Genomic DNA, 55,805 nt, shown 5'->3' with positions numbered 1-55,805 from the left:
ACAGTCGCTGCATTCCATCCGGTGTGGCCTCGCCGGCGTACTCGGCCGGCGACCAGCCGTTCTTACGCTCCAGCCCGGACAGCATCCCGCCGATACACGCACGAGCACGCTGCCGGACTTCGGGGCGTCTGAATCAACCAGCTACCAGTGCAAATGCGGCATCCAACCCCGCCGGCAGATGAGCGGCGCTGAGATGTTCCACCCTGGCAGCAATCGAGGTAATGAAACGTCATGGTTCTGGCCATTGACGGGAGCTCATCCAGGAGCGGCGCACCGCTTGGGTCGTGCAGTTCTGCCAGGGGTCGAGCAGTCAGATGTCCTGCATGTCATCAGCGGATGGAGGGAGCCAGGGCGAGACCTGACTCGTCCAGCACGATCGACAGCTCGTACCGGTCGGTCCGGTATAGGGAGGTGCAGTACTCCACGAGCGTCTTGTCCTTGTAAGCGTGCTGCCGTATGGCCAACAGCGAGGTTCCCGGTGGCACGTCCAGCATGGCCGACAGATGCTCGTCAGCCGGTGTCGCGGTGATCCGCTGCCGGGACCAGGTCGGCCGTAGCCCGTAGACCCGGTCCAAGAGCTCGAACAGCGACCCGTCCGCCCACCGCTCGGTCAGGTCGGGCACCATCCGGCGTACGAGGTGGGACCGTTCGAAGCAGACCGGGACCCCGTCGGCCAGCCGTACCCGTTCCAAACAGATCAGTGGCTCGCCCGCCCGCACCGCGAGCTCGTGGGCCAGGCGGTCATCGGCGGCGCGCTCCTCCAGCAGGACGGTCCGCTGGCCGGGGGTGAGGCCGAGCGCCCGCATGTCCTCACTGAAGGAGGACAGGTGCAGCTCCACACTTGTGGGGCGTGCGGCGACGAAAGTGCCGACTCCGGCCACCCGGTAGAGCCGGTTCTCGTTCACCAGCAACTCGACGGCCTTGCGTACGGTCATCCGGGACAGGCCGAAGCGTTCCTGGAGCTCGCTCTCCGACGGGATCGGATCATCGGCCGACAGCTCTTTGGCGATCATTTCGACGAGGATGTCGCGGAGCTGCTGATATTTCGGCCGTGGACCGCGGACACCGATCGTGCTGCTCATGCTCCGCCCTTCCACTGACTCATCGGCGCGGCGTCGGCTTCGACGACTCGTTGCTCCGCGGCGCTGATCCGCGCCATCTCCAAGGCCGCCATCGAAGGCAGCACCTCTTCCACTGGCACCGGGAGCGGCCGTCCCTCACTTAGCGCCGCATGTACGTGAGTGTAGAAGCATTGCCAACTCCCCGGTTCGGTCGCGACACGGCGTTCGCCCTCGACGGAGGCGAGCAGCCCCCATCGTGGCGACGGCTCCTGTCCCCAGTCCGGGTCCGCCGGGGTGCTGCCACTGCGCAGTTGTTCCTCCTGAACGTCCAAGCCGTACTTGGTGTACGCGCCGGCCGAGCCCAGCAGGCGGAAGCGCGGCGCCGGAGATGCGGCGGTGGCCGTGGCCCACAGGTGGGAGACGGCGCCGCCGTCGTGGCGCAGCGCGATGAACAGGTCGTCGCCGGCGCTGACGCCCGCTCGCCGCGACAGCACCTCGGCGTACACCGACCGCGCCGCGCCGAACAGCGTCACCGCCTGGTCCACCAGGTGGCTGCCCAGATCGAGTAGTACCCCGCCGCCGTCGCCGGGCGGGGCCAGTTCCCGCCACGAGCCGGCGCGCGGTTCTGGCCGCCACCGCTCGAAGCGGGACTCCAGACGGTGCGGCTCGCCGAGGGCCCCCTCCCGGAGCAGGCGCTGGACGGTGAGGAAGTCGCCGTCCCAGCGCCGGTTGTGGAACACGCCCACCCGGCCGAGCGCTCCGAGGGCGTCCAGTTCCGCCCGCAGGGCTTGAGCTTGTGGCAGCGAGATGGCCAGCGGCTTGTCCACGACGACCGCCAGCCCCGCCTTGACGGCCTGGAGCGTGAGCGGGACGTGGGAGGTGTGCGGCGTCGCGACCACGATGAGATCGTAATGGTGGGCCGTGGCGAAGACCTCGTCGGACGCGGCGAGAACGCGGGCCGACGGCCACCGAGAGCGGGCCGCGGCGGCCCGTGCCGCGTTCCCGGTGACCACCGCGGTCAATTTCAGCCCGGGCGCCGCCGTGATCAGCGGCGCGTGGAACATCGCGCCCGCCGTGCCGTACCCCAGCAGGGCGACGGCCAGTTCGCTCATGTCGGGACTCGTTTCGTATTCAGGGCTTGACAGCACGCTCCGAAGTTTGCAGGGTAAGGCTACACGTACGGACTGGTACGTACTAGTCCGTATATCTAGATCGGAGCGCTGGATGAAACGCATCACCACCACCATCGCCGCGGTACTCGCCCTCTCTTCCCTCGCCTTGAGCGGCTGCGCGTCGGGGGGAGCGGGCGCCGGCGGCGACCCGGGCACGATCACGTTCATGGCCGCCGCCTACAGCGACAAGACGCAGACCTATTGGAAGGACTTGATCGACAAGTTCCAGAAGGCCAACCCGGGCAAGAAGGTGGAGCTGTCGGTGGTGTCCTGGAACGACTACGACCAGCGCGTCACCACCCTGCTCGCCAACAAGCAGCAGCCCGACGTGCTCAACTACAACACTTGGTCGGCGTATGCCGCGGCGGACCTGCTCCACCCCATCGACAAGATCGTCTCACCGGTGGTGCGGAGCGACTTCATCAAGACGTTCGTCGACAACGATTCGCTGAACGGCACCACTTACGCGCTGCCCTTCATTGCCAGCGCCCGTGCCCTCTACTACAGCAAGAAGATCTTCGCCAAGGCCGGTGTCGCCGGGCCGCCGAAGACCTGGGGCGAGTTCGTCACCGCCGCCAAGAAGATCAAGGAAGCCGGGTTCACCGGCTACGCCATGCCGCTCGGCGCCGAGGAGGCACAGAGCGAGTTCGCCCTGTGGGCCTACAACGGCGGCGGCGACTGGCAGAAGGCCGGCGCGTGGGACATCAACAGCGCGGCCAACGTCGCCACCGCCCAATTCCTTAACAAGCTCGTCAACAGCGACAAGGTCACCCAGGCCAACCCTTGGGCGACCAACCGCACCGACGGCGCCTGGCAGCCGTTCGCCGATGGCCGGGTCGGCATGGTCTTCGGCTTCCCTGGCACGTTCGGGCAGATGCTGGACAAGGCCGGCATGACGACCGAGGACTACGGCGTCGCCCCGCTCCCCACCAAGGACGACGGTATCCCCTCCACCACGCTCGGTGTGCAGGACGTGCTGGTGGGCTTCAAGGGCGACACCGACAAGACCGCCACCATCAGGGCGTTCCTCGACTTCTTCTACCAGAAGGACAACTACACCAAGTTCCTTACCCAGGAAGGCTTCCTGCCGACCACACAGAGCGCCTCCGACGGCCTCGCCGACGACCCCGTGCTCGGGGCGTACATCGCCCTGCTGCCGCACGCCAAGTTCGCCCCGACCGGCCACCCGGCGTGGACGGCCGTCGCCGGCTCCGTCAAACAGCGGATCGGAGAGATCGCCAAGCCCGACGCTGACGTCAAGGCCGTCCTCGACGCCCTGCAGGCGGATGCGGAAAAGGCCAAGTGAACCCGTGCGCAAGGCCGTCACCGCGGTCCTGCGCCCATTGAGCAAGGACACCCACCATGGCACAAGCCGCCATCCCGTCACGCACGGCCCCCCGACTCGCCGCCCGCGCTCACCTGGCCCGCGTCCTGCGACCCTGGGTCTGGCTCGGCGCCTCCCTGGTCCTGATCGCCGGCGCCGTCTTCTATCCGGTAATCGTGCTCATCGGGTCGGCGTTCACCCGCTACAACTCCATCGGGTACGCCACCGGATTCGCGGGCCTGGACAACTTCTTCGCCGTGGGAGCTTCCCCGGAACTGCCGGGCATCCTGTGGAACACCGCCCGCTGGGTCGTGGTGGTCGTCGGTGTCACGCTCGCCGTGTCGCTGCCGCTGGTCCAGTTCCTCCACGCCCTGTTCCGCGGACGGCGGTTCGCGCGGGTGGCGCTGCTGTTCCCGTGGGCGGCCTCGCTCGTGATGACTTCCCTGGTGTGGCGGTACATCTACGACAACTACTACGGGTACCTCAACCGCATCCTGCTCGACCTCGGCTGGCTCTCCGAGCCCGTCGCCTGGACCGTCGATCCGGCCCTCACCCCCTGGTCGCTGGCGTTCCTGGGCGTCGTGGTGTCCGTGCCGTTCACCACGTACGTGCTGCTCGCCGGGCGCCAGAGCATCCCCGAGGAGGTGTACGAGGCCGCCAGTATGGACGGCGGGGGCCCGATCCAGACCTTTTTCCGGGTCACCCTGCCGCTGTTGCGACCCTCGATCACCACAGCCGTCATCCTCAACGCCATATACGTGTTCAACTCCTTCCCGATCATCTGGGTGCTGACCGGCGGACAGCCGGGTCACCACGCCGACACGCTCGTCACGTACATGTACAAGGTGGCCTTCAAGACCGACCTCGACATCGGCAAGGCGTCGGCTCTGGCCCTGTTCAACGTGCTGGTCACGCTACTGCTGTCGCTCTACCCGCTTCGGTCGGCCCGGCGGCGCGGTGAGAACGCGCGGGCCGATGAGCAGGCGCCTCGCCGCCGCCTGTGGGCACGCCGCTCGGCCGACCGGCCGATGTTGGTCCTCGACATCCCGGTGCCGCGGAACTCGGCCCGCATCCGGGCCGTCGCCTACCCACTGATCGGCGTGCTCACCGGCCTGTTCTTCCTGTCGCCGTACATCGTGATGTTGCTGTCATCGCTGAAGAACGACCGGGACTTGTTCGCTACACCCGCCCGCTACCTGCCCACTGAATGGGTATGGTCCAACTGGGTCACCACGTTCCAGAATCCCGACCTGCTGTTGTTCTTTCGCAACAGCCTCATCGTGGCCACCGCCGGCGCGGCGCTGGTGCTGCTCGCCGCCATCCCGGCCGCGTACTTCACCGCCCGCTTCCGCTTCCGGGGGCGCACGGCGTTCCTGTACGCAGTGCTGGTCACGCAGATGTTCGCCCCTGTGGCGCTGGTCATCGGGATTTACCGGCAGTGGCAAGGGCTCGGGCTGTCCGACAGCCTGATCGCCCTCGTGGTCATCGACGCCGCCTTCAACCTGGCCTTCGCCGTATGGCTGCTCAACGGGTTCTTCCAGAGCATCCCGGAAGAGATCGAGGACGCAGCGAAGATCGACGGGCTGGGCGACCTCGCGATCCTGCGCCGGGTAGTGCTGCCGCTGGCCCTCCCAGGGCTCGTCACCGCCGCCATCTTCACCTTCATCGCGATCTGGAACGAGTTCGTCGTTGCGCTGACCATCACCACCACACCGGCCACGCAGCCCCTCACCGTCGGCATCAACTCCTTCATCGGCCAGTACCAGATCCACTACCAGTCGCTGTTCGCCGCCTCGCTCGTGGCGATCGTCCCGGTCGTGGTGCTGTTCGTGGCCATCGAAAGGCACCTCGTCGGCGGGCTCACCGCGGGGGCGGTCAAGTGAGCGGTCACTTCCGGCACAGCATCGTCAACGCCACCGTCGTCACGCCCGGCCGGATCCTCCACAACGCGACTCTGGTGCTCGCCGGCGAGGTTATCGAGGATGTCGGCCACCTGCCCCCCGCCGGGCCCGTGAGCGACGTGGCCGGCGCTTGGGTGCTGCCGGGCTTCATCGACGTGCATGCACACGGCGGCGGCGGCAGGTCGTTCACCACCGGCGACCCCGCCGAGATCGACGAGGCCGCCGCGTTCCACCTCGCCCATGGCACGACGCGGTTGCTCGCCAGCCTGGCGTCGGTGTCCGTCGCCGACATCGTCACCGCCCTCGACGCGATCTCCCGCTGCGGCACGCGGCGCGAGGGCCGTATCCTCGGCGCCCATCTGGAAGGACCGTTCCTCAGCCACCGGCACCCCGGCTGCCACGATCTCCACCACCTCATCCCCCCTGACGTGGCGGTCCTTCAGCGGTTGCTGGGCACGGCACCCGGCCTGGTCCGGACGCTGACGCTCGCGCCCGAACTGCCCGGTGCGGTCCCCGTGATCGAGGCTGCCCTGGCCGGCGGCGTCCGCCTGGGCATCGGCCACAGCGCCGCCACCTACGAGGAGGCCCTGTCGGCGTTCGACCGGGGGATCGGCCACGTGACGCACGTCCACAACGCCATGCCCGCCCTCGGGCACCGCGCCCCCGGGATCTTCGGCGCGGCCGTCCGGCGGGGCATCCCGCTCGAACTCATCGCGGACGGCGTGCACGTCCACCCCACGGTCGTGGCGATGACGTTCCGGCTCGCACCGGGCCGGGTCGCGCTCATCACCGACGCCGCGCCGGCCACCGGGATGCCGGCTGGGCACCTTTCCCATGTCGGGTCGGCCGCCGTGGTCACCCGGCCCGACGGGCGCATCACCCGCCGCGACGGTGACACTCTGGCCGGGAGCGCGCTCACCATGGACGAGGCCCTGCGGCAGTCTCTCTCCGCCGGCGTTCCGCTGCTGCAGGCGGTACGGGCGGCGGCCACGACGCCGGCCGAGCTGCTGGGCGAGGGCGACCGGTTCGGCTCGATCGCCCGGGGCAAACGCGCCGACCTGGTGATCATGGATGAGTCCTTCCAGGTCCGTGACGTCCTGGTGGACGGCCGCAGCCTCGGCCGGACTCCGCGCAGCGCATCGCTCGCGGGGACGGCGGAGCGCGACATCGAGGGGAGGGGCGGTCGATGAGGGCGCTGGGCATCGACGGTGGCGGGACCGGAACCAAGTACGTGCTCCTGGACCGAGGGCGCGTCAGAAGGCTCCCGGACGGGCCTCCCGCGAACGGGTTGCTGGACGCCGACCTGGCCGAGCGAATCGTGCGCGTGGTGTGGGAGGTCCGCCCGGACGCCGTCGGCATCGGCCTGGCCGGGCTGCGCGACCCGGCCGCGGCGCGGCGGCTCACGGACCAGGTGCGCGCCGCCACAGACCTGAACCCCCTCGTCGCGGACGACGCCGCCGTCGCGTTGTGGGGCGCCTTCGGCGCGGGCGCGGGGGCGGTCCTCATCGCCGGGACGGGCAGCGTCGCCCTGGGACGCGCCGAGCCCGGCGGTCCCGCGCACCGCCTGGGCGGGCACGGCTACCTGGTGGGGGACGAGGGCAGCGGCTACTGGATCGGCCGGGAACTGGCCCGATACGCCCTGCGTTCCTTGACCGGAGTCGATCCGCGCGATCTCGCCCTGGAGAGCGCCGTCATCACCACCCTGGGCCTGTCACCCGGCCCCACCGGGGACGACGGCGGTGTCCGCCCGTCCGGATCAGACGAGGGGGAACGGACGGCGTTGGTGCACGCAATCGAGTCCGCCGTTTATGCAACCCCCGGCGACCGCGCGGTCCTGGCCGGGATCACCCGCACGGCGGCCGGCATCTTCAGCCCGCGCGCCGGCCAGGTCTTCGCCGAGGCCGTCACCGACCTGATCGCACTGGCGGAGGCAGCGCGGCGAGCGCTCGGTGAGGTGCCCATCGCGCTGGTCGGCGGCCTTTGGCGGGTGCGCAAGGTGCGCGAGGCGTTCATCCGTGCCGTGCCCGCCGAGCGGCCCGCCCGCTCACCGGCGGAGGGAGCGGCCCTGTGGGCGGTACACCACGCCGTCTCCGGCCCTCAAGGCAGCGGGTAGGCGGGCCTCAGCGGTGATTTACATCAAGCGCCCGCACCGACCCCTCGGCGGTCTCCTGCCGCCGTACTCTGTGGCCGGATCCATGGCGATCTGGGATCCAGCGGACGAGGTGCGGGTCAGCCGGCCGCGAGGACGCGGCAGGGATTCAAATGCCGCGCGGGTCCAAAGGCGGTTTTCACCGCCCGGTGAAGCCCTGGCTGTTCTGTCCCATGAGGTTGGTGACGGGCGGTCGGCCTCCGAGTGCGGTGTGTCCGCGGTGATGGTTGAACAGGTGCAGCCAGGTTGGCAAGGCGGCGCGGCGTTCGGCCTCTGAGACATAGGGGCCGTACGACGACGACCCGCCCAGTCTCCCGGCGCCATCGCCGACGACCGGCTCCGGCTGATCTTCACCTGCTGTTACCCGGCGCTGGGGATCCAGGCCAGGGTGGCGCTGACGCTGCGCATGGTCGGCGGTCTGACCATGCCCGAGATCGCCCGCGCCTTCCTGGTCCAGGAGACCGCCTTGGAGCGGCGGATCACCCGCGCGAAGGCCAAGATCAAAGCGGCTCGCATCCCCTATCGGATGCCGTCCGCCGAGGATCTCCCGGCCCGCGTCACCGGCGTACTCGCCGTGCTGTATCTGGTGTTCAACGAGGGCTACCTGGCGACCGGCCCCGGCGCCGACCCGGTGCGTCACGACCTGACCGCCGAGGCGATCCGGCTCACCCGCCTGATCCGTGCGCTCCTGCCTGACGACGGCGAGGTGGCCGGGCTGCTGGCGCTGATGCTGCTCACCGAGGCCCGCCGTACCGCCCGGATCTCGGTCAGCGGCGAACTGGTCGCGCTCGACGAGCAGGACCCCGCGACGTCCGTGACACCGACTGGTCGCAGGTCCTCGCCCTCTACGACCAGCTCGTCCGCCTCGACCCCTCACCGGTCATCGCCCTCAACCGGGCCATCGCGGCCGCCGAACTCGACGGCCCGCAGGTGGCACTGGCAGCCATCGACCGTCTCGAGGACAAGCTGGCCGGCTATCACGCCTACCACGCCACCCGCGCCGACCTGCTGCGCCGGCTGGGCCACAGTCAGCAGTCACGCGCGGTCTACGACAAAGCCATCGAGCTGGCCGGCAACACCGGCGAGACCGCCTACCTGACCCGCCGCCGCGGCCAACTCCGGTAACGCCCACCGATCCCGATCGACACCCCTCGCGCAGCGGCGGCCGACCCCGAGGCGCCCTGCCGACGCATTCCGCAACCTGTCGCCCCAGCGACGGGTCTCGCTTCGTCCGAGCTTCGAATGCCAGGTCGCGAATGCGCATTTCGCGACGCCGAGCGCGCAACTGAGTGTCACCACCGACAGCCCGACCCCGCAGAGTGAGACAGAGCCCAAGATCTCCCCGCTGGCAGACAGTTTGGCTAACACAGTGGCGGACAACAGATTGGTCAGCCGTGGTCAGCCGAGGGCGACGACTCCGTGGTCGCCGGGGCGGTGGGGTCCGTCCCGGCCCGGCGCAGTGCGACGTAGTGCCGGACCGTGTGGCGATCGCAGCCGACGAGTTCGGCGGCCCAGGGTGATGTGGTGGCCGACAGCGCCCCAGGCAGACCCGGACTGGCGTCATCCGATCCGGACGATGCTCTTGCCGCGGGTCGCTCCGCCCGCGAGATCGGCGATGGCGGTCCCGACGTCGGCCAGCTCGTATTCGGCGGTGATGTCGATGCCGACCTTGCCGTTCCCGACCAGTTCCAGCGCGCGGCGTGCACTGTCGGCGAGCCGCTCGGGATGGGTCTGGCTGAGCAGGTTGCTGTTGTAGGTCAGCATCGACGTGCCCTGCATCAGAAGATCGTTGGCCGAGACCGGGACCGGCTCGAAGGTGGCGATGTTGCCGTAGACCGCGATCCGGCCGTGCGGTGCCAGGCGTTCCAGGTTGGCCAGCCGGGTCTGGCCGCCGATGGGGTCGAGAATCACATCGAAGTGCTCCCCGTCCAGTGCTTGGGGGAAGTCCTCGCGGCTGAGCACCTGGTCATAACCGAGTTGCCGCGCGTAGTCGACCTGCCCTGGATCGCCCACGACGCCCACGACTCGCCCCGCGCCGGCTACCCGGGCGAACTGCCCCGCGAGCGTGCCGACTCCGCCGGCTGCCGCGTGGATCAGGACGCTCTGGCCCGGTCGGACTCCCGTGACGGTGTTGATCAGGTCGTAGGCGGTGGAGGTGACCCAGCCGAACGCGGCGGCGGTCCGCGCGTCCACGGTGGGCGCCGCGATCGCCAGCACCGAGGAGACAACGACGACTTCCGCGAAGCCGCCTGAACTGGTCAGCGCGATGACCTGCTCACCTACGCGTGCCGGATCGACGCCCTCGCCGACCGCGATGATCTGCCCGGACGCCTCGAAGCCGGGCACGAAGGGGCGAGGAGTCGGGAAGTGACCGTCGCGGATCAGCACATCCCCCCACTGAACACCCGCGTAGGCGACACGGATCGCCACCTCCCCATGCCCTGGGGTGGGCTCGGCGATCTCGGTCACACGGAACTGGTCGTCGGTGGCGAGTACGGCAGCCTTCATAGTTCACAGCCTTCTTGTTCGACTCAGTATCCTGATACCCCGAACGCTAGCGAGTCTCAGGATGTTGAGTCAAATGAGGAAGCTGTGACAGCTATGGCCGACGTGCCCGCCGAGGACTACCTGTGCACCAGGATCCGCCGCGCCGAACAGGCTCTGATGGCGCATCACGAAGCCGTCCTGCGTACCTATGGGCTGACCATGACCCAGTACACGGTGCTGCTCAACCTCTCCCGTGATGACGGCATGTCCGGCGCCCAGCTGGCCCGCGCCTGCGGCGTCACCCAGCAGAGCATGGCCACGGTCGTCACCGGCATGCAGGCCAAGGGCCTCATCGACCGGCAGTCGTCGCCCGTGCACGCCAAGGTCATGATCGCCACCCTCACCGACGCCGGCCAGCGCCTTCTCGATGGGGCCTACCGAGAAGTCAACGTGCTCGAGAAAGCTCTCATCGACAAGTTCACCCCGGCCGAGCACAGGCAGCTCTGCGAGCTCCTCGATCGAGCCACCGAAACTCTGATCGAACAGACCCCCCGACCCGCTAAGTCGACATCCCATCGCCCCCCATCAACCTGAGTCGAGCGGGGAGAACCGCTGTCCGCCCGGCGTCCAGGCAGCCGCCGGGCGCCGATTAGGAGCCGTCGGCGAAGCCGGTGTTCGCGCGGAGCGACAGCAGCACCTCGCCGTCGCAGCTGAGGATCAGGTGCACACCCACGTGAGGGCGGTGAGGGCGGGAGGGCTCGGCTGGTGCGGTCATGGCCGTGCTCCCCGCAGTGACGGTGCCAGTGAAGATGCCGGTGACGATGTGCTCGCTGCCCTTGGGCAGGTCACGCTGTCGCACTGTGCGGGGAGCACAGGGGTGCTCGGCGCAGGCCGCGCGCAGGACGGGCGGTCCGGGGGCCTTGTCGCATGTTTGGTGGTCATGACCTGCTAGTGGGCGCCTCGCCGGCGCGGTGCGGCGTCAGCGGGACCGCACGTCGCGGGCAACGGGGACGAGGCCTCCGGTAGACGAGTCAACGACGAAGCTCACCTGCACGGAGACCTCGTGGACACCCTACCGGTGACGGCGCGGGCGGACCTGGCCGACGCGACGATGCGCGTGGTGCTGAACGGTATTCGCGCGCCGCTGGTCGCCGTGCCCACGTTCACGTCAACCGCGACCCGGTGTGGCGCGTACGCGCGAGTAGGAGGGGGTATGGCCGCCTGCCGTTCAACTGATACACCGGTGCGGGTTCACCGGCGCTTCTAACCTTGGCCCGACGGGGGATGGTCCTGCTGATCCTCACCTGGAGGTTCGCCAATGGAACGCCGTACATTCCTTCGCGCCTCGGTGCTCGGCGTGAGCACCGTGGCCTTCGCCGGCAGTCTCTGGCAGGACGCCGCGTTAGCGGCTCCGGCGCAGAACGGTCCCGGCCCCTACGGTCCCCTGCTGGCCGCCGACGCCAACGGCATCCAGCTTCCCGCGGGGTTCACCAGCCAGGTGATCGCCCGGTCCGGGCAGGTGGTCTCCGGCACCTCCTACACCTGGCACCCCGCCCCCGACGGCGGCGCCTGCTTCGCCGACGGCAGCGGCTGGCGCTACGTGTCCAACTCCGAGATCAACCCCGGCGGCGGCGCCTCCATGATCCGCTTCGACTCCGGCGGCACCGTGATCTCGGCCGCCTCGATCCTGTCGGGCACCCGGCAGAACTGCGCCGGCGGCGCGACGCCGTGGAACACCTGGCTCTCGTGCGAGGAGGTCAGCCGGGGCTTCGTCTACGAGACCTACCCCTTCGGCGGCGCCGCGTTGCAGCGTCCGGCCATGGGACGTTTCAAGCACGAGGCGGCCGCCGCCGACCCGGTCCGGCAGGTCATCTACCTCACCGAGGACGAGAGCAACGGCCGGTTCTACCGGTTCGTCCCGACGACCTGGGGGAGCCTGTCCTCGGGCACGCTGCAGGTGCTGTGCGCGGGCTCGGCCACCTCCGGCTCGTTCACCTGGGCGAACGTCCCCGACCCCGACGGCAGCCCGACCGCGACGCGCAGCCAGGTGGCGGCGTCGAAGTCGTTCAACGGGGGCGAGGGCTGCCACTACGCCAACGACACCGTGTGGTTCACCACCAAGGGCGACAACCGCGTCTGGCAGGTCAACGTCGCCGCCGGCACGTACGAACTCGCCTACGACGACAGTCTCGTCAGCCCCGGCACGCCACCGCTGACGGGTGTGGACAACGTCACCGGCTCCACCTTCGGCGATCTGTACGTCGCGGAGGACGGCGGCAACATGGAGATCTGTGTGATCACGCCGGACGACATCGTCTCGCCGTTCCTGCGGATCAACGGCCAGAGCTCCTCGGAGATCACCGGCCCGGCCTTCAACCCGGCGGGCAACCGCCTCTACTTCTCCTCGCAGCGCGGCACCACCGGCTCCTCTTCGGGCGGCATCACCTACTGCGTGACGGGCCCGTTCCGCACTTGATTCCTCCGGTAGCGGGTCCCGAGCCAGTGATCTCCCACTATTGGGCGAAATGTCACTCCGGTAACACCTCGCGCAAATAGCGTGGCGCGTGATCACTGGCTTGCTTCCGGACCCGTTAGGAGACGTGATGTTCCGTCGAGCCCTCGGCTCGCTGGTGGCGGCGGGAGCCCTGCTGCTGCCGATCACCCCAGGGGCGGCCGCCCTCGCGGCGGCCGCCCCTGCCATGGTCGAGCCGCCTACGAGCGCCCCAGCCGCGGCCGCCGAGCCACTCGCCCGTGCCCACGCCCACAACGACTACGAACACCCGCGCCCCCTCATGGACGCCCTCGACCACGGCTTCACCAGCGTCGAGGCCGACATCTACCTGGTGGAGGGCGAGCTCCGCGTCGGCCACGACCCGCAGGACCTGCGGCCCGCCCGCACGCTCCAGTCGCTCTACCTCGACCCGCTGGCCCGCCGGGTGCGCGAGGGGCACGGGCGGGTCTTCCCGGGCAGCCGCCAGCGGTTCCAGCTCCTGGTGGACATCAAGAACAACGGCGCCGCCACCTACACCGAGCTTCACCGGGTGCTGCGCGCGTACCGCAAGATGCTCACCACCTACCAGAAGGGCAGAGTGAAGCCCGGTGCGGTGACGGTGGTCATCAGCGGCGATCGCCCGCGCGACCTCATGGCCGCCCAGCGGGAGCGGTACGCCTTCTACGACGGCCGGCCGCCGGACCTCGGTCTGGGCGGTGCTTCGCTGATCCCGCTGATCAGCGACAACTGGACGAACCACTTCACGTGGCGCGGCGAGGGCGAGATGCCGGCCGCCGAGCGGGCGAGGCTCCGGGACATCGTACGGACAGCGCACCGCGACGGGCAGCGGGTCCGCTTCTGGGCGACGCCGGACGTCCCCGGCCCGGCCCGCGAGGCGATCTGGCGAGAGCTCGTCGCGGCGGACGTGGACCACGTCAACACCGACGACCTGGCTGGTCTCCAGCGGTTCCTGCGCGAGAACGACCGCTACCGCTCCAGCTAGGAGGCGGCCGCATGCGGAGAACGCCGGGATCTGGCAGGCAGAGTCAACCCACGGCAAGAGTAGGTTGATAAATCAATCAACCTGCATGTATCGCGGAAGCCTCCGAACGGTCGCGGGGTTGGGAATGAGTGAACGCGTGCCGGTGCGCATCCGCTCCGGCACATCCCGATTCGCGGAGGACACCATGTCCATCCAGCACCATCTGCCTTACACACCGTTCCGTGCGCCCGATCCGGACGACGTATACGAACGCCGCTTCAGGTCCACGCGTCGCGCCGCGGCGTCGCGTCGCCGCAGGCGTCTCTGAACGCTTGTCGTACGGCACCCTCGCCCGACACGGGGCGGGGGTGCCGTTCACTGTCCCGGGCGTCGAGATGAGCATGATCGGGCGGCTCAGGGTGGTCAGGAGGCCACGGCGGCCAGGGTGCGGTGGTGGGTGGGGTTCTCGATCTCGTCGATGAGCGCCACCGCCAGGTCGGCGTACCGGAAGAGGGTCTCGTCGGTGACGGGCAGCACCTGGTTTCCGCCGATCCGGTAGTGGCCGGTGCGGGGGGCGTCGGCGTCGAGCAGGGCGGGCGGCGGGGCGAGCACCAGCCAGTCGACGGCGGTGTCAGCGGCCCGCAGCACATCGAGTTCGGCGGCGTGGCCGAGGGAGAACGCGCGGGCCTCCGGTGGGAAGCCGGGCGTGTCGTGAACCATGACGCCGGGCGCCGCCTCCAGGGTGGTGCCGATGCCGATCAGCACGAGCCGCCCGACGCCTGCGCGGGCGAGGCCGTCGAGGAGGGCGCGCGCCGCGCCTGTGAAGAACTCCTCCGAGGGTACGTCCAGGCGGCCCGCGGCGTTGACGGCCGCGTCGTGCCCGGCCGCGACGGCCGCGACGCGGTCGGCGTCGGTGACGTCCCCGGCGACCAGCGTCACGCTCCTGGCGTCCGCCAGGGCGCTGTGCCTGGCGGGATCTCGCACGACGGCCGTGACGTGGTGGCCGCGGGAGGCGGCCTCCGCGACCGCGTGGCGGCCGGCGCGGCCGCCGGCCCCGAAGACAACGATCTTGCTCATGAGGGGATGCTCCGTTCGCAGTGCTGCCGGTCCGGTGACCGGCCGATGCCGCGGACGTTAGCGGGCGCCCCCTTGGTTCCCGCAACGATACCTGCGTACGCTCGGCACCGTGACGCAGCCACTGGACCCCGACATGTTCCGCGCGTGCTCGCAGGTCACGCCGCTGATCCAGGTCGGCGACAAATGGACCGCGAAGATCATCAGATGTCTGGAGGCGGGGCCCCGCCGGTTCTCGGAGCTGCGGGTGCCGCTGCGCGGGATCACGCCGAAGGTGCTCACCGAGACGCTGCGGGCCATGGAGCGCGACGGGCTGGTGACGCGCACCGCGTACGCCGGGATCCCGCCACGGGTCGAGTACGAGCTGAGCCCGCTCGGTCGCACGCTCCTGAAGCCCCTGGCCGCCTCTTGCGCGTGGGCGGAGGCGCACATGGCCGAGGTGTTGCGCGCCCGAGAGGTGCACGAGCCGCTCTAGGCGGCTCACGCTCGCCACATTCGAATCGGTGGCTTACTAATTGTCAAGTCTGTCCGTTTTATTCTGATTCGTGTTTCCCTATCCCCTTCATGGGCAGATGGGCGGGGCCGGTAGAGGCCGGCGGCTGCTCGACAGTAGGGAGCGCGAATCATGAGTGACCGGGCCAGAGTGGCGTTGGCCCTCGTCGCCGGCTACTACCTCGGCCGGCGCCACAAACTGCGCTTGGCGGCGGCCCTCGCGGCGGCCGGGCTCGCTCGCGGTCTGCGGAAGGGCAACAGCGGAGGGCTGCTGAAGCAGGGCTTCAAGCTGGTCGGATCGTCTCCCCAGATCGAGGAGATGACCAACCGCCTGCGCGGCGATCTCATGGAGGTCGGCAAGGCCGCCGCGGTGGCGGCGGCGGGCAGGCAACTCAACACCTTGACCTCGAAGCTCCACGATCGGGCCGAGTCCCTGCGGGAGGGGGGCCCGCGCGGTGGGCGGTCCAAGGACGAGGAAGACCAGTACGACGAGGAAGACCAGTACGAGGACGAGTACGAGGAGGAAGAGCCCGAGCCCGAACCCAGCGCGAAGAGGCCGGTCACCCGAGGGCGAGGCTCCGCGACCCGGACGGGCAGGGGGCAGAGGTGAGATTTCATGACTGAAACCTCGAGGACGCGACCCGTCCGGAACGCCGCGGAGAAAGGGCGGAAGACCGCCCAGGAGGGCCCCGCCACGATGCTGCCCGACGTGCTGAAGGGCGAGTTGGGGTCCGCGCTGCAGAGTGTCACCGTGGCCCTGGCGGAACGGGCGCTGTCGTCCGTAACGGACAAGATGCAGGACGTCACCGGCCGGCTGACCGACTTCGCCGAGGGGAACGAGCCGAGCCTGCTGAGGGCGATCACCGGCTCGGACCTGTCTCCAGGCTCGATTCTCGGCGGAGCCAAGGCCGGAGCGGTGAAGGGCGCGCTCAAGGGGGCGGTCACCGGCCTGTTCAAGGGCGGCAAGAGCAAGGGCACCAAGCCGCTCAAGGTCACGAACATCGTCGAGACCCTCGACATCGGCGCGCCGCTCCGGGTCGTCTACAACCAGTGGACGCAGTTCGAGGACTTCCCGAGCTTCATGAAGAAGGTCGAGAACGTCGACCAGGAGTCCGACGAGAAGATCAACTGGAAGGCGCAGATCTTCCTGTCGCACCGTACGTGGAAGTCGACCATCCTCGAGCAGGTGCCGGACGACCGGATCATCTGGCGGTCGGAGGGAGCCAAGGGCCACGTGAACGGGGCTGTGAGCTTCCACGAGCTCGCCCCGAACATCACGCGCGTGACCCTCGTCCTCGAATACCACCCGCAGGGCCTGTTCGAGCACACCGGCAACCTCTGGCGGGCGCAGGGCAGGCGGGCGCGGCTGGAGTTCAAGCACTTCAGACGGCACATCATGACGCAGGTCATGCTCCATCCCGAGGAGATGGCCGAGGCCGGCTGGCGGGGTGTGATCCACGACGGAGAGGTGGTCAAGGACCACGAGACCGCCGCCGCCGAGGAGCGCGAGCGGGAAGAGGGCCCGCAGGAGGAGCGCGAGGAGCCGAGGGACGAGTACGAGGTCGAAGTGGAGCCCAAGGAGGAAGAGGGCGAGGAGGGAGAGGGCGAGCGCGCCGAGCTGGACGAGGAGGAAGAAGCAGAGGAAGAGCCCGAGGAGGAAGAAGCAGAGGAAGAGCCCGAGGAGGAAGAGGAGGAGCGGCCTCGCCGGGCACGTGCCGGCGCCGCCTCCGCCCGCGAGCGGTCGAGGAGCCAGAACCCCGGACGTCCGGTGCGGCGCCGTCGCGCGGAGGATGCGGAGGACGAGGAAGAGGCCTCTCCCCGGCCGGCTCGCCGCAGGACGGGCGCGCGCGGCAGCAGGTGACGCCGAAGGTATTCGAGGAGCGAGCGTATGACTGTGCAGCCCGCGACGGGCGGAGTGGCCGAGCGCCCCTCCGCGTCGGGCCTGGCGGATGTGATCGACACCATCCTGGACAAAGGGCTGGTGGTGGACGCCTACGTGAGGGTCTCGCTGGTGGGGATCGAGCTGTTGACCATCGACGCGCGCATCGTCGTGGCCAGCGTCGACACCTACCTGCGCTTCGCCGAGGCGGTGAACCGGCTGGACCTGGCGGAGGCGGGCAACCAGCAGGGGCTGCCCGAGATCATGGAGAACGTGACGAAGAGCGGGGCCGCGGGCAAGTCCAAGGGGGCTGCTCAGGGCGTGCTGGAAGCGGCGGGGGAGAAGCTGCAGGAGTTCGTCGGCGATATGTCCGAGGACTCCAAGCGCGGCTCGGCCCGCGGACGACGTAGAGGGGAGGACTGACATGGCCGAGCCTGCCGCCGCCGAGACGTCCGAGGCCTCCCAGACCTCCCAGACCTCCAAGAACTCCAAGAACTCCAAGTCCGGCGGTGCGGAGAAGAAGTCCTCCCGCGCGCGGAAGGTCGGCACCTACCTGTACGGGATCGTGCCGGCGGACGTCGAGGTGGCCGACGACACGCAGGGAGTGGGTGACCCGCCCGCCGAGGTGACGCTCCTGAGGCACGGCGAGATCGCCGCCCTGGTGAGCGATCTCACCGCCGAGCGACCGCTGGGCACGCCCGGCGACCTGATGGCGCACGAGCGACTGCTGGACGCCACGGCCGCCGAGGTGCCCGTGCTGCCCATCCGCTTCGGCGCGGTGATGACCGGTCCCGACGAGGTCGTCGAGGAGTTGCTGTCGCCCTATCACGACCAGTTCCGCACCGCGCTCGGCGAGCTGGAGGGGCGCGCCGAGTTCGTGGTGAAGGGCCGTTACGAGGAGCGGACGGTGCTCCAGGAGGTGCTTGACGAGCAGCCGGAGGCGGCCCGGCTGCGTGAGGAGATCCAGGGCAAGCCCGAGGACGCGACCCGCGACGCGCGCATCCGGCTCGGGGAGCTGGTGAACCAGGCCATCACGGCCAAGCGCGAAGCGGACACGCAGACCGTGCTGGAGCGGCTCGCTCCGCTGTGCGAGCTCACCGCCGTACGGGAGCCGACGCACGAGCAGGACTCCGTCCACCTGGCGCTTCTGGTGCGCAAGGAACGCAAGGGCGAGGTGGAGGAGGCCGTCGAGGAGATCGCCGGGCAGTGGGAGAGGCGGATGACCCTGCGCCTGCTCGGGCCGCTCGCGCCGTACGACTTCATCGTGTCCGCACCGGCGGGGCAGGCCTGATGGGCCTGATCAGCCTCCTCTTCGGCTGGCCGCTGGCGCCCGTGCAAGGCGTGATCCGGCTCGGCGAACTGATCCAGGAGCAGGTCGAGGCGGAGATGCGCGACCCGGCGGTGATCAGGCGCGAGCTGGAGGAGATAGACGAGGCCGCGGACGAGGGCGTGATCTCCGAGGAGGAGCACGCCGAGCAGATGGAGCAGGTGCTCCAGAAGGTCATCGAACCTGTGGACCCCGACCCGCCCGGACCGGAACGCGGAGCCGGGAGGAGGTGATCTCTTGCCTGCCAGGCGAAGGCCACGCCAGGAGCGAGAGGCCGACGACGTGTACCTCGACGACGAGGAGCCCGTCGATGAGGAGGATGAGGAGTTCGAGGAGGCCGACGACGAGGAACCCGAGGAGGAGCCGGTCGAGGATCAGCCGGAGCGCGGACGGCCGAGGCGCGGCTCCGGGGACCTGTCCGCCACGACGGCGGGCCAGATCGGGCTGCGTCTCATCGCGCAGCTGACCGGCCGCGAGGTGGAGGGCGTCACGCTGGTGAAGCCGGAAGAAGACGGCTGGCAGGTGGGCGTGGAGGTGGTGGAAGACCGTCGTATCCCGTCCGCCGGTGACATCCTGGCGCTCTACGAGATCGAGCTGGACGAGGAGGGCGACCTGGTGTCGTACCGGAGGCTGAGGCGCTACCGGCGCGGCAGCGGCGACCTGGGTGAGGCGTCGCAATGATGGAGCCGATGGGCCAGCGGGCCGTCGGACGCCAGGCCTATCCGTCGACGGCGGCCGGGGGGCGCGAGCCGGCGAACCTGGGCGACATCCTCGAGCGGGTGCTCGACCGGGGCGTGATCATCGCGGGAGACATCCGCGTCAACCTCCTCGACATCGAGCTGCTGACGATCAAGCTGCGCCTCATCATCGCCTCGGTGGACACGGCCAAGGAGATGGGCATCGACTGGTGGGAGCACGATCCGTGGCTCAGCGGACGCGACCGTCACCTCGTCGAGGAGAACCGCCGGCTGCGCAACCGGCTCGCCGAGCTGGAGGAGGGGCCGCCGCGCCGTTCCATCGAGGGAGAGGTGGAACCGGTGGAGGAGCGGCCGCCGCGAAGAAGACGGCAGGAGGTGGAGCCCCCCGAGCAGGAGGTGGAGCCTCCAGAGGAGGGACGGCCGCGAAGGAGGCGGCATGACCGGTGACACGGGCACGTACCTCTACGCGGTCGCCCGCGACGTCGGCGCCGCGATGCCGGAGGGTCTGGCCGGCGTGGCGGGATCGCCGGTGCGGGTGATCACCGCCGCGGGCCTGGCCGCGTACGTGAGCACCGTGCCGCTCGACCGGTTCGGCGAGGAGCCGCTGCGGCGGTCCATGGAGGACCTCGACTGGCTCGACGCGACCGCCCGCGCCCATCATCACGTGGTGGAGGCGGTGGCGAGGGGGGCGCCGACCGTCCCGGTCCGCCTGGTGACGGTCTACAGCGCCGACGCGCAGGTCCGGAGCCTGCTGGACGAGCGGCGCGACGACTTCGACCAGGCGCTCTCCCGCGTCGCGGGCCGCGAGGAGTGGGGCGTGAAGGTGTACGCGGGACCCGCCGAACAGGGTGTGGCGGAGGGCGCGGGGCAGGGCGGCGAAGCGGCGGCCAGTCCGGGGACGGCCTACCTCAAGCGGCGCCAGGCGAGCATGCGCACCCGCGAGGAGGCGTGGCGGCTGGCCACCGCCCGCGCCGAGCACGTGCACGACGTGCTGAGGTCCATCGCGGTCGCGAGCATGCGCCACCGGGCCCAGGATCCGCAGCTGTCCGGGCGCGAGGACTGGATGGTGCTGAACGGCGCCTACCTCGTCGACCGTGACCGCGCTCCCGAGTTCGCCCGCGCGTTGGAGGAGCTGCGCGCCCAGGGTGGGGAGGTGGAGCTCACCGGGCCGTGGGCGCCCTACTCGTTCGCCGTCCTGGACGAGGGAGGCGCGCCTTGACGTTCGAGGAGACGCGCGGCGCGGTCCTGGCCGCCGAGGGCCGGCTCCCGTCGGAGCGGGTGGCGCTCGTCGACCTGCTCGACCGGCTGCTGGCGGGCGGCGTGGTCCTGAGCGGGGACCTGGTCCTGTCCATCGCGGACATTGACCTGGTCCGCATCTCCATCCGCGCGCTGATCACGTCGATCCGGGAGTCCAGTACGCCGGACGACTACGACGGGCCGGATGCGTACGACATGCCGGGTGAGGGCGGGAGGCCGGATGAGCACGGCTAGTCCCGGCAAGGGGGAGGACCCGGCGCGGCGGCAGGCGCGCCGGCCACGGATGCGCATCGAGACCGACCCGGAGGCGGTGGAGCGCGACCTGTCCCGCCTCGTGCTCACGCTGGTCGAGCTCGTACGCCAGCTGGTGGAGCGCCAGTCGATACGCCGGATGGAGCAGGGCGACCTGTCGGAGGAGCAGATCGAGACGCTCGGCCTGACCCTGATGCGGCTGGAGGAGGCCATGAACGAGCTCTGCGAGCGTTTCGACCTGACCCCGGCCGACCTCAACCTCGACCTGGGGCCGCTCGGGACACTCCTCCCCGAAGACTGAGACCGGCTCAGCCCGTGGCCTTCGGGGTCTTGCGCTTCTTGCGCCTGGTGCCGACCCCTCCCCACAGCGCGAAGCCGGTGATCACGATCCTTGGGCCGCCGGCCCGGCCAGGCCCGGTGGCGCTGTGGTCGAAGCCGCCCATGATCCCGATGCCGGAGACCTCGACGTCGGCGTCCTCGGGGACGATGACGCCCACGCCGCCCATCACCGCGATGGCCCTGATCCGGATCTCGTTGCCGTCGAGGATCGCCTCGCGCAGGTCGATCGTGCCTCCGCCCCACACGGTCACGGAGGTGAAGTCTCGCGCCGCCCGCCAGCGTCCGGCCCGGCTGAAGCCTCCCAGGAACCCCAGCGCGAACCCGCTCGCCCGCCCGGTGGAGGGGCCGGGCGCGGCCTGGGGCCGTCTGTCGGGGAGGTCGCGGGTGATCGTCTCCAGGTCGGCGTAGGTCCTGGCGGAGTAGAGGAGGTCGAGGCGCTCGTGGAACTCCTCCATCGGCAGCCGGCCCTCTTCGGCGGCCGAGCGGAGGGTGTCGAGGGTGCGGTCTCGATCGTGGTCGGACACGCGGATCTGGCGCGGATCGCGATCGGGGAGGTCGGACATGATCCGAGCGTATACGGGGGTGACGGGTCAGTCGCGAGGCTTCATCCAGCCGAAGCTCCGCTCCACCGCCCGGCACCAGTTGTCGTACTCCGCCTCGCGCCGCTCGGGGTCCATGTTGGGCAGCCACTGGGCGGCGCGGTGCCAGTTGCGGCGCAGCCCCTCCAGGTCGGGCCAGTAGCCGACGGCCAGGCCGGCGGCGTACGCGGCCCCGAGGGACACGGTCTCGGCCACCATCGGGCGCACCACCGGCACGTCCAGGACGTCGGCGATGTTCTGCATGAGGAGGTTGTCGGCGGTCATCCCGCCGTCCACCTTGAGCGTGCGCATGGCGAGCCCGGAGTCGGCGTTCATGGCGTCGACGACCTGGCGGGTCTGCCAGGCGGTGGCCTCCAGCACCGCCCTGGCGAGGTGGCCCTTGGTGATGTACGAGGTCAGGCCGACGATCACGCCGCGGGCCTCGCTGCGCCAGTGCGGGGCGAACAGCCCGGCGAACGCGGGGACGATGTAGCAGCCGCCGTTGTCCTCGACGGTACGGGCCAGCGTCTCGATCTCCGGAGCGCTGTTGATCAGGCCGAGCCCGTCGCGGAACCACTGCACCAGCGCTCCGGTGACGGCGATCGGCCCTTCGAGCGCGTACATCGCGGGCTGGTCGCCGACCTGGTAGCCGACGGTCGTGAGCAGCCCGTGGGACGAGCGGACGGGCTCGTTTCCGGTGTTGAGCAGCAGGAAGCTGCCGGTGCCGTACGTGCACTTGGCCTCGCCCGGCGCGAAGCAGGTCTGGCCGAACAGCGCCGCCTGCTGGTCGCCCAGGGCGGCGCCGATGCGGACACCGGGGAGCACGCGGCTCGCCACCCCGTACGTCTCGGTCGACGGCCGGATCTGCGGCAGCATGGCGCGGGGCACGCCGAAGAAGTCGAGCAGGTCGGCGTCCCACTCCAGCGTGGCCAGGTCCATCAGCAGTGTGCGGCTGGCGTTGGTGACGTCGGTGAGGTGCAGGCCGCCGTTCGGGCCGCCGGTGAGGTTCCAGATGAGCCAGCTCTCCATCGTGCCGAACAGCACCTCGCCCCGCTCGGCGCGTTCGCGCAGCCCGGGGGTGTTGTCCAGCAGCCAGCGGATGCGCGGCGCGGAGAAGTAGGTGGCGAGCGGCAGCCCGGAGCGCTTCTGCACCATCGACGACTCGGGCCGGGCGGCGAGGTCGTCGACCAGGGAGGTCGTCCGCGTGTCCTGCCACACGATGGCGCGGCGGAGGGGCACGCCGGTGCGCCGGTCCCACAGGAGGGTGGTCTCCCGCTGGTTCGCGATGCCGATCGCCGTGATCTGGTCCAGGCCGATGCCCGCCTGCTTGATGGCCTGAGGGGCGATGCGCTCCAGGTTGCGCCAGATCTCGACGGCGTCGTGCTCCACCCATCCCGGGCGGGGGAAGTGCTGGCGGTGCTCGCGCTGCGTCACCGACACCAGGCGGCCCTGCTGGTCGAAGATGATGCACCGCGTCGACGTCGTACCTTGGTCTATGGACATCACATAGCGCATGACCATGTCGTTTACCTCGGTAAGTTTTGGAATGGTTTTACCAGCGGGAGGCACCGAGGTCCCGGGAGACCGCGCGCGCGGCATCGCGTACGAACGTCACCAGGGCGGTGTTGGGCTGGCCTCTGGCGTCGCAGATCCGCTCGACGGCTCCGGAGACGCCCATGGCGCCGACGACCAGGCCACCGTGGCCGCGGATGGGAGCGGCGATGCCGGCCTCTCCCACGGTCATCTCCTCCACCTGGGCGGCCCAGCCGACCTCCCGGATGCTCGCGAGGGCCCGGGCGAGCTCCCTGGTGGCGACGATCGTCCGGCGGGTGTAGGCGTCCAGGGGGCCGTTGCCGAGTGCGGCGCTCGCCCCGGCGTCGAAGGCCAGCAGCACCTTGCCCAGCGCGGTGGCGTGCATCGGCATCAGCGAGCCGACGTCGAGCGTCTGCAACGTGTCGTCGGGACGGAACACGTGGTGCACCACGAGGACCTGGCCGTCGAGGACGGTGCCGATCTTGACGGATTCGCCGCTCCGCGCCGCCAGCGCGTCCGCCCAGTTGATGGCGCGTGAGCGGAGCTCGTTGACGTCCAGGTAGCTCGTGCCGAGGTGGAGTAGGGTCGCTCCGAGCTGGTATTTGCCCGTCGCGTCGTCCTGCTCCACGAAGCCGACCAGTTGCAGGGTGCGCAGCAGTCCGTGTGCCGTGCCGCGGGGCAGACCGAGCGAGGTGGCGATCTCTCCCACGCCGAGCCTGCCCGAACTGCGGGCGAGGAGGCGCAGGATCGCCGCACCTCTCTGAATGGACTGCACTGGACCGGGCACAGCACCGAGAGTAGCTCTACGACGACTGTTCGACAATGTCGGCGGGGTGAAAGTGAAGATCTACCCATCCCGCTACATACGGGACTGTATGTGGTGCGTGTCATAGGTTCTCGACGATAAACCGGCATGGCATAGCTGACTAGTGTTCGACATTGTCGGCACCCTGCCGTTGACCCTGTGGTTTTCCTCACCTAGCTTCCATTCAACTGTGAGGCAGGTGCGCCTCACCCACGTCCTGCCTGCGGCAACGCCCGTTCCGAGGCAGTGTGAGGAGGAGTCATGACAGAACGACTGAAAGCCCGAGGGCTGCTCGGCGAGATGGCCGCCGAGTTCGCGGGCACCCTGATCCTGATCTTGTTCGGGGTCGGTGTGGTGGCCCAGGTCGTCGCGGCGGGCATCGGGGAGTACGACAGCATCGCGTGGGCCTGGGGCATCGGTGTGACCCTGGGTGTCTACGTAGCCGCCCGCATCAGCGGCGCCCATCTCAACCCCGCCGTCACCATCGCCCTGGCCGCGTTCAAGGGCTTCTCCTGGCGCAAGGTCCTGCCCTACACGCTGGCGCAGACCGCGGGCGCGTTCCTGGCGGCGCTCATCGTCCGCTTCAACTACGCCGAGGTCCTGGCCAAGGCCGACCCGGGCTTCACCATCAAGACCCAGGGCGTCTTCTCCACGCTGCCGGGCAACGGCACGCTCCCGATCGACACCTGGGGCGCCTTCCGCGACCAGGTGATCGGCACCGCGATCCTGCTGTTCCTCGTCATCGCCATCACCGACCTGCGCAACTCGGCGCCGGCCGCCAACCTCGCCCCCGTCGTCGTCGGCCTGCTCGTCGTGGCGATCGGCTTCGCGTGGGGCACCAACGCCGGCTACGCCATCAACCCCGCCCGCGACTTCGGGCCCCGACTGGCGTCGTTCCTCACCGGCTACGAAACTGCCTGGCAAGATCAGTACGGCCAGCTCTACTTCTGGGTTCCGATCGTCGGCCCCATCATCGGCGGCCTGATCGGCGCTGCCCTGTACCAGGTGCTCGTGGGGCGCTTTCTGCCCCCCGAGGAGGAGCCCGAGCCCGGCACCGTTCCGGACAAGGCCTCCCTTGAGACCGTCTGACCAATCCCATCTCGCCTTGAGGAGGAACGATTCCATGCCGGACTTCGTCGGAGCCGTCGACCAGGGAACCACGAGCACCCGCTTCATGATCTTCGATCACGGCGGGAACGAGATCGCCCGTCACCAGCTCGAGCACGAGCAGATCATGCCCCGGGCCGGTTGGGTGGAGCACAACCCCACCGAGATCTGGGAGCGCACCCGGGCGGTGATCCAGACCACGCTGAACAAGGCCAACCTCACGGCCTCCGATCTGGCCGCGCTGGGCATCACCAACCAGCGCGAGACGTCCGTGGTGTGGAACCGCACCACCGGCCGTCCGTACTACAACGCCATCGTCTGGCAGGACACGCGCACGGACCGCATCGCCTCCGCGCTGGAGCGCGAGGGCAAGGGCGACGTCATCCGCCGCAAGGCGGGCCTGCCCCCGGCGACGTACTTCTCCGGCGGGAAGATCCAGTGGATTCTGGAGAACGTCGAGGGAGTGCGCGAGGCGGCCGAGGCCGGCGAGGCCATCTTCGGCACCACCGACTCGTGGCTGCTGTGGAACCTCACCGGCGGCGTCGACGGCGGCCTGCACGTCACCGACCCGACCAACGCCAGCCGCACCATGCTCATGGACCTCGAGACCCTCGACTGGGACGACGAGCTGCTGTCGTTCTTCGGCATCCCGCGGGCTATGCTGCCCACCATCGTGCCGTCGTCCCACCCCGAGGGGTTCGGGCGCACCCGTGCCGACGGCCCGCTGGGCGGCGAGGTCATCCTGGGCGGCGTCCTGGGTGACCAGCAGGCCGCCACCGTCGGGCAGGTCTGCTTCGGCGTCGGCGAGGCCAAGAACACCTACGGCACCGGCAACTTCCTGCTGCTCAACACCGGCACCACCCCGGTGCGCTCCAAGCACGGGCTGCTCACCACGGTGTGTTACCAGTTCGGCGACGAGGCTCCGGTGTACGCGCTGGAGGGCTCCATCGCGGTGACCGGCTCGGCCGTGCAGTGGCTGCGCGACCAGCTCGGCATCATCTCCGGGGCCGAGCAGAGCGAGTCGCTGGCCCGGCAGGTCGAGGACAACGGCGGCGTGTTCTTCGTGCCCGCCTTCTCCGGGCTGTTCGCCCCGTACTGGCGCTCCGACGCCCGCGGCGCGATCGTCGGCCTCTCGCGGTTCAACAACAACGCCCACATCGCACGGGCCACTCTGGAGGCGATCTGCTACCAGAGCCGCGACGTGGTCGAGGCGATGCGCCAGGACTCCGGCGTCGCCCTGGACGTGCTGCGAGTGGACGGCGGCGTCACCGCCAACGACCTGTGCATGCAGATCCAGGCCGACATCCTGGGCGTGCCGGTCTCCAAGCCGGTGGTGGCCGAGACGACCGCGCTGGGCGCGGCCTACGCCGCCGGGCTGGCGGTGGGCTTCTGGAAGTCCACCGACGAGCTCAAGCAGAACTGGCAGGAGGACCGACGCTGGCAGCCGGAGTGGGCGCAGGACAAGCGCGACACCGGCTACACCGCCTGGAAGAAGGCCGTCACCCGCACGCTCGACTGGGTCGACGTCGGCTGAGCGGCCAGACCACCGGGGTCACGGCCTCCGCACGGCCATGCGGAGGCCGTGACCCCGGGTCTACCTGACTTTTCTTGAAATGAGGAGCCTTACTGTGACATCTGTAGCGCTGGGACCGGCGTACCGTGCGGGAACTCTGCAGCGGATGGCCGAGAACGAGTTCGACGTGCTGGTCGTCGGCGGCGGCGTTGTGGGCACCGGCGTGGCGCTCGACGCGGTGTCCCGTGGCCTCTCGGTCGCGCTGGTGGAAGCGCGGGACTGGGCGGCGGGCACGTCGAGCCGCTCCAGCAAGCTCATCCACGGCGGCCTGAGATACCTCGAGCAGTTGGACTTCCGGCTGGTCAGGGAGGCCCTCAGGGAGCGCGGCCTGCTGCTGAACAGGCTCGCGCCCCACCTGGTGCGGCCGGTGCCGTTCCTGTTCCCGCTCCGCCACCGGGTCTGGGAGCGTTTCTACGTCGGCGCGGGGATCGCCCTGTACGACATGCTCGACGGCGGGCGCAGCCTGCCCCGCCACCGCCACCTGAGCAGGCGCGGCGCGCTCGCGATCGCGCCCTCTCTCAGCCAGGACGCGCTCGTCGGCGCGATCCAGTACTACGACGCCCAGGTGGACGACGCCCGGTTCGCGATGACGCTGGCGCGCACCGCCGCGCACCACGGCGCCGCCGTGGCGACCAGGACCCGCGTGACGGGGCTGGTCCGCGACGGGGAGCGGGTGGCCGGAGCCCACGTGCTGGACCTGGAGAGCGACACCGAGTTCGTGGTGCGCGCCCGCCAGGTCGTCAACGCCACCGGCGTGTGGACCGACGAGACCGGCCAGATGGCGGGCAGCCAGGGCGGCCTGCGCGTCCGGGCCTCCAAGGGGGTCCACATCACCGTCCCGCGTGACCGGATCAACCTCGACACCGGGCTGATCCTGCGCACGGAGAAGAGCGTCCTCTTCGTCATCCCGTGGGGCCGCCACTGGATCATCGGCACCACCGACACCGACTGGGCCCTCGACAAGGCCAACCCGGTGGCCAACCGCACCGACATCGACTATGTGCTCGACCGCGTCAACGAGGTGCTGACCACGCCCATCACCCACGACGACATCGAGGGCGTCTACACCGGCCTGCGGCCTCTCCTGGCCGGGGACGCCTCCGACACCGCCAAGCTGTCCAGGGAGCACACCGTCGCCCGGCCCGCGCCGGGGCTCGTGGTCATCGCCGGCGGCAAGTACACCACGTACCGGGTCATGGCGAGGGACGCGGTCGACGTGGCCATGCGGGAGCTCGGCGTCGACGTGCCCCCGTCCACCACCGAGAACCTGCCGCTCCTCGGAGCGGAGGGCTTCGAGGCGCTCCGCGACGGCAGCGCCGGCCTGGCGGCGCGCTCCGGCCTGGACGTCGCCCGCGTCGAGCGCCTGCTCGAGCGCTACGGCTCGGCGGTCGCGGACATCTTCGAGCTGATCGAGTCGGACCCCACCCTGGGCGAGCCGCTCGCCGGCGCGGCCGACTACCTCAGGGCGGAGGCGGTGTACGCGGCCTCCCACGAGGGCGCGCTGGGCCTGGAGGACGTGCTGGTCCGCCGCACGCGCATCTCGATCGAGGAGCGCGACCGCGGCCTCGCCGCCGCGCCCGAGGTGGCCGGCCTCATCGCCCCCGTGCTCGGCTGGGACGCCGAGGACGTGCGGCGCGAGACGGACGGCTACCGGACCATGGTGCACGCGGAGATGTCCGCGGAGCTGCAGCCCGACGACCTGTCCGCGGAGGCCGCGCGCCTGGAGATCTGCGCCGCGTCCGATCGCTCGCAGGCCGACGACAGCCCGATCAGCGCCTGACCGGGCGCCTGACCGGGCGGCCTGCCTGGGGCGCCCGCTCCTGAACAGGGTGCCCCGGGGTCTTCGGCTGTCAGGCGCTGTCAGGCGCTGTCAGGCGCCGAAGGCGCGGCGGTAGGCGGACGGTGACGTGCGCATCGCGCGCGTGAAGTGGTGCCGGAACGTCACCGGGCTGTCGAACCCCACAGCCGCCCCGATCTCCTCCACCGGCGCGGCCGTGCCCTCCAGCATCGGGAGGCTGGCGGCCACCCGCTGGGAGATCACCCACCGCAGCGGGCTGGTGCCGGTCCGCCGCCTGAAGTGCCTGACGAACGTGCGCTCCGCCAGGTGGGCCACCCTCGCCAGGTCGGCCACGGTGATCGGCTCGGCCAGGTGGCCGAGGGCCCACTCCATCGCCCGGGACACCGCGTCGTCGTCCTCGACCGGCCGTACCGCCGCCTCGATGAACTGGGCCTGCCCGCCCTCTCGGTGCGGCGCGACGACCAGGCGGCGGGCCACCACGTTGGCGACACCCGGGCCGTGGTCGCGGCGCACCAGGTGGACGAGCAGGTCGAGACCCGCGGCGCTGCCCGCGCTGGTCAGCACGTCGCCGCCGTCCACGTACAGCACGGAGGGGTTGACCCGCACCTCGGGGAAGCGCCGCTGGAGCAGCTCGGCGTACTTCCAGTGGGTTGTCGCCTCGCGCCCGTCCAGCAGCCCCGCGGCGGCCAGCGCGAACGCCCCGGAACAGATCGACACCATCCGGGCGCCCCGCTCGTATGCCAGCCGCAACGCCAGGACCAGCTCGTCGGAGACCCGCCCGCGCACGTCGGGGACGCCCGGCACGATCACCGTGTCGGCGGAGGCGAGCACGTCCAGCCCGTGGGCGGCCCGCACCGTGAAACCGCCCACCGCCCGCATCGGCTCGGACGTCTCGGCGCAGACCTTGAGGTCGTACCAGGGCACGCCCAGCTCCGGGCGCGGCAGGCCGAAGATCTCCACGACGCAGCCCAGCTCGAACGGCGCCATCCCGTCGAAGGCGAGCACGGCCACGGTGGGGAGGTGCGCGGGCGTCGGTGGCGATGGCAGTGGCGATGGCAGTGGCGATGGCATGCTGGTGGCCATGGACGAGATGATGCCGCAGATGGCCCGCGCCGCCCACCGCACCGCCGATCTCGTCGAGGGGGTGCGCGAGGAGCAGCTGTCGCTGCCCACGCCGTGCGCCGAGTTCGACGTGCGGGCGCTGATCGGGCACCTGGAGTGGGTGGCCTCGCTGTTCGAGTCGCTGGCCGGCGGCGGGCCGATGATCCCGCAAGCGGAGTACACGGGTGACTTCCGGCCGCGCGCCGAGCGCATGCTGGCGGCCTGGCAGCGGCCGGAGGCCTGGGAGGGCGTCAGCCCCGGCATGGGCCTGCCGATGACCACGCTCGCCGGGATGTGCCTGTGCGACATGATCGCGCACGGCTGGGACCTGGCGGTGGCGACCGGGCAACCGTACGAGGTGGGGGAGGACGAGGCGGCCAGGCTGCTGGAGTTCGGCGAGGGGATGGCGCCGACGGGCAGGAAGATGGGCGCGTTCGGCGAGGAGGTGGCGGTGTCCGGCGACGCGCCCGTCCTGCACCGCGCGCTCGGCGTCATCGGCCGCGATCCCGCCTGGAAGCCCTGACGCATCGCCGGCGTTGCGGTCCGGCCATAACCGGCGTATGCGGCGTCCACGTGCGCCGGAAGTGACCGGTTCACGACAGGCGATCACACGTCGGTCCCGGTTTGCAGTCGCTTGCGTCACCGGCCCGGCCACCTGATGACGGGGGTCCGTCATAGGGCGTGGAGGTGGTTCGCAGTGAAACTTCGTCCTTTTGTAGCCGCTGCCGGACTTATCGGACTGCTCACGCTTGCGGCTTGCGGCGGCGGCCCCGGGGGCTCCAACGGTGACTCCGCCCAGCGCGCGCCCGCCACCGGACACGCGGGGCAGCCCGTACCGACCGGATCCCCCCAGCAGCGCGGGCAGACCCAGACGGGCCCGGCCGACCCCGCCGAACGTCCGCGCGACGAACAGGGCCCGGTCGACCCCGCCGAACGTCCGCGTGACGAACAGGACCCGGCCAAGGCCCAGATCTCCACGTTCGCCCTCGACGTGGACACCGCCTCGTACACCTACGCCCGCCGCGCCCTGCGCGAAGGCCGCTGGCCCGAGCCGGCCCGGATCCGGCCGGAGGAGTTCGTCAACGCGTTTAAGCAGGACTACCCCGAGCCCAGCGGTGACGGGTTCACCGTGCACGTCGACGGCGCCAGGATGCCGTCTCGCGACGAGGCCGTCCTGCGCGTGGGCCTGCGGACGCGCGGCTCCGACGCGGCCTCCCGCCGCCCGGCGAACCTCACCTTCGTGATCGACGTGTCCGGCTCGATGGGCGAGCCCGACCGGCTCGACCTGGTCAAGCAGGCCCTGCGCACGCTGCTCGACCAGCTCGCGCCCGGCGACCAGGTGTCGATCGTGTCGTTCAGCGACGAGGCCGAGGTGCTGGCGTCGATGACGCCGCTCGCCGCCAGATCCGAGCTGCGCGGCGCGGTCGACAGGCTCGCCGTCCAGGGCGGCACCAACCTGGAGGCCGGCATGGTCGCCGGCTACCAGGAGGCGTACAAGGCGTTCCGCCCCGCCGCCACCAACCGCGTCATCCTCCTCTCCGACGGCCTGGCCAACCAGGGCAACACCGCCTGGCAGGCCATTCTGGACCGGGTCAAGACGTACGCGGGCAAGCAGATCACGCTGCTGACGGTCGGCGTCGGCAGGGAGTACGGCGACGAGCTGATGGAGCAGCTCGCCGACAACGGCGACGGCGCGGCCGTATACGTCAGCAGCAAGGAGGAGGCCGACAAGGTCTTCGCCACCCAGCTTCCGGCCACCATCGAGCTGCGGGCCCGCGACGCCAAGGCGCAGGTGGTGTTCAACCCGTCGGTCGTGGAGGGCTACCGGCTGATCGGCTACGAAAACAGGGCCCTGACGGCCGACGCGTTCCGCGATGACAGCCGCGACGGCGGCGAGATAGGCCCCGGCCACTCGGTCACGGCCCTCTACTCCGTACGGCTCAAGCCCGGCGCCACCGGCCAGCTCGCCCAGGCCACCGTGCGCTGGCAGGACCCCGACAGCAGAACCCCGGCCGAGGCCGGCGAGTCGATCGCCTCCGGCGACCTGGAGGGCTCGGTGTGGGACGCCTCCGTACGGCTCCAGGTGGACGTGGTCGCCGCCGCCTTCGCCGGCTACATGCGCGACAGGCAGGCGTTCGGCCTGGACCTGCCGGCGCTGGGCGAGCAGGCCCGACGGCTGGCGGGGACGGCCGAGGACCCGATGGTCACCGAACTCGCGGACCTCATCTCCATGGCCGACTCGGTGCGCTGACCCCGCACCAGGGGCGTGCCAGACGACGAGCCGGGCCAGGTGCACCAGGGCCCGGCTTCCCCGCTCTGAGCGTGCCTGGGGGGCCGGGGAGTCGGATACACTGGTGCACGCAGCGAGCAAGGGGCTATGGCGCAGTTGGTAGCGCGCCTCCATGGCATGGAGGAGGTCTGGGGTTCGAGTCCCCATAGCTCCACAAACACGGTCTTCCACCTCGGCGCGCTCCGCGCGTTCAGGGGTCCAGACGTTCTCCCAGTCGAGCTCCCAGTCGAGCTGAAGCTCGACCCCTGAAGGCCCTCGCTCCGCGAGGACTCTCTTCCTTGAGGCCCCGCCCGTTGCCCGGTTGGGTGGTCGGCCGGTTGGACCCCGCCCTGGTCTGCGGTGCTCCGCTTCGCTCCGCCGTCTCTCCGGTCGGGGCGCGGCCCCGACCCCTGGCGGTCCTCGCTCCGCTCGGGCTGTCTTGTCTGAGCGCGCCTTCGGCGCGCGGCTCGCGCGTGTAGCGAGGGCCCGCGTGGCAAGAGACACGACATGCGGCGGGGACGCCAGAACATGAAGCTCATTCAGACATGACCATGATCCGCCGGTCCGAGGTGTTCGGAGGGCGGGGTGCCTGCGGGCCGGCCCCGGATGCGCTCTGGCTAGGTTGGTTGATCACGATTCCCCATCCTGAGAGGAGCCCCGGCCCCATGGCCTCCATCCGCCACGAAGTCGTGATCGACGCGTCCCCCGAGTACACCTGGGACGTGCTGCGTGACGTCGGCGCCGTACACGAACGGCTGCTGCCCGGCCGCATCGCCGGTACCCGGATCGAGGGCGACCAGCGGTTCCTGACCTTTCCTGACGGACACGTGATCCGTGAGCTGATCGTCGCGATCGACGACGACGCCCGCCGCCTGGCCTACTCCGTCGTCGAGGGAGCGCGGCCGTCGGTCGAGCACCACCACGCCTCATTCGAAGTGAGGCCTGAAGGTGACCGGATGAGCCGGCTGATCTGGATCACTGACATCCTGCCGCACGCGCTCGCTGCCGAGATCCGGGTCCGCATCGAACGCGGCGCTGCGGAGATGAAGCAGGCGATCCAGGCAGCAGTGCGGGGCTGAACCGCCGGCCGCGACTGACGCGCTTCCCGCCTGCGGGTGCGGCTCAGCCTGCCTTCCACGGGCGGTCACTGCTGATCCGGCCGGTCGCCTGAGTTGGCCCGGCTCGGCTGCCGCGCTCATCGATTGAAAAGGCCTCAAGGCAATGGCGCGGATTCCGCGATGAGTGGCTTGACGAGACTGGTATCGGCCTTCCTCTAACCGTGCGAAAGGACTTCCAATTCAAATAGGGTCGCCGCTCCGCGTCGGCGGAATACCACGACGACGTCACACTGTCCGCTCTGACGCCTCGACCTATATGTCGGCCCCCACTTGCGGAAACATTCCGTCCGTAGCGCTGCCGGCGATCCCGCCGGGCCAACCCCAGGAGAGCCGGGTGAGCTGTTTCGGGCTATGACGGTTATCACGATGTGAAATGTGTCACGACGCATGAATTTGACCATGGAACAGAAGTTTGTCTAGCGTTCTCGTCGTGCGAATTTTGCCCGCTTTACCCAAAGTGACAATTGAAAGGGATTCAGTGAGCCTTCGCGTGAACGTCCTCCGAGCCGCCGTTGCCGTCGCCCTGGCCGGAGGGGCTCTGGCAGCCGCCGCGTCGCCGGCCGCCGCGAACCGCGGCTTCGACTACTTCACCACCTTGTCGTCGGGCACCTGTGAAGTGACGACCGGTGAGTGGATCGTCGACTGGGCTGTGTCGAACCACTCCACACGCGAGGCGACGCTCACCGACGTCGAGTTCTCGCCCACCCCGGCCGCCTTGCCGCGGACTGTCGCCGGCGGGGCCACCGTGCACGCCGTCCAGCGGATTCCCGGCACCGGAACCATGGGCAGCCTGACCTATACGGCGACGTGGTCCGGAGGCGGCAGCTCCCTGAACAATTGGTATTTCAAGCCGCGCACCCAATGCCTCAAGACCACCACCGCCGAAGCGGCGCAGAGCTGGGCCGTCAACGATGAGGCCGGCGCCTACCGAGGTTCGATCACCGGTGAGCCCGGCCTCGCCAACGTGTGCGACCCGCTCGCGGACGGCGTGCAGGTCTCGGTCGAGGCGCAGCTGAGTGATGGCAGCACCGTCAAGCGGATCGCCCCGCTCGGAGGCTGCACCCCGTTCAAGCCTTTCAACGGTGCCACTGTCACCGCTGTCCGCGGCTTCGCCGGCACCTACGCCAACTCCTGGCACCCGGTCAGCTGACCCAACGCGCGTCGGGCGGCACCTTGTCGCAGTCAGCGCGGTAGCCGTGCCTCGCCGAGGGGGAGGGTCGACGCACTGCTGATCACGGTCGCCGGACTGGTCATCTACTCGCTGCTCTGCCCGTTTGCCGGGATGGTGGGTGACCGAATCGGCCGCCGCAAGACGATGACCTTGGGAGGCTCAGCGGCGCCGCCATCGGCTTCAACATCGCCCAGGCCGTCACCGGCGGCCCCGGGCCGCTGGTGGCGGCCGCACTGGCCGCGGCCACCGGCATCGCGATCGCCCCGTCCTTCTACCTGGTTGCCGTCACGCTCATCGCCTCGGCCGTGCTCCTGCGGTGGCTGCCCGAAACCCTTGGGACGGACCTCGCCGAGGCGGGACAACCTAAGAAGTCGGTCGTCTGACCGTCCACGCATGAAGGGAGCCACCCGGCGGCGCCGGATGGCTCCTTTGTCGCACGCTCGCGAGGTCAGCGCAGGAACGCGGCGGCCACCCCTGAGTCGACCGGAATGTGCGTGCCCGTGGTGCGGGTCAGGCGGGTGAGCTCGAAGACCGCGTCGGCGACGTCATCCGGGAGCACCTCCAGCTTCAACAGGGTCCGCTGGGCATAGAAATCGCCGAGCCTGTCCTCCGGCACGCCGTAGACCGCCGCGCGGTTGGCGCCCCACCCGGAGGCGAAGATGCCGGACCCGCGTACCACGCCGTCGGGATTGATGCCGTTCACCCTGACGCCGTGCTCTCCGAGCTCGGCGGCGAGAAGCCGGACCTGGTGGGCCTGGTCGGCCTTGGCCGCGCCGTAGGCGAGGTTGTCCGGCCCCGCGAAGACGGAGTTCTTGGAGGAGATGTAGATGATGTCGCCACCCATACCTTGGGATATCAGGATGCGGGCGGTCTCTCGGGAGATCAGGAAAGAGCCGCGCGCCATGACGTCGTGCTGGAGGTCCCAGTCAGCCACCGACGTTTCCAGGAGCGAACGGGACAGCGAGAGGCCCGCGTTGTTCACCACCAGGTCCACGCCGCCGAAGGCCAGCACTGCCTGCCGTACCGCCGCCTCTACCTCCTCCTCGGAGGTCACGTCGACCCGCACGGCCACCGCCGCGTCCCTCGGCTTCAGCGCCCTGACGGAGAGCTCCGCGGCGACCTTCTCCGCGGCGCCCACGTCGCGGTCGGCGATCACCACGCAGGCGCCCTCGGCGGCAAGGCGTCTCGCGGTGGCCGCGCCGATGCCCGAGCCGCCGCCAGTCACAAGCGCGACCCTGGCGGCCAGCGGTGCCGGTTCGGGCATCCTGCGCAGCTTGGCCTCCTCCAGTTCCCAGTACTCGATGCGGAACCTCTCGGCCTCCGAGATCGGCTGGTAGCGGGAGACGGCCTCGGCGCCCCACATCACGTTGATCGCGTTGACGTAGAACTCCCCGGCCACCCGGGCGGTCTGCTTATCCCTGCCGAAACTGAACATGCCGACACCGGGCACCAGCACGATCGCGGGGTCGGCTCCCCGCATCGGCGGGGAGTCCGGCCGGGCGTGCCTCTGGTAGTAGGCCGCGTAGTCCGCCCGGTATGCGGCGTGCAGGTCGCGTAGCCGCACCAGGACCTCGTCCAGTGGCGCGTCCGGCGCGGTGTCGAGCACCAGAGGGGTGATCTTGGTGCGCAGGAAGTGGTCGGGACAGGACGTGCCGAGTGCCGCCAGACGGGGATGCTCGGCCCGGGAGAGGAAGTCGAGCACCTCTGAGGTGCCGGTGTAGTGGCCGACCTGGCGGGTATCCGTGGAGCACAGGCCGCGGATCACCGGGAACAGCTCGGCCGCCCGGTTGTGTCGGGAGATTTCCGGCAACTCCTGGTGAATCACCGGGCCGAACGGGTCTTCTCGTCCATGAGCGGAGATGTACTGCTCCGCCGTACGGATGATCTCCAGGGAGTTGGCCTTACACTCGGCGCTGGTGGAGCCCCAAGCCGTGATGCCGTGACCGCCGAGGACGCACCCGATCGCCTCCGGATTGGCCGCTCGCAGAGCGGCGATGTCGAGGCCGAGCTGGAAGCCGGGGCGTCGCCAGGGCACCCAGACGACCCGGTCGCCGAAGATCCGTTCGGTCAGGGCGGGGCCGTCGGCGGCGGTGGCGATCGCGATGCCGGAGTCCGGATGGAGATGGTCGACGTGGGGGGCGCCGACCAGTCCGTGCATGGCGGTGTCGATCGACGGTGCCGCGCCGCCCTTGCCGTGGAGGCAGTAGTCGAACGCGGCGATCATCTCGTCCTCACGCTCCACACCGGGATAGACGCCCGCCAGCGCGCGCAGGCGGTCCAGGCGGAGGACGGCCAGGCCGGATGCGGTGAGCGTGCCCAGGTCGCCTCCAGAGCCCTTCACCCAGAGCAGTTCGACATCGCCGCCGGTGACCGGATCGCGGCCGGTGCCCTCGGCGGAGACGTTGCCGCCCGCGTAGTTGGTGTTGCGTGGGTCGGCACCGAGCGCGTGCGCCCGGTTGAGCAGTTCTGCGACGTCAGACACACGACCCGCGGAGTCGTGCTCGGTCATGGGGTCTCTCCTTCGAAGGTGTAGGTCCCGGAGCTGATCTCGTGCCGAACGCCGGAAGGCAGCTCGACGGACGCGCGCGCGCCGACCGGCACCGTGACGTCGAGAGTGAACCGGCCGTCGGCGCGCTTCCAGCTCACGGACACCGTGCCGTCCACCGTCCGGGTCGAGGCCTTGACGTGTTTGAGATCACCAAGGAACTTGGGCGCGATCCTGATTCGCTCGTGCGTGACGTCCAGACCGGCCAGGTCCTCGAAGAACCACTCTCCGATGGCGCCGCCGAGGAACACGTGGTCGCGCGAGCGGGCGTCGGTGTCCCAGCGCTCCCAGAGGGTGGTCGCTCCGTTGTCCACCCAGTAGCCCCAGCTCGGATAGGTCCGCTGGTTGGCCACCTTGTAGGCCAGCTCGCCGTGACCCCGCTCGGTCAGTTCGGTGAGCAGATACTTGGTGCCGAGGGCGCCGGTGTTGAGGTGATCGCCACGCTCCCTGATGTCCCTGACGAGCCGGTCGGTGATCGCCTTCTCGCGGTCGACCGGGGCGAGACCATGCGCCAGGGCGATCAGCGCCGACGTCTGCCGGTAGTCGGGGTCGCTCGCGGTGACGTACGCGTCGTCCCGCAGGAACTCCTTGTTGAACGCGTCCTTCATTCTCGCCGCGGCCTCCCGGTATCGGGCCGCGTCGGCGCGCTCCCCGAGAACCTCCGCCGCGTCCGCGACGATCAGCGAGTTGGAGTAGGTGTAGGCGGTCCCGGCGAGCCTCATGTCCTCAGGGCTGTTGCCGCCGTACCCGGGCGCCAGGTAGTCATTGAGCGTGCTCGGGTACAGGCCCGTGGTCGAGCGCTTGAGCCAGCCGTCCAGGTACTTCCGCATGGCCGGATAGTTCTCCGCCAGCAGGTCGCGATCGCCGTACCTGACATACATCAGCCAGGGGATCACGGTGAACGAGGCGTGCCACGGCGGCGCGTGCCAGCCGGGCTCGAGACCCCAGCCGTTGTCCGGCACGATCGCGGGGACGAGTCCATCGGCGCCCTGGCTGTCCCGATGATCGGTCATCCACTTGGAGAACAGGCGGCGCAGGTCGTACTCCGACGCCTCCATCTCCGCCATGAGCTGTGCGTCGCCGGTCCAGCCGTTCTTCTCGTACATGGGGGTGTCGGTGGGGATGCCGTGCCAGTTGTTGACGACGGTCTGCCGCGTCATGGCGCGTATCTGGTTGAAGAGCGGGTTGGAGCTGCGGAACGTGCCCACCGACTTCAGGTCGGAGTGGACCTCGCGACCCTCCAGCGCCTCGGGACGCGCGCCGGTCACCTCGACGTACTGGAAGCCCTTGTAGCTGTACCGCGCCTCCCAGGTGGCCTCGCGCCCGCTGCTGACGTACTCGTCGGTCTGGAAACGGCCGGTGACATGGTCGCTCTCGGCCCGCACGGTGCCGTCGGAGTTGAGCCGCTCGCCGTACTTGAGCCTGACCCTCGTGCCCTCGGGGGCGTTCACGCGGACGCGCGCCCATCCCGCGATGTTGCGCGGGAGCTTGTAGACGTAAGTCGCCGTTCTGGGCTCGGTGACCTGCACCGGCGAGAGGGTGTCGACGACCCTGATGGGCTCCTGCTCCTGCGGCACGAGCTTGCCCTTGGGAGCCTGCACGACCTTGGCCGCAACCCATGCCGAGGCGTCGAACGATGAGGTGTCCCAGCCGGGCTGCTCCTCGCGCGCGTCGTAGGTCTCGCCGCCGTAGAGCGAGTCGAACCGGACCGGGCCCTGCGCGTAGCGCCACTCGGCGTCGGTGGCGATCGACCCGGCGCTGCCGTCGGTGTAGGTGAGCACGAGCTCGGCCTTCAGCCGCGGTTCACCGTTCCAGTCCGTGCTGTGCCAGTTCCAGACGTTTTGCTGGGTCATGCCGTAGAAGCCGCGGCCGAGCCGGGCGCCGATCACGTTGCCGCCCTTGCGCACCAGCTTCGTGACGTCGTAGGTCACGTACTGCAACCGCTGGTCGTAGCGGGTGAAGCCGGGCTGAAGAACCTGGTCCCCGACACGACTCCCGTTGATGCTCAGCTCGACGTAGCCGCCCGCCGCCGCGTGCAGTCTGGCCCGGGCGACGGTCTTGCCGGCCTGGAACGTACGGCGGAGCAGTGGCTCCGGGAGGGTTTCCCGCTCAGGCACGACCTTGCCCCAGGGGCCGCCGCCCCAGGTGGCGAGCTCCTTGGCCGTCGCCCAGGAGGAGTCGTCGAAGGTCGCCGACGTCCACTCGGCGGGCGGTTCGGCGTCGGCGGTGCGCCAGGAGCCGTCCGTGTCGGCGACGCCCTCCAGCCTGCCCAGCACGCCGGCCGGGCTCGGGCCGCCGTTGATCGCCTTGACCGCGATGGTGTTCCTGCCCTGCCGCAGCTTGTCCGCCACGTTCACCACGATCGGCCGACGCCAGTTCTCCAACCGGGGATCGGCGTCCCTGGCGCCGACCTCGACGCCGTTGACCCAGGCGGTGAAGCCGTCGTCAACGGTCAGGATGAGCCTGGCGGTCGGCGGTAAGGCAGTCAGATCCACGGATTTCCTGAAGTATCGGGTGCCTGCGGGGGCGCTCCTGAGAGGGTCGCCCTCCGGGTACCAGATCCACTTGGTGCCGGTCAGGTCGGGCGGCGAGTCCGGCGTGCCGGGGGCGCCGATCCAGGCGCCCTGCACCGACGCGGGGGCGGTCTCGAATCGCGCCTTCCTGCTCCATTGCGACCAGGTCCCGTTCATGTCCGCGGCCTTGACCCGCCAGGCATAGCGGGTGGCCGGACGCAGGGACGGCCCGGTGTAGCGGATGCCGTGGTGCCGCTCGCTATCGACGGCGCCCGAGTTCCAGATGAGGCGACCGCCCTGGGTGATCTCGATCTCGTAGGCGGTCTGCTTCTGGCCTCTCCGTTCGGCGCGCAGCAGCCAGCCCAGCCGTGGGTTCGCCGCGGCGACCGCGATGGGGGTCGCGGCGTACTCGGTCTCGAGGTCGGTGACCCGAAGGTCGGTCTGGTTCGGCACGATCATGTTGGTCAGGAACAGCGCGGCTGCCAGGACAAGCTTCATGGTCCCCATCCCGCTTGGGCGCCACCCACTCGGTCGGCGCAGATTTTTGCGAAATATCCGGACTTGGCGTAGGCCGCCATCGGATCAGGGTCCACGCCCATCTCCGTGCGCACCGAGGCGAGCAAGGGCCGGACATCGGTGGCGTACGCGTCCATGAGGACGGCGTTCGCCTCGAGAACGTCGCCCTCGCCCTGGGCGGCGGCAAGGGCGACCCGGTCGACCAGCAGGGCCTTCGCGGTGGCCTCCTGGACGTTCATCACCGAACGGATCTGGCCCGCGATCTTCGGTTCGACGTTGTGGCACTGGTCCAGCATGAAAGCCACCTCGTCGGTGTAGCCTCCGCCCCTGACCACCTCGAACATGATCCTGAAGAGCTGGAACGGATCGGCGGACCCCGCCATGAGGTCGTCGTCGGCGTAGAAGCGCGAGTTGAAGTCGAACCCGCCGAGCTTCCCCTCACGCAGCAGGAACGCGACGATGAACTCGATGTTCGTACCCGGCGCGTGGTGGCCCGTGTCGACGACGACCTGGGCCTTGGGGCCGAGCTTGACGCAGTGGGCGTAGGCGGTGCCCCAGTCGGGGACGTCGGTCACGTAGAAGGCCGGCTCGAACAGCTTGTACTCGAGCAGGAGGCGCTGCCCGTCGCCCAGCCGCTCGTGGACGATGCCCAGCGCCTCGGCCAGGCGATCCTGGCGGGCACGGATGTCGTCCTGCCCGGGATAGTTGGTGCCGTCGGCGAACCAGAGCTTCAGCGTGTCCGACCCCGTGGCGTCCATGATGTCCGCGCACTCCAGCAGATGGTGCACGGCCTTCCGTCGCACCACCGGGTCAGGATTCGTGACGCTGCCCAGCTTGTAGTCGTCGTCCTGGAACACGTTGGCGTTGATGGCGCCGATGCCCAGTCCCAGCTCGCGTGCGTGGCTGGCCAGGTGCCCGTAGTCAGGGACCCGATCCCATGGGATGTGCAGCGCCACGGTCGGCGCGATGCCCGTGAAGCGATGCACCTGGGCGGCGTCGGCCACCTTCTCGTACGGATCCCGCGGAACCCCCGGCTGGGCGAACACCTTGAACCGCGTCCCCGAGTTTCCGTAGGCCCAGGAAGGCGTCTCGATGCGCTGCTTCCTGAGATCGTCTCTGATCATTTATAGATCCCCGTTTTCCGGACCACGGAGACCGGCCGGCGGCACGACGTCGCGGCGGCCGGCCCCGTGGGCCTGTATGACGTGATGGGAGCCCAGCTCTGTTCCGCTGGTCGCGCCGGCCGTACGAGGCCCGGGGGTGAGGTACGGCCCTCGCGCCCGCCTCAGCGGGAGCTAGAAGTTGAAATCGTCGATGTTGTCCTTGGTGAACACCGTGGGCTTGCCGAGCAGCACCTCGCCCTTGGCGCCGACCGTGTACTCGCCAAGCTTGCCCGCCTTGAACTTCTCGCCCTCGGCGCCGGTGATCTGGCCGGAGGCCAGTGCCGCCGCCGCGTAGGCGGCCAGATAGCCGAGGTCGCCGGGGTTCCACAGCTCGAAGCCGTCGATCGTGCCGTCCTTGACGAACTTGCGGAGCTGGTTCGGCGTGCCGAGGCCGGTCAGCTTCACCCTGCCCTTGTACGGCGAGTTGGACAGGTAGCGCGCGGCGGCGGCGATGCCGACCGTGGTGGGCGAGATGATGCCCTTGAGGTCGGGGTAGGAGCGCAGCAGGCCCTGGGTCTCGGTGAAGGACTTCTGGTCGTCGTCGTTGCCGTAGGCGACCTTGACAAGCTCCATGTCCGGATATTTCTTGAGTTCGTCCTTAATGAAGTCGATCCAGGTGTTCTGGTTGGTGGCGTTGGGCGTGGCCGACAAGATGGCGATCTTGCCCTTCCCGCCGATCTGCTCCGCGATGAGCTGCGCCTCGGTCCTGCCCAGGTCCTCCGCGCTTGCCTGGTTGACGAACAGGTGGCGGCCGTCCTGACCGGAGTCGGAGTCGTAGGAGACCACCTTGATCCCGGCGCTCATGGCCTGCTTGAGCGCGGGCACCACCGCGTTCGGGTCGTTGGCCGAGATGACGATGGCGTCCTGCCTCTGCTGCATGAGCGTGTTGATGTAGGAAACCTGTGAGGAGGCGTTGGCGTCCGAAGGCCCGACCTCCTTGACCTCGGCGCCGAACTCCTTGCCCGCGTTGGCGCCACCGCCGTCGGCGATGGTGAAGTAGGGGTTGTTGACCTGCTTGGGCAGGAACGCGATCTTCAGGCCCTGCTTGAGCGGGGCGTTCGGATTCGCGGTGGCGGCGGGGGCTGACGACTGCTGCGGGGCGGCGTCGCCCTTGGTCGTGCCGCCGCAGGATGAAACGAGGAGAGCGGTGCCGACCAGAGCAGCCACGGCTCGCGTTTTCATGGGACCTCCTGTTGTGATGTGGAGCGCCGTCGCCAGAGCGCCCCGAGGTTCGGCACCAGCACGGATGCGACGAGTAGCAGGCCCGTCACGAAGTTGAGGACCTCGTTGGCGACGTCCGCCAGGATCAGCGCGTTGCGCACGACCCCAAGCAGCAGCACCGCCATGAGGACTCCCGGCAGGCTGCCGCGCCCGCCGAAGATGGAGACTCCGCCGAGCAGGACGGCGGCCACCACGGCCAGTTCCAGCCCGACGCCGTTGTCGGCACGGGCACTGGCGTAGCGGAAGGTGAGGATCAGGGAGGCCAGCGCGGCCATGGCGCCGCTGGCCACGAAGAGCCAGAACTTGATCCGCTTGACTCGGATCCCGGCGAAGAACGCGGCCTCCTGGTTGGCGCCGATCGCGAAGACCGCTCTGCCGACGCCGGTCGCGTGCAGGAGCACCGCCGCACCCACCCCCAGCGCGGCCACAAGTACGAGCGGGATGAGGGGCTGGGTCGCGGGCGTGGTGTAGGCGGCAGGTAAGTCGGCCACCGCCTGGTCACCCAGGATCACGTAGGCCAGCCCTCGGTAGAGCGCGAACGTGCCGATCGTGACGGCCAGCGACGGCAGCCCGAGGCGGGTGACGAGCAGCCCGTTCACCGCCCCGCACAGCGTCCCGACCATCAAGCAGATGGGCATGATCGCCTCGATGCTCAGCCCCGCGTTCCACAGCCAGCCCAGCACCGCGCAGGACAGGCCGAGCGTGGACGCCACCGATAGATCGATCTCCGCCGCCACGACGACGAAGGTCATGGACAGCGCCATGAGCGCGATCTCAGTCGTGTCGAGCAGTAGGAAGGAGACGTTCGAGGTATTGGCGAAACCGTCGACGCCGAGCGCCGCCCACACGCAGACGGCCACCAGCAGGACAAGAATCAGGCTCTCCCACCGTCTAGCGAGCATCGCGGTACCTCCTGCGGCGGAGCGTGCCGGCCACCCGCAACGCGAGGAGCCGGTCAAGCACGATGGCGGCGATCAGGAGCGCGCCGTTGATGGCGGTCTGGGCCAGGGCGTCCACCCTCAGAACGGCAAGCGCGCTGGTGATGCCGGTCAGCAGCAGGGCGCCGAGGGCTGCGCCGAAGACCGTGCCGCTGCCTCCGAAGATCGCCACGCCCCCGACCACCACGGCCGCGATGACGTCCAGTTCCCTGCCGGTCGCGACGGTGGCGTCGACGGTGCCGAATCTGGCGGCCCACATCACGCCGGCCAGACCGGCCAGAGCGCCGTTGGCCACGAAAGCGGCCATGACGCGGCGGCGCACCCGGATTCCGGCGAGGAGCGCCGCGTCCGGGTTGGAGCCGATGGCGTACAGCTCCCGGCCCGACCGCAGGTTGCGCAGCATCCAGCCGACCGCGAGCAGCACGGTCAACGTCACCAGAGCGAGCAGCGGCACGCCGAGAACCGATCGGGAACCCAGCGCCAGAAAGGACTCCGGCATGTCGGCCGCGTTCACCTGGCGGCCCCCCGCCCAGGCGTAGTCGATGCCGCGGAAGGCGTACAGGGTGCCCAGGGTGGCGACCAGGGCCGGAACCTTGGCCATGCCCACGAGCAGCCCGTTGATCGCTCCGCACGCCGCGCCGAGCGTCACGCAGCCCGCGATCACCACCGGGATCGGCACCGCCGGGTGGTCGGCCAGGACCAGTGCCCCGCCGAAGCCTGTCAACCCCACGATGGAGCTGATCGACAGATCGACGTTGCGGGTCACGATCACCAGCGTCTGCCCCACGGCGAGCATGGCCACGATCGCGGAGTTCAGGAGGATGTCGCGGATGCTGCCGACGGACAGGAAGCTCGGGTTGACGGCTCCGGTGACACCGAACAGCGCGGCGAGCGCCAGCACGATGCCGAGCTCACGGACCCGCGTCAGCCGGTCGATGAGCCCCCTGCCGCCGGCGCCCGGCCGCGTCGCCTCCGTCAGCGCTGTCATGCCGCGGTCCTTCCTGTGGCGGCCGACATCACGCTCTCCTCGGTCGCCTCGTCTCGCGGCAGCTCGGCCACCAGGCGGCCCTCGTGCATGACCAGCACCCGGTCGGCCATGCCCAGCACCTCGGGCAGTTCGGAGGAGACCATGAGGACGGCCACGCCGCTCACCGCCAGCTCTGACAGCAGGCGGTGCACCTCGGCCTTGGTGCCGACGTCGATGCCACGGGTGGGCTCATCGACGATCAGCACCGACGGCTTCCTGGCCAGCCACTTGGCCAGCACCACCTTCTGCTGGTTCCCGCCCGACAGCACCCCCACTGGGTCGGACAGCCGGGCGAACTTCAGGCGCAGCCGTACCGCCCAGTCCCGCGCGCGGGCGTGTTCGGCGGCCCGCGAGATCAGCGGCCCGCGGCGCACGTCGGCCAGCCCGGTGAGCGCGACGTTGCGCTCGATGGACAGGTCCATGACCAGACCCTGCTGACGGCGGTCCTCCGGCACCAGGGCCAGGCCCGCGGCCATGGCGGCCGTCGGGCTCGCCGGGCGCAGGCGCCTTCCGCCGACCTCGACCCATCCGGCGTCCTGCCGGTCGATGCCGAAGACGGTGCGCACCACCTCCGTGCGCCCGGCTCCGACCAGGCCGGCCAGTGCGACGATCTCGCCGCGCCTCACCTGGAAGGAGACATCGGTGAAGACACCCTCGCGAGTCAGCCGGTGGACCTCCAGCGCGATCTCGCCGGGCGCGCTGTCCTGCTTGGGATACAGGGCGTCCAGGTCCCTGCCCACCATCCGCCGGACCAGGTCGTCGGGCGTGATGTCGGCGATGAGATGCTCGGCGACCAGCGTCCCGTCCCTGAGCGTGGTGACCCGCTGGCAGAGCTCGAAGATCTCGTCCAGGCGGTGCGAGATGAACAGGACCGCGCAACCCTGTTCGCGCAGGGCGTTGACCACGCCGAACAGCCGCGCCACCTCGTTGCCCGACAGAGCCGCAGTCGGCTCGTCCATGATGAGGACCCTGGCGTCGCGCGACAGGGCCTTGGCGATCTCCACCAGTTGTTGGTCGGCGATCGACAGCCCGCGGGCGGCCTGCTCGGGGTCCAGATGGACTCCGAGCCGGGCGAACAGCCGCCTGGCCTGCTCGCTCATCGCCGTCCGGTCGATGCGCCCGAACCGCGTGCGAGGCTGGCGGCCCATGAAGATGTTCTCGACGATCGACAGGTCGGGGAACAGGGTCGGCTCCTGGTAGATGACCGCGACGCCGGCCTGCTGCGCGTCGGCGGGCCGGCCGAAGTCGACAGGCGCTCCATCCAGAAGGATTCGACCGTTGTCGGGCCGGTGCACCCCCGAGAGGATCTTCACCAGGGTCGACTTACCCGCCCCGTTCTCGCCGGCGAGGGCATGGGCCTCGCCGGCCACCAGTCGCAGCGACACCTCGCGCAGGGCTCGGACGGCGCCGAAGGACTTGCTGGCTTCAGCCAGGGCCAGAACCGCGTCCACATCGCCTCTAATCAAATCGTTTTTACTGTAGGAGGACGGTACGGCTGGCTATGGCGCGTCGTCAACGGTGCAGTTGCGGAAACTTCGTTGTTACGTTTTAATCAAGCCATGACCGTGGTGAGCATCAAGGAGGTCGCGCGGCACGCGGGCGTCTCGCCGGGCACGGTGTCCAACGTGCTCAACAGGCCGGAGAAGGTGGCCGCCGCTACCAGGGGCCGGGTGCACGCGTCGATCAGGGAGCTGGGCTTCGTCAGGCACGGCTCCGCCTCCAGCCTGCGGGCCGGGCACAGCAGGACCATCGGCCTGTCCGTCATCGACATCGGCAACCCGTTCTTCACCGATGTGGCCGCCGGAGTGGAGGAGGTGGCCAGCGATCGCGGCTACGCGGTGATCCTCAGCAACTCCGCGGGCGACCAGACCAAGGAGGACCGCAACCTGCTCACGCTGGCCGAGCAGCGAGTCCGCGGCCTGCTCATCACCCCGGCGGCCGAGACGACCCGGCTGGACAGCCTGCGGCAACGCGGCATCTGCGTGGTCCTGGTCGATCATCCGGCCGACCGGTCCGACCTGTGCTCGGTCGCGGTCAACGACGTCGCCGGAGGCGCTCTGGCCGTCTCACACCTGCTGTCCGGCGGCGGTGACCGGGTCGCCTTCGTCTCGGGACCGCTCACCATCCGGCAATGCCTCGACCGCAAGCTCGGCGCCCAGCAGGCCCTGCTCAGGGCGGGTCGTGATCCGGGACTGGTGGAGGTGGTGACGCCGACCATGACCGCCCGGGCGGGCCAGCAGGCGGCGGAGCGGCTCCTTGCCGACGGCCTGCCCGACGCCGTTTTCTGCGCCAACGACCTGCTGGCCCTGGGCATGCTCCGCACCCTGCTCCAGGCGGGTGTCCGGATGCCCGACGACGTGTCGCTGATCGGCTACGACGACATCGACTTCGCGTCCGCCTCCCCGGTGTCCCTGTCCTCGATCAGACAGCCCACGCAGCAGCTCGGTCGTACGGCAGCCGAGTTGCTGCTCGACGAGTGCGACAACCCCGGCACGCACACCCACCAGCAGATCATGTTCCAGCCCGAGCTGACCGTCAGGGAGTCCACCCGGTGACCGTCTTCGCGGCGGTCGACCTGGGCGCGTCCAGCGGTCGAGTGATCGTCTCCGACGAGAGCCTGCGCCTCTCGGAGGTGCATCGCTTCCCGAACAGGCCAGTGCGGGTCTCGGGCACCCTCTACTGGAACGTACTGGGCCTCTACCGGGAGGTCCTGCACGGCTTGCGCCGCGCTGGCAGGGTCCGCTCCGTCGGGATCGACTCATGGGCCGTCGACTACGGGCTGCTCGACTCCGCCGGGGAGCTGCTCGGCAATCCCGTGCACTACCGCGACGGACGCACTCGTGCGGCGACGCCGTCGGACCGGCTCTATGCGGTGTCGGGCATCCAGTTCCTGCCGTTCAACACCGTCTACCAGCTGCTGGCCGACCAGCTCGACCGGGCTGAGACCATGCTGCTCATCCCGGACCTGATCGCCTACTGGCTCACCGGCGAGATCGGCGCCGAGGTCACCAACGCCTCCACCACCGGGCTGCTGGATGTGCACGACCGGACGTGGGCGGGTGGCGTGATCGATGAGCTGGGCCTGCCCTCCCGGATCTTCCCCGCGCTGCGCCGGCCGGGAGACCCGATCGGGGCCGTGCTGATCGGCGACTCGCCGGCGACCCTCACCACCGTAGCCTCCCACGACACCGCCTCGGCCGTGGTCGCCGTCCCCGCCGCGTCCGAGAGGTTCGCCTATATCTCGTGTGGCACCTGGTCGCTGGTCGGCGTCGAGCTGACCTCGCCCGTGCTGACGTCGCCGTCCTTCACCAACGAGGCGGGGATCGATGGGACCATCCGGTACCTGCGCAACGTCATGGGCCTGTGGCTGCTGCAGGAGTGCCTGCGCGCATGGGGCGAGCCCGAGCTGGAGCCGTTGCTGGCCGCTGCCGCCGCCTCACGTCCCTTCGCCGCCGTGGTGGACGCCGGGGCCTCCGCGTTCCTGCCGCCGGGCGACATGCCAGCCAGGATCGCCGCCGAATGCCGTCGCACCGGCCAGGACCCGCCGGCCGACCTGCCGGCGTTCGTCCGCTGTGTCATGGAGAGCCTGGCCCTGGGGCATCGTGCCGCCGTGCGCCAGGCCATCGAGCTGACGGGGCGCCAGGTGGAGGTGATCCACCTGGTGGGCGGTGGCTCCAGGAACGCACTGCTGTGCCAGCTCACCGCGGATGCCTGCGGTCTGCCGGTCATCGCCGGGCCAGCGGAGGCCACCGCCGTCGGCAACATCCTCGTCCAGGCCCGTACGGCCGGTGTGGTCGCCACCCTGGCCGAGATGCGCGCCCTGGTGGCCGCCACTCAGCGGCTCACCCGCTACGAGCCCGGTGGTGACGGAGCCGGTTGGACCGAGGCGGCCGCGCTGCTCCAGTAGGAGCGGTCAGTCGGTGCCGGACTCGATGGCGGCGTGATCGAGCAGCTCGTCGTCGACGGGGGCCTCGCCGCCGGAGGCGATGGCCTCGGCTCCGCCCTCGGGCATCGCGCCGATCAGCTCGGTCGGGGCCGCCTGGGTGGTGCCCACCAACGTCGCGTGTGAACTGCCGACCATGCCGAGTGCGGCGTACTGCTCCAGCTTGGCGCGGGTGTCGGCGATGTCGAGGTTGCGCATGGTGAGCTGGCCGATGCGGTCGATCGGGCCGAAGGCGGCGTCCTCGGTGCGCTCCATGGAGAGCTTGTCCGGGTGGTAGCTGAACGCCGGTCCGGCGGTGTGGAGGATGGAGTAGTCCTCGCCGCGGCGCAGTCGCAGGGTGACCTCGCCGGTGACCGCGGAGCCGACCCAGCGCTGCAGCGACTCGCGCAGCATCAGGGACTGCGGGTCGAGCCAGCGGCCCTCGTAGAGCAGCCGGCCGAGGCGGCGTCCGTCGTTGTGGTAGCCGGCGATGGTGTCCTCGTTGTGGATGGCGTTGACGAGCCGCTCGTAGGCCGCGTGCAGCAACGCCATGCCCGGGGCCTCGTAGATGCCGCGGCTCTTGGCCTCGATGACCCGGTTCTCGATCTGGTCGGACATGCCCATGCCGTGCCTGCCGCCGATGGCGTTGGCCTCCAGCACCAGGTCGACGGCCGAGGCGAACTCCTTGCCGTTGATCGTCTTCGGCCGTCCCTGTTCGAAGCCGATCGTGACGTCCTCGGCGGCTATCTCGACGGCGGGGTCCCAGAACCGCACGCCCATGATGGGCTCGACGATCTCGATGCCCGCGTCGAGGTGCTCCAGCGCCTTGGCCTCGTGGGTCGCGCCCCAGATGTTCGCGTCGGTGGAGTAGGCCTTCTCCGTGCTGTCCCGATAGGGCAGGCCGCGGGCGAGCAGCCACTCGGACATCTCCTTGCGTCCGCCGAGCTCCCTGACGAAGTCGGCGTCCAGCCACGGCTTGTAGATCCGCAGGGAGGGGTTGGCGAGCAGGCCGTAACGGTAGAACCGCTCGATGTCGTTGCCCTTGAAGGTGGAGCCGTCGCCCCAGATCTGCACGCCGTCGTCGAGCATCGCGCGCACCAGCATGGTGCCCGTGACGGCCCGCCCGAGCGGCGTGGTGTTGAAGTAGGCCCGGCCACCGGAGCGGATGTGGAACGCCCCGCACGACAGGGCCGCGAGACCCTCCTCCACGAGCGCCGCCCGGCAGTCGACCAGCCGGGCGACCTCAGCGCCGTAGGCCGTGGCGCGCCCGGGGACCGAGGCGATGTCGGGCTCGTCGTACTGGCCGATGTCGGCGGTGTAGGTGCACGGCACCGCGCCCTTCTCGCGCATCCACGCGACCGCCACCGAGGTGTCTAGGCCGCCGGAGAAGGCGATTCCGACGCGTTCGCCGACGGGCAGAGAGGAGAGTACCTTGGACACGGGTAGAAGTATATACACACTTATGCATGGCCATGCAACACTCTTGTGGCTCAGGTGCCTGCGGTGTTCGTGGACCGGCTCCGGTCCCGGGGCCGGCGCCTGAGGGGTGCGCCCTTTGGGGCGGTGTGCGCCGATTGTCGCCCGGGACCGGGCCGGAGTGTTCGCGCGGATTGCCCGCGGGCTCGTTATAGGTCGGTGGCTATGATCTTTTCGATGTTCCGTTCGGCGAGCGCCGTGATGGTGACGAACGGGTTGACGCTGGTGTTGCCGGGGATCAGCGAGCCGTCGATGACGTACAGGCCCGGGTAGGCGGTGAGGCGGCCGTAGTTGTCGGTGGCTCTGTCGAGCACCGCGCCGCCGAGCGGGTGGTAGGTGAGCTGATCGCCCCAGATCTTGTAGACGCCGAAGAGGTCGGTACGGTAGATCGTCCCCTCCTTGGCGTTGATCTTGTCGAAGATGGTCCTGGCCATGTCGATGGACGGCTGCTTCCAGGAGGTCTGCCAGTTCAGGTCCACCCTGCCCGTGGCCGCGTTCCAGGAGAACTGGGCGCGGTGCGGGTTCCTGGTGATCGACAGGTAGAACGAGGCGTAGGTCTCGATCCCGGTGGGCAGGGGCGCGATCTCGGCGAACGCGCCTCCGGCGGCCCAGTTGTCGATGCCGCAGCAGGGGATGGACGACTGGAGCTTGCCTGTCGGGTCCCACAGGTGGTTGGCGCGGCCGCACATGACGTTGCCGTTGTCGCCCCAGCCCTTGCCCACCTCGTCGTTCAGGCCGGGCAGCGCGCCGGTGGCCTTGAGCCTGACCAGGAGCTTGCTGGTGCCGACGCTGCCGGCCGCGAAGAAGACCCGGTCCGCGGTGACGGTCTTGGTGGCCGTGGTCTCGCCGTTGGTGTTGAGCTGCTCGATGACGACTGTGTAGCGGCCACCGGCCGCCGGGGCGACCGAGGTGACCTTGTGCAGCGGCGAGACGGTGACCTTGCCGGTGGCCCGGGCGCGGGCGAGATAGGTCTGCTGCAGCGACTTCTTGCCGTGGTTGTTGCCGTAGAGGATCTCGCCGGCCAGCGCCGACTTGGGGACGGTGCCGGCCGCCTCCTGCTCCATGTAGTCCCAGTCGTACACGTCGGGCACGAAGACGAACGGGAACCCGGAACGCTGGGCGTGCTTGCGGCCCACCCGGGCGTACTGGTAGCAGGCGGTGGAGTCGAACCAGGCCGGGTCGACGGTGCCGACCCCGAGCTCGGCGTTGGCGCGCGGGTAGTAGACGCCGTACATCTCGTCGGCGTTCACGGACGGGAGGACGGCGCCGAAGTTCTCGCGCCTGGGGGTGACGGCCATGCCGCCGTTGACCAGGGAGCCGCCGCCGACGCCGCGGCCCTGGTAGACAGTGATGCCGCCGAAGTCCTCGGCGTCCAGGATCCCGGTGTAGCGGGGGATGTCCCTGTCGATCGGGAAGCCGAGGAAGTAGTTGAGCGGCGCCTTGGTCCTGGTGCGCAGCCAGTAGGACCGGCGGTCGGGGGAGAGGGTGTTGCAGAAGATCTTGCCGTCGGGGCCGGGGGTGTCCCAGGCCATGCCCATCTCGATCATGTGTACGTCCACGCCCGCCTGGGCCAGGCGCAGCGCGGCGACGGAGCCGCCGTACCCGGTGCCGATCACCAGGGCCGGGACGTGGGCCCCGTCGGTTATCGGAACGGCTGCTCGGAGGGTGTGCGCACGGGCGGCCGGGGAGAGGCCCGTGAGGGCCGCCGCTCCCAGGATGGAGCCGGTTCCGGTGATGAATCCGCGGCGCGAGACATGGGGGGATCGCGGGCTGTCGCTCATGGTGCGTTCCTCACTGTTCGAGGAAGGAGTACGGGTTCTACAGCTGCTCGCGCCCTATGTGAGAAGTAATGTGCGTCCGACCGCTCTGCCTGGGGGTTTCGTCAGGTCATGCTCAGTCCTCTCGCTCGCGTGCGGGTGAGGAACCGCCGGGCAGCACGCACACGGTGTCGAGGCCCAGCACGTGGTTGAGCCGGCCGAACGCCAGCCAGGAGCCGATGCTCATGCTCAGCTCCACGATCTCCAGTTGGGTGTAGCGCGCCGTCATCCGCGTCCAGAACTCGTCGTCGAGGCCGTGATGGTCCAGGGCGTAGCGCTCGGCGTACTCGGCGGCCAGCCGGGTGCGCTCGTCGAAGGCGTCCGTGGTGCGCCAGTGCGTCACCGCGTCGGCGAACTCCTCCTCGACCTTCTCCCCGTCGCGTTCGGTCCGCCAGTCGAGGCAGAACGCGCACCCGTTGATCTGCGCGATCCGCAGCCGCGCCGCCTCGAACTCGCGGAGCCCGAGGGTCGAGTGGGCGTACACCGACAGCGAGAAGTTCGAGGCGGCTACACCGATGCCGGGGACCATCTCGCCCCACACGAACGCGATGGGCTCCTTGCCCTCGGGGATGTCGATCCTCACGGCCGTCTCCTTCCGAGCCTGCCGGCCGCCGGGCGCAGCGGGACGTCGAGCGCGTCGTACAGTCCGGGCTCGGCGGCCACGAGCCAGTCGATGGCGTTCACCAGGCGGCCCACCGCGGTGGCGTTCCCGCCCGCGGCGCGGTTGCCGCCCTCGTCGGTGGCCTCCACCGTGACCTCGATGCGCGGGCGGCCCTCGATGATCACGCGATGGGCGCCGTCGCCGTCGGGCGGCGTCGGCCAGTCGGGCGCGCAGGACGCGTGGATGCGGGTGACGTGCTCGATGACGATGCGGGGTTCGCCCTCGACGATGCCCTGGACCTCGAACCGCACCGCGCCCTGGGTGCCCGCCTCGAACTCGCCCATCGCCTTGGTGCTCACCGTGACGTCGAGCGGTCGCCGGTCCACGATCTCGCGCAGCTCGTCGAGCTCGACGCCGAGGGCCCTGGCCATCAGGCGTACCTGCCCGCCCCACACCATGGCCGGGACGGTCGGCGCGAGCATGGGCGGCTCGTAGTCCATCGGCCGGCCCATGCCGACCAGATGGCGGACCGAGTCCTCCTGGTCATAGGTGGAGTAGTCGAAGATCTCCTGGCAGCGGATCACGTCCACGGTGGCGCCGAGGCCGCTGATCAGCAGGGGCAGAACGTCGTTGCCCCAGCCGGGGTCGACGCCGGAGACGAACAGCGAGCCGCCGCCGTCCGCGATGGCGGCCAGCACCGGGTCGCGCAGTTCGGGCGGGGCGTTGCGCTGGTCGTAGAGCGCGTACAGGGAGGGGGTGACGACCACGGCCCCGGCCCGGATCGCCCTGATGATGTCGGCGAGGGCCTCGTCGGGGCGGATGTCGCCGGACGCCGCGTACACCACGGCCCGTGGCCGGGCCGCCAGCACGGCGTCGACGTCGCGGGTCGCCAGGACCCCCAGGTCGTGGCTGAGCCCGCCGAGATCGCCGGCGTCGCGGCCCTCCTTGGCGGGGTCGTGGACGAGCACCGCGGTGAGTTCCAGTGCCGGATGGGTTGCGACGGCGCGGATGGCGGCGCGGCCGATGTTGCCGGTGCCCCAGACGATCGTGGACGTCATGGGCGGAGCGTAGCAAGCGCTTGGTTAGGTGTATAGTGCCGCCGCCAACTCGGTCGACTCTCCTAACTCCGGCCCTCCCCTGGCGGTGAGACGGCGGGCTTTCAGGACTTCGGGCAGACGGTGCCGTCGCGCGGCGGGACGCGGGTGATCAGGTAGCGGTCGACCGCGCCGTTCACGCACGAGGAGGGCCCGCCGTACGCGGTGTGGCCGTCGCCGTCGTAGGTGAGCAGCACGCCCTTCGACAGCTGCGCGGCCAGGGACCTCGCCCACGCGTACGGCGTGGCGGGGTCGCGCACCGTGCCGATGACCAGGATGGGCCCCGAGCCCTCGGCGCGCAGCGCCCTGGGCACGGCTCGGCTCCGGACCGGCCAGTAGTCGCACGGGTTCGTCGGGCCGCCCTTGCCCGCCTTGGCGGCCTGGAGGGAGCTCCTTCTCGGCGACGGGCGGTCGAGGCAGTTGACGGCCAGCCGTGCCTCGGTGTCGTTGGTGTAGGTGGCGTCCGCCCGCCGGTTGTTGTACTGGTCGGAGAGCCACAGGAAAGCCGCCCCGTCGCCCTTGAACGCCGCCGCGAACGCCTTGCGCAGGACCGGCCAGGCCTGCTCGCTGTAGAGGGCCGCGTAGATGCCGGTCGTCACGATGGCCTCGTTGACCTGCCTGCCGTCGGTGTCGTTGCGCAGCGGCGCCCGGTCGGCCCGGCGCAGCAGGGCGTTCACCCGCTTGATGGACGGCCCGACACGGCGCGTGGTGAACGGGCAGTCGTCGGCCTTGAAGCAGTCCCTGAGGAACGACGTGAACGCCACGCCGAAGCCGTCGCCCTGCCCGGACGACACCTCCGTGGCCGACATCGTCGGGTCGAGCGCGCCATCGAGCACCATCGCGCGCACCCTGCCGGGGAACAGGTCGGCGTAGACGGCGCCGAGGTAGGTGCCGTACGAGAAGCCGAGGTAGGTCAGGCGCCGCTCGCCCAGCGCGGCGCGCAGCACGTCCATGTCGCGGGCGGCGTTCGGCGTGCCCACGTGCGGCAGGATCCTGCCGGAGTTGGCCTGGCAGCCCCGCGCGAACGCGCGCTGCGCCAGGTCGAGGTTCCGGCGCTCCGCGGGCGTGTCGGGGGTCGCGTCCACCGAGTGGTACGCGTCGAACTGCGCGCTCGTGAGGCAGCGCACCGGCGTCGAGGCGCCCACGCCCCGGGGGTCGAAGCCGACGATGTCGAAGCGCGAGCGCAGGCGGGGCGAGAAGGCGAGCCTGGCGCTCGTCCTGGCGAACTGCACGCCCGACGCGCCCGGCCCGCCCGGATTGATCACCAGGGAGCCGAGCCGCCCGCCGCCGCCCGCGGGCAGCCGGATGACCGCGATGTCGATCTTGGCGCCGGCGGGCCTAGCGTAGTCGAGCGGCACCTTGAGCCTGGCGCACTGGAACCCGCCACCGCAGGCGGACCAGGTGAGCCGCTGGCCGTAGTAGGCGTTCAGGCCGGGCCCTGTGGCCGCGGCACGGGCGGCGGCGGGCGCCGCGGTGACGATCCCTGCCGACAGCAGGCCGATGATCACGGGGGTGGTGATCGCTGAAAGGCGTCGCATGGTGGTGTCCTCGTCTGGCGGCCCGAGGTGGATGGCGCCGAGCTGGCAACCCCGATGGTCGGCCGAGGTGGTTGCGAACGTCTTTAGGGCCGCTGGCGAGGCGCATGCAGAGCGCCGGACGAGGTACTACCGGGACTGGAGGCGGTCCAGGTTCTGCTGGTAGAAGGCGAGGTCGCTCTCCAGCCTCTCCCGGGTGAAGCGTTCGGGCTCCTGCTCGCGGGCGGCCGTGCCGAGAGCGGTCCAGAACGCGCCGGGCGGCAGCTCGGCGGCGCCCTCGGGCAGGAACTTGGCCGCCTCCGCCGCCGCGTCCCTGGCCAGCCGCCAGCCGAGGGCGGCGTCGGGGGAGGAGAGCAGGTCGTCCTCCAGTGCCATGCGGGCGTAGGCGGCCCCGGTGAGCACCCACTGGCCGGCGTCGATGAGGGTGGAGGTGCCCGGGCCGAAGTGGAGGTCGTCGCGCCTGGCCGCGTGTTCCGTGGCGTACGGGATCCGGAGCTCGATGTGGTGGCCGTCGCGGTCGAACACCAGCGTCCACGCGTCCTCGCCCTCCGTCAGCGTGGTCCACGGGCGGTGGTCGGGGTTGCGGCCCGGCTCACCGCCCGCGACGGCGAGGCTGATGTGGAGGTACGCCTCAGTGATCGTTCTGGCTTCAGGCATGGCCGGCGGCGAGATCCCGGTAGGCGTCGCGGACGATGAGCAGGCGGTCCAGCGCGAACCTGCCCGGTTCGGCGTCGCGCACGCCGCGGCCCTGTGGAGACCAGAACGCGTGGTCGGGGACCCGGTCATGGCCGGCGGGGATGAACTTGACGACCTCCTCGACCGCGGCCGTGGCGATGGTCAGCGCCTGCCGGGCCGCCGCCGGGTCGCCGGTGGGCACGTCGCCGGCCGTCAGGTCGGCCACCCGGAGCCATTCGCCGGCGTCCAGCAGCTGGGAGGGCTCGCTGCCGCCGAACGTGGGGAACTCGCCGGTCATCGTCTCCCGCTCGGGCAGTCCGAAGAGGAACTCCCGCTCCGTGCCGCAGTCGGCGCAGGCGCCCGTGTAGCGGGAGGCGAGCTCGCCGCCGACGTCGGCCAGGGCCGTGTCCCAGGTGGTCTCGACCGAGCCGCATGCGCACGGGTGCAGGTCGAGGTACAGGTGCGCCTCGTCCCGCGTCCGCGCCACCGCGAATGGCATCGTCGCCTCCCTCTCTCGTGCGGTCCCGCTGACAATCATGCCGAAATCACGCGCTGGGCGGCCCCGGCGGCTCGGGCGGCTCGGGCCGGGGCGGCGGTGTGGGTTGCCCGGGGGGCGTGCGGAATTCCTCCGGGGGATACCAGCCGGTGCCGTTGGCCATCTTCCGCATGCGTTCCCAGAACTCGCGCCGGGACTCGCCCTCGATGCTGCGGTCCAGCAGTTCGGTGAGTTCGGCGGCGAGCGGGCCCGGCAGGCGGGCGTGGCCGGCGTCCCGGGCGGGGGAGCGCCCGCCCAGGCCGTGGGCCTCGGCCACGTCGGCGAGCAG

Annotated in this window: 52 protein-coding genes, 1 tRNA gene and 3 pseudogenes (1 of these 56 running past the window's edge); 31 read left to right on the top strand and 25 right to left on the bottom strand. The window is 70.1% G+C overall.

Features of this window, described 5'->3' with window-relative positions:
• The 3 genes and pseudogenes from DQW85_RS48145 to DQW85_RS08770 all read right to left on the bottom strand — a co-directional run.
• A pseudogene (locus DQW85_RS48145) lies at positions 1-178 on the bottom strand (IS701 family transposase) (its annotated part extends 47 nt beyond the left edge of the window); the annotation flags it as partial.
• Positions 179-329: 151 nt separating this feature from the next.
• Positions 330-1,082 (bottom strand): GntR family transcriptional regulator, encoded by a 753-nt coding sequence (locus tag DQW85_RS08775; RefSeq protein ID WP_113699869.1) that lies wholly within the window; start codon positions 1,080-1,082, stop codon positions 330-332.
• Positions 1,079-2,173, bottom strand: coding sequence for a Gfo/Idh/MocA family protein (locus DQW85_RS08770; protein ID WP_113699868.1), 1,095 nt, complete (start codon positions 2,171-2,173; stop codon positions 1,079-1,081). Before DQW85_RS08770 ends, DQW85_RS08775 begins: the two co-directional genes overlap by 4 nt.
• A gap of 112 nt (positions 2,174-2,285) precedes the next feature.
• Here DQW85_RS08770 and DQW85_RS08765 point away from each other — a divergent pair, with 112 nt between their 5' ends.
• The 6 genes and pseudogenes from DQW85_RS08765 (at position 2,286) to DQW85_RS46680 (ending at position 8,732) form a co-directional block, all read left to right on the top strand.
• Positions 2,286-3,539 carry an extracellular solute-binding protein gene (locus tag DQW85_RS08765; protein WP_162794846.1) on the top strand — a complete coding sequence of 418 codons (1,254 nt, stop codon included), beginning with the start codon at positions 2,286-2,288 and terminating at the stop codon, positions 3,537-3,539.
• 56 nt (positions 3,540-3,595) lie between these two features.
• Positions 3,596-5,440 carry an ABC transporter permease gene (locus DQW85_RS08760; protein ID WP_113699866.1) on the top strand — a complete coding sequence of 615 codons (1,845 nt, stop codon included), beginning with the start codon at positions 3,596-3,598 and terminating at the stop codon, positions 5,438-5,440.
• Complete coding sequence (gene nagA, locus DQW85_RS08755) at positions 5,437-6,648, top strand: N-acetylglucosamine-6-phosphate deacetylase (RefSeq protein WP_113699865.1); 1,212 nt, start codon at positions 5,437-5,439, stop codon at positions 6,646-6,648. Before DQW85_RS08760 ends, nagA begins: the two co-directional genes overlap by 4 nt.
• The gene (locus DQW85_RS08750) at positions 6,645-7,571 is read left to right on the top strand and encodes an N-acetylglucosamine kinase (RefSeq protein WP_113699864.1); all 927 of its coding nucleotides are present in this window, start codon (positions 6,645-6,647) and stop codon (positions 7,569-7,571) included. Before nagA ends, DQW85_RS08750 begins: the two co-directional genes overlap by 4 nt.
• A 442-nt stretch (positions 7,572-8,013) precedes the next feature.
• Positions 8,014-8,355 (top strand): annotated as a pseudogene (locus tag DQW85_RS48140) (DUF6596 domain-containing protein); the annotation flags it as partial.
• Positions 8,356-8,537: 182 nt separating this feature from the next.
• On the top strand, positions 8,538-8,732 hold the full coding sequence (locus DQW85_RS46680; protein ID WP_240197032.1) for a hypothetical protein: 195 nt from the start codon (positions 8,538-8,540) through the stop codon (positions 8,730-8,732).
• 435 nt (positions 8,733-9,167) lie between these two features.
• Here DQW85_RS46680 and DQW85_RS08740 read toward each other — a convergent pair whose 3' ends face one another.
• The gene (locus DQW85_RS08740) at positions 9,168-10,115 is read right to left on the bottom strand and encodes a quinone oxidoreductase family protein (RefSeq protein WP_113699863.1); all 948 of its coding nucleotides are present in this window, start codon (positions 10,113-10,115) and stop codon (positions 9,168-9,170) included.
• 93 nt (positions 10,116-10,208) lie between these two features.
• Here DQW85_RS08740 and DQW85_RS08735 point away from each other — a divergent pair, with 93 nt between their 5' ends.
• Positions 10,209-10,688 (top strand): MarR family winged helix-turn-helix transcriptional regulator, encoded by a 480-nt coding sequence (locus DQW85_RS08735; RefSeq protein WP_113699862.1) that lies wholly within the window; start codon positions 10,209-10,211, stop codon positions 10,686-10,688.
• 55 nt (positions 10,689-10,743) lie between these two features.
• Here DQW85_RS08735 and DQW85_RS08730 read toward each other — a convergent pair whose 3' ends face one another.
• Positions 10,744-10,953 (bottom strand): hypothetical protein, encoded by a 210-nt coding sequence (locus DQW85_RS08730; RefSeq protein WP_113699861.1) that lies wholly within the window; start codon positions 10,951-10,953, stop codon positions 10,744-10,746.
• Between the two features lie 459 nt (positions 10,954-11,412).
• On the opposite strand from DQW85_RS08730, the gene DQW85_RS08725 reads away from it, so the two are divergent.
• Positions 11,413-12,570 (top strand): alkaline phosphatase PhoX, encoded by a 1,158-nt coding sequence (locus DQW85_RS08725; protein WP_113699860.1) that lies wholly within the window; start codon positions 11,413-11,415, stop codon positions 12,568-12,570.
• A 127-nt stretch (positions 12,571-12,697) separates the two neighbouring features.
• The gene (locus tag DQW85_RS08720) at positions 12,698-13,588 is read left to right on the top strand and encodes a phosphatidylinositol-specific phospholipase C/glycerophosphodiester phosphodiesterase family protein (RefSeq protein WP_162794845.1); all 891 of its coding nucleotides are present in this window, start codon (positions 12,698-12,700) and stop codon (positions 13,586-13,588) included.
• A 402-nt stretch (positions 13,589-13,990) separates the two neighbouring features.
• On the opposite strand, the gene DQW85_RS08715 is transcribed toward DQW85_RS08720, so the two are convergent.
• Complete coding sequence (locus DQW85_RS08715) at positions 13,991-14,644, bottom strand: NAD(P)-dependent oxidoreductase (protein ID WP_113699859.1); 654 nt, start codon at positions 14,642-14,644, stop codon at positions 13,991-13,993.
• A gap of 109 nt (positions 14,645-14,753) precedes the next feature.
• On the opposite strand from DQW85_RS08715, the gene DQW85_RS08710 reads away from it, so the two are divergent.
• From DQW85_RS08710 to DQW85_RS08660, 11 genes are all read left to right on the top strand, one after another.
• Positions 14,754-15,116 (top strand): winged helix-turn-helix transcriptional regulator, encoded by a 363-nt coding sequence (locus tag DQW85_RS08710; RefSeq protein ID WP_240197031.1) that lies wholly within the window; start codon positions 14,754-14,756, stop codon positions 15,114-15,116.
• Between the two features lie 150 nt (positions 15,117-15,266).
• On the top strand, positions 15,267-15,743 hold the full coding sequence (locus DQW85_RS08705) for a hypothetical protein (protein WP_162794844.1): 477 nt from the start codon (positions 15,267-15,269) through the stop codon (positions 15,741-15,743).
• 6 nt (positions 15,744-15,749) lie between these two features.
• The gene (locus DQW85_RS08700) at positions 15,750-16,994 is read left to right on the top strand and encodes an SRPBCC family protein (protein ID WP_113699857.1); all 1,245 of its coding nucleotides are present in this window, start codon (positions 15,750-15,752) and stop codon (positions 16,992-16,994) included.
• Positions 16,995-17,021: 27 nt separating this feature from the next.
• Complete coding sequence (gvpJ, locus tag DQW85_RS08695) at positions 17,022-17,435, top strand: gas vesicle protein GvpJ (RefSeq protein ID WP_113699856.1); 414 nt, start codon at positions 17,022-17,024, stop codon at positions 17,433-17,435.
• A gap of 1 nt (position 17,436) precedes the next feature.
• On the top strand, positions 17,437-18,303 hold the full coding sequence (locus DQW85_RS08690) for a GvpL/GvpF family gas vesicle protein (protein ID WP_113699855.1): 867 nt from the start codon (positions 17,437-17,439) through the stop codon (positions 18,301-18,303).
• The gene (locus tag DQW85_RS08685) at positions 18,303-18,572 is read left to right on the top strand and encodes a gas vesicle protein GvpG (RefSeq protein ID WP_113699854.1); all 270 of its coding nucleotides are present in this window, start codon (positions 18,303-18,305) and stop codon (positions 18,570-18,572) included. Before DQW85_RS08690 ends, DQW85_RS08685 begins: the two co-directional genes overlap by 1 nt.
• Positions 18,573-18,576: 4 nt before the next feature.
• Positions 18,577-19,020: a gas vesicle protein GvpO gene (gene gvpO / locus DQW85_RS08680; RefSeq protein ID WP_205314978.1), complete on the top strand. Its 444-nt coding sequence runs from the start codon at positions 18,577-18,579 to the stop codon at positions 19,018-19,020.
• Positions 19,017-19,484, top strand: a complete 468-nt coding sequence (gene gvpJ, locus DQW85_RS08675; RefSeq protein ID WP_240197030.1) for a gas vesicle protein GvpJ — start codon at positions 19,017-19,019, stop codon at positions 19,482-19,484. The genes gvpO and gvpJ (DQW85_RS08675) overlap by 4 nt, the downstream gene beginning before the upstream one ends.
• Complete coding sequence (locus tag DQW85_RS08670) at positions 19,474-20,256, top strand: GvpL/GvpF family gas vesicle protein (protein WP_113699851.1); 783 nt, start codon at positions 19,474-19,476, stop codon at positions 20,254-20,256. The genes gvpJ (DQW85_RS08675) and DQW85_RS08670 overlap by 11 nt, the downstream gene beginning before the upstream one ends.
• Positions 20,253-20,528, top strand: coding sequence for a gas vesicle protein (locus DQW85_RS08665; RefSeq protein ID WP_113699850.1), 276 nt, complete (start codon positions 20,253-20,255; stop codon positions 20,526-20,528). The genes DQW85_RS08670 and DQW85_RS08665 overlap by 4 nt, the downstream gene beginning before the upstream one ends.
• Positions 20,515-20,847: a gas vesicle protein K gene (locus tag DQW85_RS08660; RefSeq protein WP_113699849.1), complete on the top strand. Its 333-nt coding sequence runs from the start codon at positions 20,515-20,517 to the stop codon at positions 20,845-20,847. Before DQW85_RS08665 ends, DQW85_RS08660 begins: the two co-directional genes overlap by 14 nt.
• Positions 20,848-20,854: 7 nt before the next feature.
• Here the strand turns inward: DQW85_RS08660 and DQW85_RS08655 are convergent, their stop codons facing one another.
• From DQW85_RS08655 to DQW85_RS08645, 3 genes are read right to left on the bottom strand one after another with little or no spacing between them, the layout of a single operon-like run.
• Positions 20,855-21,448 carry a DUF1707 SHOCT-like domain-containing protein gene (locus DQW85_RS08655; RefSeq protein WP_113699848.1) on the bottom strand — a complete coding sequence of 198 codons (594 nt, stop codon included), beginning with the start codon at positions 21,446-21,448 and terminating at the stop codon, positions 20,855-20,857.
• A 27-nt stretch (positions 21,449-21,475) separates the two neighbouring features.
• A complete protein-coding gene (glpK, locus tag DQW85_RS08650) occupies positions 21,476-22,984 on the bottom strand; it encodes a glycerol kinase GlpK (protein WP_113699847.1) in 1,509 nt (502 codons plus the stop codon).
• A gap of 31 nt (positions 22,985-23,015) precedes the next feature.
• A complete protein-coding gene (locus tag DQW85_RS08645) occupies positions 23,016-23,783 on the bottom strand; it encodes an IclR family transcriptional regulator (protein WP_113699846.1) in 768 nt (255 codons plus the stop codon).
• A 279-nt stretch (positions 23,784-24,062) separates the two neighbouring features.
• Between DQW85_RS08645 and DQW85_RS08640 the strand changes: the two genes are divergently transcribed.
• The 3 genes from DQW85_RS08640 to DQW85_RS08630 all read left to right on the top strand — a co-directional run bounded on the left by DQW85_RS08640 (position 24,063) and on the right by DQW85_RS08630 (position 28,261).
• The gene (locus DQW85_RS08640; protein ID WP_113699845.1) at positions 24,063-24,890 is read left to right on the top strand and encodes an MIP/aquaporin family protein; all 828 of its coding nucleotides are present in this window, start codon (positions 24,063-24,065) and stop codon (positions 24,888-24,890) included.
• 34 nt (positions 24,891-24,924) lie between these two features.
• Entirely contained in the window at positions 24,925-26,442 is a 1,518-nt protein-coding gene (gene glpK, locus DQW85_RS08635; RefSeq protein ID WP_113699844.1) for a glycerol kinase GlpK, read from the top strand.
• A gap of 79 nt (positions 26,443-26,521) precedes the next feature.
• Positions 26,522-28,261 carry a glycerol-3-phosphate dehydrogenase/oxidase gene (locus DQW85_RS08630; RefSeq protein ID WP_113699843.1) on the top strand — a complete coding sequence of 580 codons (1,740 nt, stop codon included), beginning with the start codon at positions 26,522-26,524 and terminating at the stop codon, positions 28,259-28,261.
• A gap of 90 nt (positions 28,262-28,351) precedes the next feature.
• Here the strand turns inward: DQW85_RS08630 and DQW85_RS08625 are convergent, their stop codons facing one another.
• Complete coding sequence (locus tag DQW85_RS08625; RefSeq protein WP_113699873.1) at positions 28,352-29,350, bottom strand: helix-turn-helix domain-containing protein; 999 nt, start codon at positions 29,348-29,350, stop codon at positions 28,352-28,354.
• A 10-nt stretch (positions 29,351-29,360) separates the two neighbouring features.
• On the opposite strand from DQW85_RS08625, the gene DQW85_RS08620 reads away from it, so the two are divergent.
• From DQW85_RS08620 to DQW85_RS44325, 6 genes are all read left to right on the top strand, one after another.
• Complete coding sequence (locus DQW85_RS08620) at positions 29,361-29,903, top strand: TIGR03086 family metal-binding protein (RefSeq protein WP_162794843.1); 543 nt, start codon at positions 29,361-29,363, stop codon at positions 29,901-29,903.
• Positions 29,904-30,077: 174 nt separating this feature from the next.
• Positions 30,078-31,631: a vWA domain-containing protein gene (locus DQW85_RS08615; protein WP_240197029.1), complete on the top strand. Its 1,554-nt coding sequence runs from the start codon at positions 30,078-30,080 to the stop codon at positions 31,629-31,631.
• A gap of 120 nt (positions 31,632-31,751) precedes the next feature.
• Positions 31,752-31,824, top strand: a tRNA-Ala gene (locus DQW85_RS08610).
• Between the two features lie 370 nt (positions 31,825-32,194).
• Complete coding sequence (locus DQW85_RS08605) at positions 32,195-32,728, top strand: SRPBCC family protein (protein ID WP_240197028.1); 534 nt, start codon at positions 32,195-32,197, stop codon at positions 32,726-32,728.
• Between the two features lie 469 nt (positions 32,729-33,197).
• The gene (locus tag DQW85_RS08600; RefSeq protein WP_162794842.1) at positions 33,198-33,917 is read left to right on the top strand and encodes a hypothetical protein; all 720 of its coding nucleotides are present in this window, start codon (positions 33,198-33,200) and stop codon (positions 33,915-33,917) included.
• A gap of 242 nt (positions 33,918-34,159) precedes the next feature.
• A complete protein-coding gene (locus tag DQW85_RS44325; protein ID WP_162794841.1) occupies positions 34,160-34,321 on the top strand; it encodes a hypothetical protein in 162 nt (53 codons plus the stop codon).
• A 65-nt stretch (positions 34,322-34,386) separates the two neighbouring features.
• On the opposite strand, the gene DQW85_RS08595 is transcribed toward DQW85_RS44325, so the two are convergent.
• The 7 genes from DQW85_RS08595 to DQW85_RS08565 form a co-directional block, all read right to left on the bottom strand.
• On the bottom strand, positions 34,387-36,447 hold the full coding sequence (locus tag DQW85_RS08595) for a bifunctional aldolase/short-chain dehydrogenase (RefSeq protein ID WP_113699839.1): 2,061 nt from the start codon (positions 36,445-36,447) through the stop codon (positions 34,387-34,389).
• The gene (locus tag DQW85_RS08590; RefSeq protein WP_162794840.1) at positions 36,444-39,494 is read right to left on the bottom strand and encodes a family 78 glycoside hydrolase catalytic domain; all 3,051 of its coding nucleotides are present in this window, start codon (positions 39,492-39,494) and stop codon (positions 36,444-36,446) included. Before DQW85_RS08590 ends, DQW85_RS08595 begins: the two co-directional genes overlap by 4 nt.
• Entirely contained in the window at positions 39,491-40,636 is a 1,146-nt protein-coding gene (gene rhaI / locus DQW85_RS08585) for an L-rhamnose isomerase (protein WP_113699837.1), read from the bottom strand. The genes DQW85_RS08590 and rhaI overlap by 4 nt, the downstream gene beginning before the upstream one ends.
• Positions 40,637-40,807: 171 nt before the next feature.
• Complete coding sequence (rhaS, locus tag DQW85_RS08580) at positions 40,808-41,857, bottom strand: rhamnose ABC transporter substrate-binding protein (RefSeq protein WP_113699836.1); 1,050 nt, start codon at positions 41,855-41,857, stop codon at positions 40,808-40,810.
• Entirely contained in the window at positions 41,854-42,798 is a 945-nt protein-coding gene (locus tag DQW85_RS08575; RefSeq protein ID WP_113699835.1) for an ABC transporter permease, read from the bottom strand. Before DQW85_RS08575 ends, rhaS begins: the two co-directional genes overlap by 4 nt.
• Positions 42,788-43,822: an ABC transporter permease gene (locus DQW85_RS08570; protein ID WP_113699834.1), complete on the bottom strand. Its 1,035-nt coding sequence runs from the start codon at positions 43,820-43,822 to the stop codon at positions 42,788-42,790. Before DQW85_RS08570 ends, DQW85_RS08575 begins: the two co-directional genes overlap by 11 nt.
• Positions 43,819-45,312, bottom strand: a complete 1,494-nt coding sequence (locus DQW85_RS08565) for a sugar ABC transporter ATP-binding protein (RefSeq protein WP_240197027.1) — start codon at positions 45,310-45,312, stop codon at positions 43,819-43,821. The genes DQW85_RS08570 and DQW85_RS08565 overlap by 4 nt, the downstream gene beginning before the upstream one ends.
• 108 nt (positions 45,313-45,420) lie before the next feature.
• Here DQW85_RS08565 and DQW85_RS08560 point away from each other — a divergent pair, with 108 nt between their 5' ends.
• Positions 45,421-46,416, top strand: coding sequence for a LacI family DNA-binding transcriptional regulator (locus DQW85_RS08560; RefSeq protein ID WP_113699832.1), 996 nt, complete (start codon positions 45,421-45,423; stop codon positions 46,414-46,416).
• Positions 46,413-47,768 (top strand): rhamnulokinase, encoded by a 1,356-nt coding sequence (locus DQW85_RS08555; protein ID WP_113699831.1) that lies wholly within the window; start codon positions 46,413-46,415, stop codon positions 47,766-47,768. Before DQW85_RS08560 ends, DQW85_RS08555 begins: the two co-directional genes overlap by 4 nt.
• 6 nt (positions 47,769-47,774) lie before the next feature.
• Here the strand turns inward: DQW85_RS08555 and argG are convergent, their stop codons facing one another.
• The 8 genes and pseudogenes from argG to DQW85_RS08515 form a co-directional block, all read right to left on the bottom strand.
• Positions 47,775-49,223: an argininosuccinate synthase gene (gene argG, locus DQW85_RS08550; RefSeq protein WP_113699830.1), complete on the bottom strand. Its 1,449-nt coding sequence runs from the start codon at positions 49,221-49,223 to the stop codon at positions 47,775-47,777.
• Positions 49,224-49,408: 185 nt separating this feature from the next.
• Complete coding sequence (locus DQW85_RS08545; RefSeq protein ID WP_113699829.1) at positions 49,409-51,040, bottom strand: GMC oxidoreductase; 1,632 nt, start codon at positions 51,038-51,040, stop codon at positions 49,409-49,411.
• A gap of 112 nt (positions 51,041-51,152) precedes the next feature.
• Complete coding sequence (locus DQW85_RS08540) at positions 51,153-51,659, bottom strand: carboxymuconolactone decarboxylase family protein (RefSeq protein ID WP_113699828.1); 507 nt, start codon at positions 51,657-51,659, stop codon at positions 51,153-51,155.
• On the bottom strand, positions 51,656-52,735 hold the full coding sequence (locus DQW85_RS08535) for an NAD(P)H-dependent amine dehydrogenase family protein (RefSeq protein WP_113699827.1): 1,080 nt from the start codon (positions 52,733-52,735) through the stop codon (positions 51,656-51,658). Before DQW85_RS08535 ends, DQW85_RS08540 begins: the two co-directional genes overlap by 4 nt.
• Positions 52,736-52,836: 101 nt before the next feature.
• Positions 52,837-54,309: an alpha/beta hydrolase gene (locus tag DQW85_RS08530; RefSeq protein ID WP_113699826.1), complete on the bottom strand. Its 1,473-nt coding sequence runs from the start codon at positions 54,307-54,309 to the stop codon at positions 52,837-52,839.
• Positions 54,310-54,435: 126 nt separating this feature from the next.
• Positions 54,436-54,963, bottom strand: a complete 528-nt coding sequence (locus DQW85_RS08525; protein WP_113699825.1) for a hypothetical protein — start codon at positions 54,961-54,963, stop codon at positions 54,436-54,438.
• Positions 54,956-55,480 carry a hypothetical protein gene (locus DQW85_RS08520; RefSeq protein WP_113699824.1) on the bottom strand — a complete coding sequence of 175 codons (525 nt, stop codon included), beginning with the start codon at positions 55,478-55,480 and terminating at the stop codon, positions 54,956-54,958. Before DQW85_RS08520 ends, DQW85_RS08525 begins: the two co-directional genes overlap by 8 nt.
• A 46-nt stretch (positions 55,481-55,526) precedes the next feature.
• Positions 55,527-55,805: pseudogene (locus DQW85_RS08515) on the bottom strand (hypothetical protein); the annotation flags it as partial.

The sequence above is a fragment of the Nonomuraea lactucae genome (assembly GCF_003313395.1).
GTDB classification, from domain to species: domain Bacteria; phylum Actinomycetota; class Actinomycetes; order Streptosporangiales; family Streptosporangiaceae; genus Nonomuraea; species Nonomuraea lactucae.
This window is presented reverse-complemented; position numbering and strand designations above follow the sequence as displayed.

Excerpts from the sequence above, each read along its gene's own strand:
- DQW85_RS08520 (WP_113699824.1), bottom strand. The coding sequence starts at position 55,480 with ATGCCATTCGCGGTGGCGCGGACGCGGGACGAGGCGCACCTGTACCTC.
- DQW85_RS08575 (WP_113699835.1), bottom strand. The coding sequence starts at position 42,798 with ATGCTCGCTAGACGGTGGGAGAGCCTGATTCTTGTCCTGCTGGTGGCC.
- DQW85_RS08545 (WP_113699829.1), bottom strand. The coding sequence starts at position 51,040 with ATGAGCGACAGCCCGCGATCCCCCCATGTCTCGCGCCGCGGATTCATC.
- gvpJ (WP_240197030.1), top strand. The coding sequence starts at position 19,017 with ATGATGGAGCCGATGGGCCAGCGGGCCGTCGGACGCCAGGCCTATCCG.
- DQW85_RS08655 (WP_113699848.1), bottom strand. The coding sequence starts at position 21,448 with ATGTCCGACCTCCCCGATCGCGATCCGCGCCAGATCCGCGTGTCCGAC.
- DQW85_RS08760 (WP_113699866.1), top strand. The coding sequence starts at position 3,596 with ATGGCACAAGCCGCCATCCCGTCACGCACGGCCCCCCGACTCGCCGCC.
- DQW85_RS08625 (WP_113699873.1), bottom strand. The coding sequence starts at position 29,350 with ATGCCATCGCCACTGCCATCGCCACTGCCATCGCCACCGACGCCCGCG.
- DQW85_RS08725 (WP_113699860.1), top strand. The coding sequence starts at position 11,413 with ATGGAACGCCGTACATTCCTTCGCGCCTCGGTGCTCGGCGTGAGCACC.
- DQW85_RS08560 (WP_113699832.1), top strand. The coding sequence starts at position 45,421 with ATGACCGTGGTGAGCATCAAGGAGGTCGCGCGGCACGCGGGCGTCTCG.
- DQW85_RS08705 (WP_162794844.1), top strand. The coding sequence starts at position 15,267 with ATGAGTGACCGGGCCAGAGTGGCGTTGGCCCTCGTCGCCGGCTACTAC.
- DQW85_RS08740 (WP_113699863.1), bottom strand. The coding sequence starts at position 10,115 with ATGAAGGCTGCCGTACTCGCCACCGACGACCAGTTCCGTGTGACCGAG.
- glpK (WP_113699847.1), bottom strand. The coding sequence starts at position 22,984 with ATGGTCATGCGCTATGTGATGTCCATAGACCAAGGTACGACGTCGACG.
- DQW85_RS08765 (WP_162794846.1), top strand. The coding sequence starts at position 2,286 with ATGAAACGCATCACCACCACCATCGCCGCGGTACTCGCCCTCTCTTCC.
- DQW85_RS08525 (WP_113699825.1), bottom strand. The coding sequence starts at position 54,963 with ATGCCTGAAGCCAGAACGATCACTGAGGCGTACCTCCACATCAGCCTC.
- DQW85_RS08690 (WP_113699855.1), top strand. The coding sequence starts at position 17,437 with ATGGCCGAGCCTGCCGCCGCCGAGACGTCCGAGGCCTCCCAGACCTCC.
- DQW85_RS08640 (WP_113699845.1), top strand. The coding sequence starts at position 24,063 with ATGACAGAACGACTGAAAGCCCGAGGGCTGCTCGGCGAGATGGCCGCC.
- DQW85_RS08605 (WP_240197028.1), top strand. The coding sequence starts at position 32,195 with ATGACCATGATCCGCCGGTCCGAGGTGTTCGGAGGGCGGGGTGCCTGC.
- gvpJ (WP_113699856.1), top strand. The coding sequence starts at position 17,022 with ATGACTGTGCAGCCCGCGACGGGCGGAGTGGCCGAGCGCCCCTCCGCG.
- DQW85_RS08660 (WP_113699849.1), top strand. The coding sequence starts at position 20,515 with ATGAGCACGGCTAGTCCCGGCAAGGGGGAGGACCCGGCGCGGCGGCAG.
- DQW85_RS08750 (WP_113699864.1), top strand. The coding sequence starts at position 6,645 with ATGAGGGCGCTGGGCATCGACGGTGGCGGGACCGGAACCAAGTACGTG.
- DQW85_RS08715 (WP_113699859.1), bottom strand. The coding sequence starts at position 14,644 with ATGAGCAAGATCGTTGTCTTCGGGGCCGGCGGCCGCGCCGGCCGCCAC.
- rhaS (WP_113699836.1), bottom strand. The coding sequence starts at position 41,857 with ATGAAAACGCGAGCCGTGGCTGCTCTGGTCGGCACCGCTCTCCTCGTT.
- DQW85_RS08590 (WP_162794840.1), bottom strand. The coding sequence starts at position 39,494 with ATGAAGCTTGTCCTGGCAGCCGCGCTGTTCCTGACCAACATGATCGTG.
- DQW85_RS08620 (WP_162794843.1), top strand. The coding sequence starts at position 29,361 with ATGGACGAGATGATGCCGCAGATGGCCCGCGCCGCCCACCGCACCGCC.
- DQW85_RS08570 (WP_113699834.1), bottom strand. The coding sequence starts at position 43,822 with ATGACAGCGCTGACGGAGGCGACGCGGCCGGGCGCCGGCGGCAGGGGG.
- DQW85_RS08720 (WP_162794845.1), top strand. The coding sequence starts at position 12,698 with ATGTTCCGTCGAGCCCTCGGCTCGCTGGTGGCGGCGGGAGCCCTGCTG.
- DQW85_RS08595 (WP_113699839.1), bottom strand. The coding sequence starts at position 36,447 with ATGACCGAGCACGACTCCGCGGGTCGTGTGTCTGACGTCGCAGAACTG.
- DQW85_RS08630 (WP_113699843.1), top strand. The coding sequence starts at position 26,522 with ATGAGGAGCCTTACTGTGACATCTGTAGCGCTGGGACCGGCGTACCGT.
- DQW85_RS08530 (WP_113699826.1), bottom strand. The coding sequence starts at position 54,309 with ATGCGACGCCTTTCAGCGATCACCACCCCCGTGATCATCGGCCTGCTG.
- DQW85_RS08670 (WP_113699851.1), top strand. The coding sequence starts at position 19,474 with ATGACCGGTGACACGGGCACGTACCTCTACGCGGTCGCCCGCGACGTC.
- DQW85_RS08775 (WP_113699869.1), bottom strand. The coding sequence starts at position 1,082 with ATGAGCAGCACGATCGGTGTCCGCGGTCCACGGCCGAAATATCAGCAG.
- glpK (WP_113699844.1), top strand. The coding sequence starts at position 24,925 with ATGCCGGACTTCGTCGGAGCCGTCGACCAGGGAACCACGAGCACCCGC.
- rhaI (WP_113699837.1), bottom strand. The coding sequence starts at position 40,636 with ATGATCAGAGACGATCTCAGGAAGCAGCGCATCGAGACGCCTTCCTGG.
- DQW85_RS08770 (WP_113699868.1), bottom strand. The coding sequence starts at position 2,173 with ATGAGCGAACTGGCCGTCGCCCTGCTGGGGTACGGCACGGCGGGCGCG.
- DQW85_RS08685 (WP_113699854.1), top strand. The coding sequence starts at position 18,303 with ATGGGCCTGATCAGCCTCCTCTTCGGCTGGCCGCTGGCGCCCGTGCAA.
- DQW85_RS08535 (WP_113699827.1), bottom strand. The coding sequence starts at position 52,735 with ATGACGTCCACGATCGTCTGGGGCACCGGCAACATCGGCCGCGCCGCC.
- DQW85_RS08735 (WP_113699862.1), top strand. The coding sequence starts at position 10,209 with ATGGCCGACGTGCCCGCCGAGGACTACCTGTGCACCAGGATCCGCCGC.
- DQW85_RS08700 (WP_113699857.1), top strand. The coding sequence starts at position 15,750 with ATGACTGAAACCTCGAGGACGCGACCCGTCCGGAACGCCGCGGAGAAA.